Raw genomic sequence first — 56,036 nt, forward strand, 5'->3', positions numbered from 1 at the left:
GGGGAGCGTTGGCAGTCTGAAAATCACCCGTCACGCCCCTCTCCGCACCCACCCCCTGCGCCGCCCCCTTCCGCAGCGCGTCCCTCTCGCTGGGGGAGGGAGGGGGCGTGGGTGGGTGGGGGAGGTGGGGGATGCCCTGCTGGGGGGGTGGGGAGGTGGAGGGATGCCTGCTGATGGGTGAGGGCTGGGGGATGGGGTGTGGGGCGGGTGTGTAGCGGGCGCGCGGGCTTTCGCCCTGCGCGCCCGCTGGGGGTCGGCCGTTCGGGTTATGGGGCGTCGTCGGGCGGATTGTTCGGGGTGGCGGGGGGAGACTGCGGGGCGGATGGGGCCGGTGCGGAGGAGGAGCGGTGGCGGGTACGGGTGAGGTGGTGGCGGCCTGGGTGCCGGGTGCGCGGGGGGCGAACGGGCTGCCGCGGCACGGTGTGGACCGGGGGACGTTCCGGGCGATCGCGGGGGCGCGGGGTGGGGCGGAGGCGGTGCGGCTGCTGCGGGCGGGGCAGTTGAGCAAGCGGGCGCTGCTGTTGCTGGCGTTGCGGCGGGCGGTGCCGGAGCACGAGGGCTACCGGGAGGCGTACGACCGGGTGCGGGCCTTGCAGCGGGAGGACCGGGCGCGGTGGGAAGCGGCTCTGCTGCGGCCGGAGTTGGACGCCTGGGCGGCCGACTGCCTGCGCGGTGCGGCGGCGGGGGAGGACGTTCCGCTGGGCGAGCTGGGCGAGTTCCTCCGTCCGGGCCCCGGGCCGGTCCTCGCGCTGGAGTGCGACGGGCTGCGTTGGGAGCCGTCGGTGGACCACTGCGGGCCGCGCCGGGTGGACTACGGGCGGCCGCCGGCCGGTCCGCTCGGCCGTGCCGAACTCGCGCTCTGGGAGGGCGGGTTGACCGAGGCATGGGACATCCTGGTGCGCCGTCACCGCCGCCACGCCCAGGCGGTCGCGGCCTGCGTGACCACCGTCGTGCCGCTGCGGCCGGCTCCTGGCGGGGAGGCGGTCAGCGCTGCCGCTCGGCGGGCGTACGGCGCGGTGGCGGCCTCGCTGCCGGGCGATCCGGTGCTCCTCGCACTGGCCCTGGTGCACGAGTTCCTGCACGTTCAACTCGGCGCGCTGCTGGACCTCGTGCCGCTGCACCGGCCCAACGGCCCGGCCGTCCACCACGCCCCCTGGCGGCCGGACCTGCGCCCGGCCGGGGCGCTGCTCCAGGGGGCGTACGCGCACCTGGGGGTGGCGGACTTCTGGCGGGCGGAGGCGGCGGCCGGGGGGAGGGGTGCCGAACGCGCGTACGGGGAGTTCGTCCGGTGGCGGGCGCACACCCTGAGTGCCGGGGAGACGCTCCTGGGCTGCGGTGAACTGACGGTCAGCGGCGTGGAGTTCACCGAGGAGCTGGTGCGGACCGTCCGGGGGCTGGGGGAGTAGGCCGGCTCGGCGGGCCGGGGGAACGCAGCAGGCGCGGCGGGTGCTTTGGCCGGATGGGGCGGTTGTCCGGGGCGTTCGCGGGGCACTCCCGGGGTGTGCCCGGCTTCCGGTCCACATTTTCGCCCCCGCGACACGCTTCGGCGTGCGCCACGGCGAAGTGCGCGACCGCTGAACGGGTGAATTCTGGGGGTGCATCGCGCTGTCGTACGACGTAGGCCGCCTGGGGAGCCCAACTCGGGTCCGCAAGGTGCCGCGCGGAGCCTTCGCGGGCACTACATTGGTCGCAACCGGGTGGGCCTACCCACCCTCGGCAGGTCCTAACCGCGCCTAAGGAAACGAACATGACTCCGGTAACCAGCACCAGGCCGGCCGGCAAGCTCACTGACCCTCAGGAGACGCCGGAACGCCCCTCGCTCGCCGATCTCGCCGCGCTCGGCGCGGAAGAGCTCGCCTCCCGGCTCCAGCGCGCGCTCCCCGGCGCGGACTCCGGCCTCGTGCCGGTCGCGGCCTTCAACTCCTCGATCTGACCGACCCGGAACGCCGAGCGGAACCAGACCGAGCCGAACCGAACAGTCCAGCTCCATGACGACGTCGAATCCGCTGCCGTTGACGCAGTTCGTGGTCAAGATGCACAGCAGGTGCGATCTGGCCTGCGACCACTGCTACGTCTACGAACACGCGGACAGCAGCTGGCGGTCCCGGCCGAAGGTCATCGCGGACGGGATCATGGCCAAGGCCGCCGAGCGCATCGGCGAGCACGCGGCCGCCCACCGGCTGCCCGCCGTCCGGGTCGTCCTGCACGGGGGAGAACCCCTGCTCGCCGGCCCGGACCGGTTGCGCCGCGCCGCCACGGCGCTCCGGGCGGCGCTCCCGCCCGGCTGCGCGCTCGACCTGCGCATCCACACCAACGGCGTGCTGCTGAGCCGGGACTTCTGCGCGCTGTTCGCGGAGCAGGACATCAAGGTCGGCATCTCGCTGGACGGCGACCGGGCCGCCAACGACCGCCACCGGCGGTTCGCCGACGGACGCAGCAGCCACCCCCAGGTGCTGCGGGCGGTCGCCCTGCTGAACGAGCCCGCGTACCGGCACCTGTTCGCCGGGCTGCTGTGCACCATGGACGTCGAGAACGACCCGGCGGCCGTGTACCGGGCGCTGGCCGAACTCCGCCCGCCCGCCGTGGACTTCCTGCTCCCGCACGCCACCTGGGACGAGCCGCCCAAGCGCCCCGCCGCGCTGGGCGCCACCCCCTACGCCGACTGGCTGCTGACCGTCCACCGACTGTGGGAGGCGGACGGCCGGCCCTTCTCGGTCCGGACCTTCGAGTCCGTGCACCGGACCCTGCGGGGGTTCTCCAGCCTCACCGAGTCGCTCGGCCTGGAGCCCTCCGACCTGGCCGTCCTGGAGACGGACGGGACCTTCGAGCAGGCCGACAGTCTGAAGACGGCGTACGACGGCGCACCCGCCACCGGGATGGACGTCTTCGCGCACAGCCTCGACGACCTCGCCCGCCACCCCGGCATCGCCGCCCGCCAGTCCGGCCTGGCCGGGCTCGCCGAGGCCTGCCGCGCCTGCTCCGTGGTCCGCTCCTGCGGTGGCGGGCTGTACGCCCACCGCTATCGGAGCGACGATGGGGGAGGCAGCTTCGACCATCCCTCCGTCTACTGCGGTGATCTCATGACGTTCATCAACGGCGTTGCGGGGAGCGGGAGTCCGGTCGGCGTTCCGGCGCAGGCGGTCGAGGCCGCGCCGCCCGGTGCCGAGCCGCTGCTGCCCGCCGCGCTCACCCCGTCGCAACTCGACGAACTCGCGCGCGGATACGGCGGCACGGAGACCGTCGCCGCGCTCGGCCGCTCCCAACTCGCCCTCACCCGGGCGCTGCTGGCCGCCGCCTGGGACGCCTCCGGACAGGGGCGGGCCGAGGCGTGGGCCCTGCTGGCGGAACTCGACGCGGCGGCCCCCGCCGCCGTGGACACCGTGCTCGCCCACCCGTACGCCCGTGTCTGGGCGGCCCGCCGGCTCGCCGGGGACCTCGCCGTCGGACTCGGCCCGCTGGCCGCGCTCACCGCGGCGGCCGCGGTACGGGCCGGGCGGGGGGACGCGGTGGCCGTGCCCGTCCGCGGCGGACGGCTGCACCTGCCGACGCTCGGCCGGATCGCCGTACCCGACGGCGAGGCCGTGGTCACCGGACGGGCGGACGGCTTCGAGGTGCGCGCGTCCGACGGCTCGGTGCACACCGTGCCGGACGAACCGCTGCGGCGGATCCGGCTGGCCGACGGCTGGACCGTCGCCCTGGAGGACACCGACCCGCTGCGCGACTGCCACGACCACCCGGTGGCGGAGCGCCTCTCCGCGGGCGAACTGCTCGACTGGACGGGCGCGTTGCGCGAGGCCTGGGAGCTGCTCGGGCGCGACCTGCCCGGGTACGCCGAGGGCATCCGGGCCGGCCTGACGACCGTCACCCCGCTGCGGCCCGGCCCGACCGGCCGGGACGTCAGCTCGGCGGCCCGGCAGGCGTACGGCGCGGTCGGCATCGCCCGGCCGGCCACCGCGCCGACCCTCGCCCTGCTGCTCGCCCACGAGTTCCAGCACGTCAAGCTCGGCGCGGTGCTGGACCTGACCGACCTCTACGACCGCGCCGACCCCACGCTCTACTTCGCCCCCTGGCGGCCCGACCCCCGGCCGCTCGAAGGGCTGCTCCAGGGCACGTACGCCCACCTGGCCGTCACCGAGTACTGGGGCACCCGCACCCTCGCGTACGACGGACTGCCGGGCACGGCCGCCGACCGGGCGCGGGAACAGTTCGCGCTCTGGCGGCGGTACACCGCCGAGGCCGTGGAGCGGCTGGCGTCGTCCGGATCCCTGACCGGGACCGGCCTGCGCTTCGCCGACGGCATGCGTGCCACCGTGGCACCCTGGCTCGCCCTGCCGCTGCCCGCCGCCGCCGAGCAGGCGGCGGACCGGGTACGGCGGGAACGGGCCGGGGTCTGACCTCCACCCGCCGCCGCCCCGGGACCTCCCCCGCCCGGGGCCCTCAACCCCGGGGAGACGCCATCCTCACCGAATCCCGCGCCGGCGGCGCCGCCGTCGCCTCCCCCGTCCACCCGCTCGTCCACGACCTCCTCGGCCTCGGGGTCCGCCCGGGCACGGTGCTGCACGTCCAGGCGTCCCTGCGAACCCTCGGACCGGTGCCCGGCGGGGCGGCCGGTGTGGTCGGGGCCCTGCTCGACGTCCTGGGCCCCGACGGCACCCTGGTCGCCTACACCGCCACGCCCGAGAACTCCGCCACCTCACGCATCCACCAGTCCGCCACCGCCGGGCTCTCCCCGGCGGAGCTGGCCGAGTACCAGGCCCGGATGCCCCGCTTCGACCCGGCCACCACCCCGGCCTCGCCCTCCATGGGGGCGCTGTCCGAGGCGGTCCGGTCGTGGCCGGGCGCGCTGCGCAGCCGCCACCCGCAGACCTCCTGGGCGGCCGTCGGCCGGCTCGCCCGGGAGGTCACCGCCCACCACCCGCTGACCTCCCACCTCGGCCCGGAGTCGCCGCTCGGGCGGCTCTACGACCTGGACGCCCGGGTGCTGATGCTCGGCGTCCCGATGGGCCGCTTCACCGCCTTCCACCTGGCCGACCTGCGGATGCCCGACGTGGCCGTGCGCGAGTACCGCTGCGTCGGGACGGACGGCTGGACTACCTTCCGGGCCCCCGACCTGGACGACCTCCACTTCGACCGCCTCGGCGCCGAGGTCCTGCGCACCGCCCGCGGCATCACCACCGGCCGCATCGGCGCGGCGGAGTGCCGGCTCGTGCCGGTCCGGGAGGCCGTCGACCTCGCCGAGGGCATCCTGCTCCGCAGCCGCCCCTGAAACCCGCGCGTGGTCCCCGCCCCTGCGCTCCGATCCCACCCCGCCGCCCCAGCCCCGCCCGCCGCTCCGGCTCCGCCGGAGCGGCGGGCGCTTCCGTGCGTGAGAAGTCGGCCAGGCCGACTTCTCACGCCCAAGGGCGCCTTCATTTGAAGCTCGGCGACGGCGACGGCCCGTGCCCCAGGGCCCTGGGGCACGGGCCGAGAAGCCCTACCTCCGTAGGAAGTCGGCCCAGCCGACTTCCTACGTCACGGGTCGTCGCCACGGCTTCCCGAGAGCTGTCGGTGGTCGTTCCTCGTCCGCGTCGGGGAGAATCCCTCTTCGCCGTAGCACCTGGTGACCACGGCGGACTCGTCGAAGGCCCAGCGTCGGCTGCTCGGTGGTGTCGAGGACGGAGACCTCCTCCCAGCGATGGCGGTTCTTGGTGTAGCTCCAGCTGGGTTCGAACCGGAGGTACGGGGCCGACGGGGCGCTTGCGGGAGCTGTGCGGCCGGCAGGGGAGAAATGCAGGAGAGTCGGCGGGCGGGTGGTGTTACGGTCGGGCGCCATGAGCTGGCTTCCCGATGACTTCGTCCATCCCGTTCAGGTGCCGCTGCTGGGCGGCGCCTATCACCTGCGGCCGGTCCGGGAGGCGGACGCTCCGCTGGACTACCCGGCCGTGATGGGATCGCGCGAGCGGCTGTTCAGCATTTTCGGGCCGGCCTGGGGATGGCCCGCCGCCACCATGACCTACGAGGCCAACCAGGCCGATCTGCTGCGGCACGCGAAGGAGATCGCCGCACACCAGTCCTTCAACTACGCGCTGTTCGACGCGGCGGAGACGGCCGTGCTCGGCTGCGTCTACATCGACCCGCCGGAGAGGGCCGGCGCGGACGGTGAGATCTCCTGGTGGGTGGTGGACGAGCTGGTGGGCAGCGAGGTCGAGGAGGCGTTCGACGCGCTCGTGCCGCAGTGGATCGCCGCCGACTGGCCGTTCGAGCAGCCGCGCTTCCTCGGCCGCGAGATCTCCTGGGCGGACTGGGCTGCTTTGCCGGAGCACCCCGGCGCGTGAGCCGGCTCCGTCCCCCGGGGCCTTGGCACGGGGGACGGGGCGGTGGTCAGGCTTCGATGAAGTGGTCGAACTCGCCGGCCTTGGCGCCGTGGATCCAGGCGTGGAGCTTGGTGTGGGTGGTGGTGACGATGTGTGTGGGGTCGTCGGACTCGCGAATGTAGACCAGCTCACCGTCGGAGGCGATCTCAAGGCAGTTGGTGTTGGTGCCGCTGAAGCTGGACTTCTGCCAGTTGAGGTGGGTCATTCTTACCTGCCCTTGACGAGTGAGCCGACTGGACCCCGGTACCGCGATGGTCAGGCTTCGGCGAAGTGGTCGAACTCGCCGGCCTTGGCGCCGCGGATCCAGGCGTGGAGCTTGGTGCGGGTGGTGGTGACGATGTGGGCGGGGTCGTCGGACTCGCGGATATAGATGCGGTCGCCTTCGGAGGCGATCTCTACGCAGTTGGCCTGGTCGCCGCTGGAGCTCGACTTCTGCCAGATGAGCTGGCTCATGGTCACCTTCCTTGGACCTTGTAACGGATGTGCTGGATCAAGCCCATCGAGTCACGATAGGTGGCGGACGGTGCCGGAGCGGAAACTGACAGGGGAGGAAGAGCCAGTCCCCTGACCCGGTCGAACTTCTGGTCAAACGCTGCCACCGACTCAGGATCTCCTACGAAGGTGGAGCCATGGGGATGTTCGAGAAGAACCGTGTGCAACCGCGCGTGTGATCCCCGGGCAAGCATGAACGGGGTATCGGTCGACGTGTAGGTAGTGCAGTCGAACGGGAGGATCTGGATCGTCACGTTGGGCAGCTGGCTCATCTCGATCAGATGGGTCAGCTGGTCGCGCATGACGATAGGGCCTCCGTACATCATGTGCAGGGCGGCTTCGTGGATCACTGCCCGGAGCGGAGGCGCGTTCTCACCCGTCAGGAGCCCTTGGCGCTGACGACGGAACTCGACCTTCCTGTCGTTGTATCCATGGATGACCTCGCTGTAGGCCTTGGTCTGCAAGAGGCCGGGGATCAGGAGTGTCTCGTAGGTGTCGAGGGCCGTGGCGTTGGCCTCCACCTCGGCCAGATCGAGGGCTGGAGGGATCACGTCGTGCTTGAACTCGGTCCACCAGCCCTTGCCCGAACTCTCGCTCATGGCGATGAGGCCGGCGCGGTACGCGGGATCGGTGACATTGCAGATGTCGAGCCAGGCACTCAGCCGCTCAAGGTTGAGCCCGAGCCTGCCAGCCTCGGTGTGGCTGATGTTCGGGCCTTTCACGCCGAGAGCTTGGCCGATCTCCAGAGCTGAGAGGCCTGCGGCGTCTCGAACACGACGAAGTTCCTCGCCAAGGCGGCGCTGTCGTTCGCTGATCCCAGTCCTGAACCCCATGAGGTGCCCCTTCGCGCGATCGATGCCTACGCAAAGTGTAGATGCATGTGCGGAGCGTGTTGCAGAGTTGAGGGATATTCCCCTACAGTTCAATAACACAGCCGACCGGATGGGTCGTCAGTAGTGCCTGTCTGTACGGCATTCCTCTGCACCGCTGGGAGATTCCCCATGTGTGACCCCCACCTCAACTCCCCCTCCCTCACCGTGTCCCGCGAGGTGTTGCGCGACGCGATGTTGCGCGCCGGGTACCCCGACTCCTCCATCGGGGATGCCGAACTCGCCATGATGGAGCTCGTCGTGAACGCGTGGCGGCACGGGGCGACGCTCTCGCCCGTCGTCACGGTCGTCTACTCCGGCAACACCCTCCGCGTCACGGTCGCGGACCGTAGCTCCGAACTGCCGAAGTGTCAGAAGCTCGACCTCCGGGCCGAATCCGGCCGTGGGCTTCAGCTGGTGGAGGGGCTCACCCACCGGTGGGGCGCCGAGCCGCAGAAACTCGGGAAGCGGGTCTGGTTCGAGCTGGACTCCGTCGCGTGAACGCCCTCCATCCCATCCATCCCGCCGACCCGGCCATCCACCACCTCACCAGCCGCGAACTTGCCGACCTCATCGTGGAACTCCGGACCGAGAGCCGCGAGTTCGGTCTGCTCTGGCCGTCCGCCAAGCCGGGTGAGACCATCCTGAACGGCCGGGTCCTGGTCTCCCTCGGCAGCGTTCCGGCCAGCACCGTGATCAACCTTCTCGCACTCCTGCGCGAGTTCAAGCGCCACCGTTGACCGGCGCACGCGGGCCCCGTTCGGCGAACGGGGCCCGCGCCCGTGTTCTCCGTCCCTGAAGCCGGCGTCGAGGATTCCGCTGCCGTGCAGCTGCTTCGCCAGGGTGTTGGAACTCCTGGCCCGGCAGGCCGAGGCCGATGCGCGCAGGAAGTCGGCCCGGCCGACTTCCTGCGCAGGGCCCAAGGGGCAGGCTCAGGAGTCCCGTCCGGGGGCGCGGGTGAGCCGGTGCAGGCCCAGGGCGATGGCGACGGCGAGGGCGGCGCAGACCGCCACGGCGAGGAAGCCGTGGCCGACGCCGGTGGTCAGCGCGTCGGGGGTGGCCGCGCCGTCGCCGTCCAGGGAGGCGGCCAGGACGGTGCCGATCACCGCGATGCCGAGGGCGGCGCCGCTCTCGTTGAAGGTGTTCAGCAGCCCGGAGCCGACGCCGGACTCCTCGGGGCGGACGTGGGCGGTGCCGATCCCGTACAGGGGGACGAAGCAGGTGGGCAGGCCGGCCCCGATGACGGCCAGCGCGACGACGGCGACGGCCGTGGTGGCCGGCCCGGTGGCGAGGACGGCGGCACCGGCGATCTGGGTGAGCGCGCCGACCAGGTAGGTCAGGCCCGGGCCGACGGCGCCGATGAGCCGGGGCACGACGGAGGCGAAGAACAGCGCGGCCAGGCCCATCGGCAGCATGGCGAGGCCGGTGGCGAAGGCGCTCATGCCGTGGGCGCCCTGGAAGTAGTTGCTGGCCAGGTAGGAGCTGCCCATCATCACGATCGCGGCGAGCAGCAGCCCGAGGCTGCTGAGCCAGTACGTCGGGACGCGCAGGAGGTGCAGCGGGAGCAGTGGGTCGGACGCACCCAGCTCGGCCCGGGCGACGCCGGTGAGCAGGACCGCGGACAGGCCGAGGCCGGCCCATGCGGGGGCGGAGGTCAGGCCGTCCTGCAGCCGGATCAGGCCGAAGGCGAGGCAGGCCAGGCCGGCCGTGGCGAGGAGGGCGGTGGGCAGCCGCAGCGGGCGCCGGCCCTCGGAGCGCTGGGCCGGCAGGCTGCGCAGAGCGGTGATCGCGGAGGCGAGGCTGATCGGGATGTTGATCAGGAAGGCCCAGCGCCAGCTGACGGCGGAGACGGCCAGCCCGCCGAGGACGGCGCCGAGGATGGCGCCGATCACGCCGAGGCCGCTCCAGGTGGCGAGGGCGGCCTTCCGCTGCTCCTCGTTCCGGTACACCGTCACCACGATCGACAGGGCGGCGGCGGAGAGCACCGCGGCTCCCAGGCCCTGGAGCGCGCGGCCGGCGATCAGCCGGCCCTGGTCGCCGGCGAGGCCGCACAGGACGGAGGCGGCGGCGAAGGTGGCCAGGCCGGCCAGGAAGGCCCGGCGCCGCCCGACGACGTCGGCGACCCGGCCGCCGAGGAGCAGCAGGCTGCCGTACACCAGGACGTAGGCACTGACCGTCCACTGGAGGGCGGTCCGGTCGGCGGGGAGCGCGGAGCCGATCGAGGGCAGCGCCACGTTCACGACCGTGGAGTCCAGCATGACCATCAGCTGGGCCACGCCGACGGCGGCCATCGGCAGCCAGGAGGTCCTGGCGGGTTCCGGTTCGTGGTCCGTCGGCCTCCGTCCGGGGCCTCGGGTGCGGTCGTTCTGCGGTTCGGCGGCCATGAGTGAGGTCGCGTCAGTCATCGGTGCTCCTTTCCGAGGCGACAAGATACATGCGCATGAATCGACATGCCAGGGGGTCGGATCTAGACTCGGAGCGTGGCGAACACTCCCCTGACCGATCGGTGGCTGTCCCTGGTGCGCGTCTGCGCGCAGCTGAACCAGCGGATCGAGCACGCGTTGTCCGACGAGTTCGGTCTCTGCGTGAGTGCGTACGAGATCATGGAGGTGCTCTGGGCGGAGCGGGAGTGGGTCCGCCCGGGAGAGGTCGCCTCCCGCACCTCGCGCAGTCAGCCGCAGGTCTCCCGGCTGGTGACGCAGCTGGTGGAGGCGGGGTACGTGGACCGCAGGCCCTCGCCCGGCGACGGCCGGGGCCACCAGATCCAGCTCACCGACGCGGGGCGGGAGGTCTTCCGGCGGGCGGCGGCCGTCGTCGACGGGCGGCTGCGGCGGATCGCCGACGAGAGCGCCGACGCGCGGGTGTGGCTGGCCTGAGCGCAGCCGCCCGGGCCGAGCGAAGACCGCGTCCCGTCCCGGCTGGGCGAGACCGCGTCCCGCCACAGCCCGGCCGGGCCGGCCGGGTCAGGCCACGAAGTGGTCGAACTCGCCGGCCTTGGCGCCCCGCACCCAGGCGTCGAACTTGACGCGCGTGGTGGTGACGATGTTGGTGGGGTCGTCGGACACCCGGATGTAGACGTGGTCGCCCTCGGAGGCGATCTCGATCCAGTCGTCCTTGTCGCTGCTGGTGCTGGACCTCTGCCAGTCGAGGTGGTCCACAGGTGCCCTCCTGGTGGTGCGCGGCGGCCGGAACGAGGGTACTGCTCCCAGTGCACGGGTCGCGGCATCGTTTCGGTCATGTCAATTCGTGCGAGACGTTGTGCTATTCCATTGGGGTGTCAGTCGTTCCTACACTGAAGCCCCGCCGCACGGGGGCTGCGGGAGGCAGGTTGCCGACGGGCCCGGGGGAGGCGCGTGTGACTGACCGGGGCTGGGACGAGGACGACGCCCGGCCGTACTTCTTCCTCTCCTACGCGCACACCCCGAAGGCCGGTGCGCGGGGCGCGGGCGATCCGAACCACTGGGTCAGGCAGTTGTACCGGGACCTCTGCGAGGCGGTGCTCCAGCTCACCACCGTCCCGGACGGGGTCGCGGTCGGCTTCATGGACGAGTCCATGCACCAGGGCGAGCTGTGGGCCGACCGACTGTCCGAGGAGCTGGCGACGTGCCGGGTCTTCGTGCCGCTCTACTCCCCGAGGTACTTCAACAGCGTTCCGTGCGGCCAGGAATGGCACGCCTTCACCCGCCGGCCGGTCTACCCGGCGAACCTCGACTCCGAGCGCACCAGCGGCATCGTCCCGGTGCTGTGGGCGCCGATGAGCCGCTACCGGCTGCCCGACGTGGCCAGCGAACTCCAGTTCAACCACGCGAGCTTCGGTCCCGAGTACGCCACCGAGGGCCTGTACGCGCTGATGAAGCTCAGCTACTTCCGCTCCTCCTACGAGTTGGCCGTGCACCGGCTGGCCGCCCGGATCGTGCAGGTCGCGGAGGAGACGGTGATCCCGGTCGGGCGGCGGCTGGAGTTCAACACGCTCCCGAGCGCGTTCAACGTCACCGCTCCGACCAAGCAGCTGCGGATCTCCGTACTCGCCTACCACCAGCACGAGTTGCCCGCCGACCGCAGCCCCGACTACTACGGCGAGCGGCGCACCGACTGGCACCCGTACCAGCCGGTCGGCTCGCCGATCGCGCAGCACGCGGTCCGGCTGGCACGGCAGTTGGGGTTCCAGCCGACCGTGCACGAGTTCGACGACGAGGTCGAGTCGATCATCGGCGGCAACGCCGAGGCGCCCGGCCTGCTGCTGCTCGACCGCTGGGCGCTGCGCGACCCGCGCCGGCGCGAGCTGGTCCGGCGCTTCGACCGTTCGGACGCCGCCTGGGTGAGCATCCTGGAGCCGTTCAACAGGGACGACCCGGAGTGCGCCGAATGCGCGGACGAGCTGGGCGAGCTGAGCGACGAGGCGCTGCGGATCAGCCGGCGGGCCAGCCGGCCGAGCTTCCTCGGCGCGACCGGCCCGACCGGGCTGCACACCCTGGAGGACTTCGACGACGCCCTGCCCCGGGCGGCGATGAAGGCCAAGTACGCGTTCGAGGGCCGCACCAGGGCCGAACCGGAGGAACCGCCGTCGCCCCGACCGAGCCTGCGGGAGGCGTTCCGCCGCGGGGGAGGCGGGTACGGACCGGACGGAGCGCCGGTGGACCCCTTCGAGGAGGACGAGGAGCGCGGCGACGACGGCGGCCCCCACCGGGAGCAGCACCGGCCCCGAGCGCAGGACCCGTACCGGGAGCAGAGCCCGCCCCGAGCGCAGGACCCGCCCCGAGCGCAGGACCCGCCCCGGGGACAGAGCCCGCCCCGAGAGCACGACCCGCACCGAGAGCAGAGCCCGCACCGAGCGCAGGACCCGTACCGCGAGCACGACCCGCACCGCGACGACGGCGATGAACCCGATGACGGGATGGCGCCCTTGGGAGGACGAGGACCGCGATGACTGACAACCGCACCAGGAACCTCCGCCTCGGCGGGCTCACCTCCGCCGACCTGGCCGCCCAGCGGGAGGCCGAGCGGCAGGCGGCGGAACAGCACCGCAACGGCCGGATCATCACCTTCTACTCGTACAAGGGCGGCACCGGCCGCACCATGGCGCTGGCCAACACTGCCTGGATCCTGGCCGCCAACGGCTTCCGGGTGCTCACCGTGGACTGGGACCTGGAGGCGCCCGGCCTCGCCAAGTTCTTCCACCCGTTCCTCGACCCGGCCTCGCTGGCCGGCACCACCGGCATGATGGACCTGATCGCCGAGTACCGCGAGGAGGCGCTGCGCCCGGTCGAGCACGCCGAGGGCTGGCACCTGGACTTCGCCCGGGTGCACCCACACGCGCTCTCGCTCACCTGGCCGTACTTCCCGGCCGGCGGCAGCCTGGACTTCCTCTCCGCGGGCCAGTTCAACCGCGACTACTCCGAGGCCGTCACCCACCTCGACTGGGACATCTTCTACGACCGCTTCGACGGCGGGCAGTTCTTCGACGCCCTCAAGGCCGACATGGCCAAGCGCTACGACTACGTGCTGATCGACTCGCGCACCGGTCTGTCCGACATCGCCGAGATCTGCACCGTCCAGATGCCCGACGACCTGGTGGTCTGCTTCACCCTCAGCGACCAGTCCATCGACGGCGCCTCCCGGATCGCCCAGCACATCCACGACCGCTACCGCGAGCGCGGCATCCGCATCCTGCCCGTCCCGATGCGCATCGACGAGGGCGAGAAGGAGAAGGCGGACGCCGGCCGCGCCCTCGCCAGGGTCCGCTTCGACGGGCTGCCGGCCGGCCTGAACGGCGAGGAACTCGCCCAGTACTGGGGCTCGGTGGAGATCCCGTACCGGCCGTTCTACGCCTACGAGGAGATCCTCGCCACCTTCGGCGACCAGACCGGCACGCCCACCTCGATGCTGGCCGCCTGCGAGCGCCTCACCTCCGTGATCACCGAGGGCCGGGCGGCCGGCCTGCCGGCGATGGACGAGGAGGTGCGGCTGCGCTACGTGGACGCGTTCACCCGCCGCCGCCCGTCCGTGCCCGCCGACCTCTACCTCTCCTACGTCCCCGAGGACCGGATGTGGGCGGACTGGATCGAGTCCGTCCTGACCAGGGCCGGCTTCCGGGTGCTGCCGCGCGACCTCAGCGCCGGCACCGACCCGCGCGAGGAGACCGAACGCGGCATCGACTCCGCGTACCGGACGGTCGCCGTGCTCTCGCCCGCCTACCAGCGCTCCCCGCAGGCGCGGGCGCTGTGGGAGTCGGTGGTCAGCTCCGACCCGTCCGGCACCCGGCGCCAGCTGCTGCCGGTCCGGGTCGGCGACGTGCGGCTCACCGCGCCGTTCAGCAACCGCAACCCGGTCGACCTGGTCGGCCGCGACGAGGCCCAGTCGATCCAGAGCCTGCTGCGCGCGCTCGGCCGCGGCGACGCGCCGCTCGACGACGCGCCCAGCGGCGGCCCGCGGTTCCCCGGCAGCAAGCCCTCGGTGTGGGACGTCCCGCCGCGCAACCCCTCCTTCACCGGCCGCGCCGCCGTCCTGGAGCAGCTGCGCAACCAGCTGCGCGGCGGCATGGCGGCCGTGCTGCCCACCCCGCAGACCCTGTACGGGCTCGGCGGCGTCGGCAAGACCCAGGTGGCGCTGGAGTACGCCCACCGCTTCATGTCCGACTACGACCTGGTCTGGTGGATCGACGCCGAGCAGACCGAGCTGGTCGCCCCGGCGCTCGCCGAGCTCGCCCGCCGGCTGGGCCTGCGGGTCGGCGACTCGGTGACCGAGGCCGCCGAGGCGGCCCGCGAGGCGCTGCGGCGCGGCGTGCCCACCTCGCGCTGGCTGCTGATCTTCGACAACGCCGACGAGCCCGCCGAGATCCGCCGGTTCTTCCCCGGCGGGTCCGGCCACATCCTGGTCACCTCCCGCAACCAGGCCTGGACCGGGCACGCCGAGGCGCTGGAGGTCGACGTCTTCACCCGCGGCGAGAGCGTCGAGCACCTGTGCCGGCGCGCCCGCAGCCTCTCCCGCCCGGACGCCGACCGGGTCGCCGAAGCCGTCGGCGACCTGCCGCTGGCCGTCGAGGTGGCCGCCGCCTGGCTGGACACCACCGGCACCCCGGTGGAGGCCTACGTCTCCCAGCTGCACGCCGAGGCCGCCCGCGCGCTGGCCGTCGGCCGCCCGGCCGACTACCCGACCCCGGTCGCCGCGACCTGGAACGTGTCGATCGGACGGCTGCGCCAGCAGTCCCCGGCGGCCGTCCGGCTGCTCCAGCTGTGCGCGTTCTTCGCGCCCGAGCCGATCTCGATGAACCTCTTCTACAGCGACCAGATGATCCGGGCGCTGGTGAGGTTCGACGCCGACCTCAGCGACAAGTTCATGCTGGGCAAGGTGATCCAGGCGATCGGCCGGTACGCGCTGGCCAAGGTCGACGCCGGCAGCAACAGCTTCCAGGTGCACCGGCTGGTCCAGGCGGTGATCCGGGCCGGGATGACCGACGAGGAGCAGGAGATCGCCGTCCACGAGGTGCACCGCATCCTCACCGGCGCCCGGCCCGTCCTCGGCGACACCGACGACCCGGCCAACTGGCCCGCCTTCGACGAGATCTGGCCGCACCTGTCGCCGTCCAAGGCGCACAACTGCGACGAGGCGGACACCCGCCAGCTGCTCATCGACCGGGTCCGCTACCTGTGGAAGCGCGGCGAGCTCGACCGCGCCCGCGACCTCGGCCACGCCCTGGACGTGGAGTGGACCGGCAAGCTCGGCGAGGACGACCGGCAGACCCTGCTGCTGCGCTTCCAGCTCGCCAACGTGCTGCGCTCCCAGGGCAATTACGGCGAGGCGCTGGCCCTGGACGAGGACACCCTGGAGCGCCAGCGGGCGCTGCTCGGCGAGCACCACCCGTACACCCTGATGACGGCCGGCTCGCTCGGCGCCGACCGCCGGGCGCTCGGCCGGTTCCAGGCCGCCCTCGACCTCGACCGCGAAATCCTCGACCAGTTCCGGGAGTTGTTCGGCGACGACAACCCGCGCACGCTCTCCATGGCGAACAACCTGGCGATCGACTACCGGCTGGTCGGCGACAGCGAGGCGGCCCGCGAACTCGACCAGGAGACCCTCGACCGGCGCACCGCCGTACTCGGCCCCAAGCACCCCTACACCCTGTCCACCAAGTCCAACCTGGCCCGCGACCTGCGCGAACTCGGCGACTACCGCGGCTCGGTGGACCTCCTCCAGGAGGTCACCTCCGACCTCGGCGACGTGCTCGACCCGGACCTGCCGGAGAACCTGCGCAACGCCAAGTCGCTGGCCGTCTCGCTGCGCCGGATCGGCCAGCTCGCCGAGGCCCGCCGGATCACCAAGGAGACCTACGAGCGCTACCTGGAGCGCTACGGCGCCGACGCCCCCGACGCGCTCGCCTGCGCGCTCAACCTGGCCGCCGACCACAGCGCCTCCGGCGACAAGGAGGCCGCCCGGGACCTCTGCTCCACCGTCTTCGAGGGCCACCGGCGGCTGTTCGGCGACGAGCACCCGTTCACCCTGGCCTGCGCCAACAACCTCGGCATCTACCTACGGGGCAGCGGCGACGTCCAGGGCGCCATCGAGCGCGGCCGGCTCACCGTCGAGGGGCTGACCCGCTCGGTCGGGCCGGAGCACCCGTACACCCTCAACGCGATGATCAACCTGGCCAACGCCTACGGCGACGACGGGCAGACCGACCGCGCCGAGCGGCTGGGCCGGGCCGCGTACCAGGGGCTGTGCGACCGCTACAGCGCCCAGCACCCGGACGCGGTGGCCTGCGAGGCGAACCTGGCGATCACCCTGCGGGCGGGGGGCCGGCACACCCAGGCCGCCGAGCTGCGGGCGCGGGCGATCTCCGAGCTGATCCGGCAGTTCGGCGAGGAGCACCCCAACACGGTCGCCGCGCGCGGCTGGAAGCGGATCAACCGCGACCTGGAGCCGCAGCCGGTCTGACGGGGGCCGGGGGCGGGGTACGCTGCCGAACCATGAGTGAGCGCAGCGAGCGAACCACCGAGGGGTGCGCATGAGCGAGCGGACCCCGCCCCCGGTCCTGGTCACCCGGCGCCTCGCCCCCGGCGTCGTCGAACGGCTCACCGCGCACCACGAGGCCACCTGCCACGACTCCGACCGGGCGATGGACCGGGCCGAGCTGCTGGACGCCGTCCGCGGCCGGCGGGCCGTGATCACCACCCTGGACGACCGGGTGGACGCCGAGTTCCTCGACGCGGCCGGCCCGCGGCTGGCCGTCGTCGCCAACCACGCCGTCGGGTACCACAACGTGGACGTGGCCGCCTGCGCCGACCGCGGTGTGCTGGTCACCAACACCCCCGGCGTGCTCACCACCGCCACCGCCGACATGGCCTGGGCGCTGCTGCTGGCCGCCACCCGCCGGCTCGGCGAGGGCGAGCGGCTGCTGCGCTCCGGCGCGCCCTGGACCTGGGCGCCGAACTTCCTGCTCGGCCTGGAGCTGGCCGGCACCCCGCTGGGCGTGCTCGGCATGGGCCGGATCGGGCAGGCGGTGGCCCGCCGGGCCCGCGCCTTCGACATGCCGGTCAGCTACCACAACCGCACCGAACTGCCGCCCGAGCTGGCCGAGGGCGCCGACTGGAAGCCGCTGGAGGAACTGCTCGCCACCTCCACCGTGCTGGTCGTCACCTGCCCGTTCACCGCCGCGACCCGGCACCTGCTGGACGCCCGCCGGCTCGCCCTGCTGCCGCGCGGCGCGGTGGTGGTCAGCATGACCGCCGGCGTGGTGGACGAGGAGGCGCTGGCCGCCGCGCTGGAGTCCGGCGCGCTGTTCGCCGCCGCCGTGGACAACTTCGAGCACGAGCCGGCCGTCCCGTCCGCGCTGCTCGCCCAGGAGCGCGCGGTGCTCGCCCCGCACCTGGGCAGCGCCACCGTCCGCACCCGGCAGGCGATGGGCGGCCTGGCGGTGGACAACGTGCTGGCGGTGCTCGGCGGCTCAGCGCCCCTGACGCCGGTACGGGCGTGACCCCGGATCGCCCCACCCCGCCGTCCAGGCCAGCGCGGTGGTCATCACCCGGAACGCGCCGAAGTGCGCGGCGCCGGGCTCCAGGAACAGTTCGGCGTCCGGGATGTGGTCGGCCAGCCAGCGGGAGTGGTCGACCGGGGAGAACTGGTCGTCCGCGCCGTGCCATAGCCAGGTCGGCACCCGGATCGACCCGACGTCGAACCCCCAGTCGGCGGTGAACGCCATCATGTCGTCGATCCAGCCGTCCGCGCCGTGCCGGAACGCCTCCCGGTAGTTGCTCTGGAGCATCCGCCGCAGCCCGCTGTCGGCCACCACCTCCCGGTCGGCGGCGGAGAGTTCGGTGCGCAGCCCGTTCAGCAGCCGGGCCGGGTCGTCCTTGATCTGCCGGGAGCGGAACTCCATCGAGTCGGTGATCCGGCCGTGCCCGCGTTCGGCCTCCTTGTAGGCGCGGACGTTGGACGGCGTCATCCCCGCGTACCAGTCCAGGCCGGCCGCGTCGCGCGGCGCGAGCCCGACCAGCACCGCCACCCGGCTGACCCGCTCCGGCAGCAGCGCCGCGCAGGCCAGCGCGTGCGGGCCGCCGCCGGAGCGGCCGAGCACCGCGAAGCTGTCCAGCCCGAACTCGTCCGCGATGGTCCGCACGTCCGCGGCCGCCGCGCTGACCCGGCGGCCGAACAGCCGGGTGGAGTCGCCGTAGCCGGGCCGGTCGTACGAGATCAGCCTGACGCCCAGCCGGTACAGCACGGTGCTGCGCGGGTGCGGGCCGACCCGGCTGCCGGGCATGCCGTGCAGCAGGAACACCGGACGGCCGCGCGGGTCGCCGAGCGACTCGACGGCGAGCGCGCGGTGGTCCGCCGTCTTGACCATCCGTAACGACACCTGCGGCCTCCTCAGTGATCCGGGTCGGTTGCGTGCTCCCGGTCGGTGGTGGTGCGCACCTCCCGGCGGGCCTGCCAGGTGGTGTGCTCGCGGGAGATCGCGTCCTCGGCGTCCCGGGCCAGGCGGGCCCAGACCTCCTCGGCCTCCATCGAATCCAGGTCCAGCCGGGCGAGTTGGCGCTGGATCTGCGCCAACTCCTCGGCTGCCAGGGCGTACGCCGCGGCCAGCGGCCGGTACTGGCGCAGCTGCGCCCAGGCGGCGACCGAGGCGGCCACCGCCGAGACCGTGCCCAGCGCGTCGTAGCCGAACGCGCCGAGCGCCCGCAGCAGGGCGAGCACCAGGCCGAGCGCGGGCAGCAGCACGCCCAGCACCCCGGCCCAGTACCCGGCGCGGGCGCAGTAGCGGGCCTTGGCGAGGTACCAGTCGTGCTGCAGCTGGATCCGCTCGCCCAGGTACACCTCGCGGCGCACCGCCAGCGGCTGCCCGCGCAGGTCGCGCATGGCCGGGGTGATCCCCACCCCGGCCTCCGGGACGGCCACCGGGCTGTCCCGGAACGCGCCGAGCACCCGGGCGAGCTGGAAGCGGTAGAGGCCCTCGGCGTCCGGCAGGGGGCGCGGCGGGGGCTGGTAGGCGTCGGCCCGGACGGCGTACTTCCAGGCCAGCGTCTTCACCGACTCGGCGGCGGCCCGGCCCTCGTACCAGAGGCCCTGCGGGTTCTGCCGGCCGGCCACCAGCGCCAGCGCGACCGCGCCGAGGTAGGCCACCGCCGCCGGCCAGGCCCAGGGCTCGCCGTCGGCCGAACCGGTCGCCGCGGCGACCACCAGCAGGGCCAGCTCCCAGGCGCAGAGCAGCACCGAGCGTCGCTGCCCGCGCAGCGAGGCCGCGTCGGCGGCCCAGAAGAACTCCGGCAGCAGGTCCCGCTCACTCACCCACCCGGTCCGTCCCGCAACAGACGCCATGTTCGGCCCCCACCAGTCGCTCCGGTCGCACCCTTTCCTGCCCCGGGCGGCTCGCCGGTACGCCTGGCGGCGCCCGGGGTGGCCGGATGTGGCCGGGAAGGCCCGCTGGTTGTCCGGTACTCCGCGTGTTCGACCCGGCACCCAGCGTGCGGGGAGGTGGCGGGGGCGCGCGGGGGCGGCGGGTGTGCGCGGGCGACCGGGCCGGTGCGGTGGGTCCGGTGCGGGTCAGTAGGTCGGGTGCGGTCAGTAGGTGTAGAAGACCCGGTCGGCGTTCTCGGCCATCTGCTTGGCGTTCCACTCGGTGCCGCCCGGGACGTTGCCGGAGCGGAACAGCGGCGGCGCGGGGCACTGCCCGGCGGCCGCCCGGTCGGCGAGCCGGCCGACCGCCGAGGCGACCACGGCCTGCATCAGCGCGCTGGTCACGACGGTGGAGACCGGGCCGAAGGTGGTCTCGGCGCCGGGGTGGGTCAGCTCGCCGTCGCCGACCGCGATCTTGCTGTCCAGCACCACGTCGCAGTGGTCCTTCAGGTAGGTGCCGGTCGGGTGCGCCGAGGGCACCTCGTCCGGGTACGCCAGCGAGGTCACCCCGACCACCTTGAGGCCGCGGTCCCGGGCGTACCGGGCCAGCTCGACCGGCATCACCTGGCGGCCGGAGAGCGAGATCACGAACAGCAGGTCCCCGGTGGTCGCCGGGGTCAGGTCCAGGGTGGCGGTGGCCAGCCCGGAGACCCGCTCCAGCGCGCTGGACAGCGGCGCGGGCATCACCGTCACCCCGACCGTCCCGGGGACGTTCAGCAGGTTCATCGGGACCAGCCCGCCGGCCCGGTAGACCACGTCCTGGGCCGCCAGCGCGGAGTGCCCGGCGCCGAAGGTGAAGACCCGTCGGCCCTCGGTCATCGCCTCCGCCAGCAGCGCGGCGGCGGCCTCGATGGTGTCGGCCTCCTCCTCGCGGACCCGCTGGAGGTGGGAGATCGCGGCGTCGAAGTACCGGCCGACCAGGTCGTTCATCTGCTGCCTGCGCTCTCTGCCGGTGGGGGATTCCGGCCGGGTGGGGTGGTCCGGGTGGTCCAGACCGCCGGGGAGAAAGCTCCGGCGAGCACGGTCGCGCTCCGGCGGCATCGTTGTCAACAGGAACAAAACGGGTCTCCGCAGCCCCGGGGCGGGCCCGGTTGTCGGTCCGGTACGTCAGAATTGGCGGTGAGGACACCGAAGAACGGAGCCAGCGGCGATGTCTGGGCTGATCGACACCACTGAGATGTACCTTCGCACCATCCTGGAGCTGGAGGAGGAGGGCATCGTCCCGATGCGTGCCCGGATCGCGGAGCGGCTCGAACAGAGCGGCCCCACGGTCAGCCAGACGGTCGGCCGGATGGAGCGCGACGGGCTGCTCCAGGTCGCCGGGGATCGCCACCTCGAACTGACCGAGGAGGGCCGCCGGCTCGCGGTGCGCGTGATGCGCAAGCACCGCATCGCCGAGTGCCTGCTCGTCGACGTGATCGGCCTGGAGTGGGAGCAGGTGCACGAGGAGGCCTGCCGCTGGGAGCACGTGATGAGCGAGACGGTCGAGCGCAAGGTGCTCGCCATGCTCGGCCACCCCACCCAGTCCCCGTACGGCAACCCGATCCCGGGCCTGGACGAGCTGGGCGACACCAAGGCCGAGGGGGAGGGCTTCGACGCCGGGCTCGTCGCGCTGGACACCGTCAAGCCGGGTGAGGCCGGCGCCGACGTGGTGGTCCGCCGGATCGGCGAGCCGATCCAGACCGACAGCGCGCTGATGAGCACCCTGCGGCGGGCCGGTGTCCGGCCGGGCTCCACGGTCAAGGTGAGCGCCGGCGTCGGCGGCGTGCTGGTCGGCACCGGCGACAACGCGGCGGAGCTGGGCAAGGACATCGCCCAGCACGTCTTCGTCGCCCAGGCCTGAGCCCGCGTCCCGCCGAAGGGGCGGAGCCGGTACAGCGAAGGGGCCCGCTGCTCCCCGTGCAGCGGGCCCCTTCGTCCTCCCCGTCCCTCCCTGCTCCCTCCCGTTCCCCTCCGTCCCCTCCGCTCCCCTCCACCGCCGCCGCCCGGCTTCCCCGTCCGAGCGCCCCTCCCGGCGTCCCCACACACCGCAATTCCTCCCCTCGGCCGATCATGGCAATCCTTGAGTGCTGTCACTCGTCCGAGGGGCTTCTACGGTTGACCAGCGGGTACACGGAAGCCTTATCCGGACATGCGTATGACGGGCCCCGTCCCCGGTGGGGGACAAGGCCCGTCACTCGCGCGCGTTGTGTCGCGCGGTGCGCGCCCTCACCCGATCGGCAGAGGGCGGCCGTCTGGTGGCCGGACGGAACCGGCCGGGTTCAGCCCACCGGCGCCGGCCGGGCGGCCCGGGCGGCCCGGGCCGAGGGCGCCTCGCGGCCGCAGGCGTACGCGAGCGGACTGATCAGTTCGGCGGCGTCCGGCAGCCAGCGGTTGAACGCGGAGGGGGAGCGGGCCCACTGGGCGTACCCCAGGGAGCCGATCCGGGACGGCGGGGCCACCGTCCAGTCGCCCTCGCCGCGGGCGACCAGGTCCAGCCGGCCGGGCGGCCAGCCGAGCCGGCGGAGCAGCTCCGGGAGCCTGGCCGCGATCCCGGGCAGCACCAGGAAGTGCAGCCGCCGCCCGATCCGCCCGGGTGCGGCGGGCTGGACGACGACCGGGCCGAGTTGGAGGTCCATCCGCTCCATCCGGGCGAGCGCCAGGCAGCCGGCCGTCTCCGGGACGTCCAGCACGTCGAACGAGCGCCCGGTGGGCAGCAGGACCGAGGCCTGCGGCTGCGTCGTCCACCAGGCCCGGACCGCGCCCGGCCCGGCGCTCGCCCGCCGCGTCCAGTCCGGGTCCAGCGGGTGGGCGCCCGGCAGCGTGCAGCGCCGGTCGTCGCAGGAGCAGCGGACGCCGCCGTCGCCGTCGTCGATCAGCCAGGCGCCCGGGGCCACCTCCCAGTGGCAGGCCTCGGCGTAGCCGACGGCTTCGACGAGCAAGGCGGGTACGGCGGCCGTCTCGTTCCGGCCCGAGGCGTCGGGGATGTCTTCCACGGGCTGCTCAACTACCGTGTGTGAGGCTGGTTACGGCCCGATGGCCCCCGGTTGGGTGCATCCCGGCAATGTCACCCGTTCCGGTTAGTCGACCGATTTGGTGGGGTCGAGGGCAGGCGCAGCGGGGGCGCACGGGAGCATTTCCCAGGGCGCAAGGGGGGTGCGGTTCGTCACCGTGGGTATCCCGCTGGCGTTGCTGATCGCTAACCTTGTGTCAGATTCCTTGGACGGTCGGACAGTCGGCAACAGATCAGCAGAATCGTCGCCCGCCGGCCGGGACCGGAGGGTGTGGGGAGGCGAAGCCCAATGGCCGCGAGACCACTCGTCGCACGACAGCCCAACGAGCGTCTACAGCAACTGATCCAGGAGGCCAGCTGCTCCAACGCCGGCCTGGCCCGGAGGGTCAACCTCTGCGGCGCCGAGCACGGGCTGGACCTTCGGTACGACAAGACCTCCGTCGCCCGCTGGCTGCGCGGGCAGCAGCCGCGCGGGCAGGCGCCGGCCGTGATCGCCGAGGCCCTCGGCCGCAAGCTCGGCCGCAGCGTGTCGGTCGAGGAGATCGGCATGGCGGACGGCAAGAACCTGAGCTCCGGCATCGGGCTCCAGTTCGCGCCCACCATCGGTGCCGCCCTGGAGCAGGTCTGCGAGCTGTGGCGCAGCGACGTCGGCCGGCGGGACTTCCTGACCGGGGCGACGGTGGCCGCCTCCGCGCTGGTGGAGCCCAGCCGGGACTGGCTGATCACCCCGCCGGACCCGGTGGTGGCGCGGGCCGGCGGCCCCCGGGTCGGCCCGACCGACGTGGCCGCGATCAGGGCGACCACCGCGATGCTGGTCGACCTGGACCACCGCTTCGGCAGCGGCCATGTGCGCCCGGTGGTGGTGCACTACCTCAACTCGGTGGTCTCCGGCTTGCTCGGCGGCGCCTACCGGGAGGAGACCGGGCGCCAACTCTTCGCCGCGGTGGCCCGGTTGACCGAACTGGCCGGCTACATGGCGGTGGACACCGGGCAGCCCGGGCTCGCCCAGCGCTACTACATCCAGGCGCTGCGGCTGGCCCAGGCCGCCGACGACCGCGGCTACGGCGGCTACGTGCTGGCCGCCTCGATGAGCCACCTCGCGGCCACCCTCGGCAACCCGCGGGAGATCGCCCAACTCGCCCGCGCCGCCCAGGAGGGCGCCCGCTCGGTGGCCACCCCGACGGCGATGGCGATGTTCTACGCCGCCGAGGCCCGCGGCCATGCCCTGCTCGGTGACGCCCGCTCCTGCGAGACGGTGTCGGCCAGGGCGCTGGAGATGATGGAGAAGCGCCGCCCGGAGGACGACCCGGACTGGATCGCCCACTTCGACGACGCCTACCTCGCGGACGAGCTGGCGCACTGCCACCGGGACCTGGAACAGGCCGGCCAGGCCGAGCACTACGCCCGCCGGGCGCTCGACCTGCACCCGCCGACCAGGGTCCGGCGCCGCGCGGTGGACCTCGTCCTGCTGGCCACCGCCCAGCTCCAGCAGCGGGACCTGGAACGCGCCTGCGAGACGGGCGCCCAGGCGGTCCGGCTGCTGAGCGGGCTGCGCTCCAACCGGGGCGTGGAGTACCTGGACGAGTTCCGGCGCAGGCTGGAGCCGTACCGGGAGCAGCGGGTGGTCCGCGAGTTCCACGCCCGGGCGGACGCGGAGGCGGCCTGAGACCCGGGCCGGCCGTGCCCGGGACGGCTTGAGCCCGGGACGGACGGCGGACGGCGGGGCGGCGGAGGCGGGCCGCGGATCGTCTGTGCAGGGAGCGTGACGGATGTCCCGCCCACGTGGTCACCCGGTGAGGCGAACCGGTAGCGTGGGCGCGACGTCCAAGGAACTGTGATGCTCCCAAGAACCGACGAGATGTGGTCCGCCGTCAGTGCGCGGTCCTGCACAGGTGAGGAATCGCGTTGAGTCAGCGCCGCTCGTACCCGAACTCCGGTGACTTCAACCTGGACGACCTGTTCCGCCCCGAGCCCGGCCAGCCGCAGGGGCAGCCGGGGCAGCCGGGCCAGCCGCAGGGCCACTCGGCCGTGCCGCCGGTGGGTCAGCCGTCCGGGCAGCCGGAGTACCTCGGCGAGGGCGCGCACGTGCTGCCGACCCAGGCCATGCCCGCGCAGCCGATGCCCGGCCAGGCTCCCTGGGGCGCCCCGCAGCCCGGGTACGGCGCCCCGCAGGCCGATCCGGCCCCGGAGACCCAGCACCTGCCGCCCTACCCGGTGGGCGACCCGCGGGCGGCCGGCTACCCGGCGGCGCAGGCCCAGCCCGGCTACCCGCAGCCGCAGCCCGCGCCGGGCTACCAGGGCTATCCGCCGGCCGCGCAGCCGCAGCCGGCCTACCCGGCGCAGGACTACCGCCAGGGTTACCCCCCGGAGCAGGGCCCGGGCTACGGTCAGGGCTTCGACCAGGGGTACGACGCGACCCAGGGGGACGGCTCGGGGCGCGGCGGACGCCCGTCCAACAAGCTGATCATCGGCGGCGTGGTGGCGGGCTGTGCGGCGGCCGGCATCCTGGTCGCCGTCCTGATGAGCGGCGGCGACGCGCCCAAGGACGAGAAGAAGGCCCCGGTGGCCGCCACCTCCGCCGCGACCGCCGCCACCCCCGGGACGCCGAGCGCGAGCGGCTCCGGTGCGGCCGTCGACCCGGAGGTCAAGGCCCAGGCGCAGCCGCTGTCGGACCTGCTGGGCACCGCGAGCGACAGCCGCAGCTCGGTGGTCTCCGCGGTCGCCTCGGTGCAGAAGTGCGACAAGCTGCCCGAGTCGCAGCAGGCGCTGACCGCCGCGGCCGGCAAGCGGCGCGAGCTGCAGAGCAAGCTCGGCCAGCTGAAGACCGACAAGCTGCCCGGCGGCCAGCAGCTGGTCGACCAGCTCAATGCGGCCTGGACGGCCTCGGCCCTGGCAGACGACGAGTACGCCGCCTGGGCGCAGGACGCCCAGGGCGCCTGCGACGCCAAGAAGCAGGACAACCAGCACTACAAGAACGCCGTCCAGGCGAGCGGCACCGCGACCACCGCGAAGAAGCAGGCCGCCACCCTCTGGAACGCGATCGCCGGCCAGACCGGACTGCCCAACCGGAGCGACGGCGACCTGTGAGCGACGGCGGGCCGTGATCGGCGCCGTCCTCTGAACGGCGACGGCTCCTGAACGGCGACGGCTCCTGAGCGGTGGGGGGGGGGGGCGGGCCGGGCCCCCCCCCCCCCCCCCCCCCCCCCCCGGCGGGCCCGGGGGGGGGGCCCCCCGCGGGCCGGCCCCGTGGGGCGGGGGGGGGGGCGGGGGGCCCCCCCCCCCGGCCCGGGGCCCCCCCCCCCCCCCCGGCCGGCCGGGGGGGGGGGGGGGGGGGGGCCGGCCCCCCCCCCCCCCCCACCGCTCACGGGCTCCGGGTCAGGCCGGCGGGCGGCCCCCGGTGAGCGCCCAGCGGACGTCGACGAAGCCCGGCTGCTGCAGGGTCATCCGGCCGTTCTTGACCACCTGGTAGGTGACCCAGGTGTTCACCAGCCGCGGCGACCCGCTGCTGGGCAGCATGTTGGTGGTGCCCCAGTTCAGCGGCGGGGTGATCCCGACGTCGATGCCCTCGCCGCTGTCCAGCAGCGAGGAGACCGCCTTCGGGGTGACCGGCTTGCCGGCCTCCGCGAGCTTCTGCACCGCCGTCCGGAACACCTCGTACGCGACCCAGGTGGTCTGCACGCCCGGGTCGGAGACGTCGATGGGGTGCCCGCCGGTGGTGTCGGTGCGCACCACCGCGCGTAGTCCGTCCCAGATCTTCGCCGACTCCGGCGGGTACCAGCTGGTGACGTAGGCGCCGCCGAGCGGGCCGGTGTCGCCGCCGGTGGAGTCCACCACCGACTGCTGGACGCTGCCGATCACCGAGGCGATCCGGGTGTTCTTCGGGTTCAGCCGCCGGTAGGAGTCCAGCAGGTTGCCGGTCGGCTCGGCGGCCAGGGCGCTGGTGACGCAGTTGCCCGGCTCGTCCTTGCCGATCGCCTTGCGGACCACCGGGGTGTAGTCGGAGGACTGCTCGGGCGCCTTGACGTCCGTCAGCCTGATCCCGGCCGGCCGCAGCGCGGTGCCCAGGTAGCCGAGCAGGTTGTCGCCGGCCGGGGTGTCCGGGCGGACCAGGGCGACGGACTTGCAGCCGGCGTCCACCAGCTGGCGGCCGTTGCCCGAGATCAGGGCCGGCATGCCGCCGTCCACCGGGTAGGACAGCGGGCTGGTGAACTCCGGCTGGGAGAGTCCGTAGCCGCCGATCAGCGGGATGCCGGCGCGCTCCAGCACCGGCATGAACGCCTCGCCCCACTGGCTGTAGGAGCCGATCACGGCGACCACCTTGGCGTCCACCGCCTGCTGGGCGCAGGCGCGGGCACCGTCCGCGGTGTTGTGCTCGTTGCAGGTGATCACCCGCAGCCGGTGGCCGTTCACTCCGCCCTTGGTGTTGACGTCCTGGCCGATGGCGGAGGCGAGCGCGGTCATGCCCGGGCGGTCGGCGGATCCCGTCCCGGCCGGGGCCCAGGTCATCACGGTCAGATCGTTGCCGCTGGTGGAGGCATCGGCCGGTCCGCCGCACGCGGAGGCCGAGAAGAGGGTGGGGAGCAGGGCCGCGGTGGTCACGGCGGCTGCGATCGGGCGTCGGCGGCGGCGTCGCGCGATCTGGGGACGGGCCTGGAACGAGTCCCTTCGGCTGGTCATCGCTAATCCCTCTCTGGGCGCACTCCGGCGCACCGGGACCAGCCAAGCCCCGGCGCCACAAGCCGAGAGGGCCGAAATGCGAACGGACGGCAAACGGCCGCCGAAATCCGGGGAGGTACGCGTGTAGATCGCGAGTGGAGCACGAACAGACGGGGAACGTACGATCGTTCACCATGTCCGCCAGCACAGATTCTTCGCACCGGTACGCCCGAAACACTTCTCGTCCGGGCCACCGCTCCAGCACGATGGGCGGCATGCCGCTCAACGACCTGCCCTGGTGGCGCTGGCGAGCCCGACTGCGCTCGGCGCTGCACATGCTGTCCGACCCCGGTTTCCAGCAGGAGACCTGGCTGACCGGGAGAGAGGGGTACGGCGACGTGACCGACGCCGTCTACCGGCTGGTCGAGGACACCTGGCTGGACCGCTGGTCGGCCGAGAAGTACGTCGGGACGATCCTCCGCGACTCCGCCGAGGCCGCGCTGGTGGACGTCGCGGTGCTGCGGGCCGTGCAGATGCTGCACGAGGTCGGTGCGGACGCGCCGGCCTCCGCCTACCTCGGCCACCCCGGCTGGCCGGAGACCGTCCGGGCCGCCCGGGAGGCGCACGTCGCACTGGCCGTGGGAGACGGGGACGACCCGGACGCGGCGCCGAAGTCGCTGGACGTGCTGCGCATCCTCACCCAGGTCTGAGCCGCCGGGCACCCACCGTCCCGCAGTACGGGCAGCGGGGCGGCGGGTGTCCGGGATGTGACACGCTGGACCATCCACGCACGTCACGACCTCAGAACGGAACACCCCCAGTGGAACAGCAGCCGGCCAGCGCCCAGTACGTCCTCACGCTGTCCTGCCCCGACAAGCAGGGCATCGTCCACGCTGTCTCCAGCTACCTCTTCATGACCGGCTGCAACATCATCGACAGCCAGCAGTTCGGGGACGCGGACAGCGGGCTCTTCTTCATGCGGGTGCACTTCTCCGCCCCCGAGCCGGTCACCGCCGACAAGCTGCGGGCCAGCTTCGCCGCGATCGGCGCCTCCTTCGGGATGGACTGGCAGATCCACCCGACCGAGGAGCGGATGCGGATCGTCCTCATGGTCAGCAGGTTCGGGCACTGCCTGAACGACCTGCTCTACCGCACCCGGATCGGCGCCCTGCCGGTGGAGATCGCCGCGGTGGTCTCCAACCACACCGACCTGCGGGACCTGACCGAGAGCTACGGCGTCCCCTTCCACCACATCCCGGTCACCAAGGACACCAAGGCCGAGGCCGAGCGGCAGCTGCTCGACCTGGTCGCCAAGGAGAACGTCGAACTGGTCGTGCTGGCCCGCTACATGCAGGTGCTCTCCGACCAGCTGTGCACCGAGCTGTCCGGCCGCGTGATCAACATCCACCACTCCTTCCTGCCGAGCTTCAAGGGCGCCAAGCCGTACCACCAGGCGCACGCGCGCGGCGTGAAGCTGATCGGTGCCACCGCGCACTACGTCACCGCCGACCTGGACGAGGGCCCGATCATCGAGCAGGAGGTGGCCCGGGTCACCCACGACGTCAGCCCCGACCAGCTGGTCGCGCTCGGCCGGGACGTCGAGTGCCAGGCGCTGGCCCGCGCGGTGAAGTGGCACAGCGAGCACCGGGTGCTGCTGGACGGGACCCGTACGGTCGTCTTCGCCTAGGAGACGCCGGCTACGGCCGGGAGAGCAGCGGGAGCGCGTGCAGCACCTCGCGGACCGCGGCGCGGTCGCCGTGCTCGCCGACCGGCAGCCGGTCCGGGTCGCGGTGGGCGGCGGCCAGCTGGCACAGCTCCAGGCCGTCCAGCACCATCGAGGCCACCGGCTCGCCGCCGCCGTTCCCTGCGGGTGAGCCGTCGGCGGCGCCGGGACGGTCGTCGCCGTCCAGGCTGACCAGCCACTCGCCGCCCGCCGGGCCGTCGACCATCAGCCGCACCCGCCGAGCCGTCCGGGGCCCGCCCGCCGACGCGCCCGGCGCCCCGGCGTGCTCGGGCCGGGCGGCGCGCAGCCCGGCCAGCGCCCGGGGGAGCAGCCGGACCACCAGCTCCACCATCTGCCGCAGGTGCTGCGGCGCCGGCGGATCGTACGGGTAGGCGACCGCCCGGGCCACGTCCTCGCCGTGCACGAAGCACTCGAAGGCGCGGTCCACGAAGGCGTCGCGCAGCGGCAGCACCGCGAAGCCGTAGTCGACCGGGGTGTTGCCCTGCGGCGCGAGCGCGGCGCCGCGCACCAGGTCGTGGGCCTGCCGCCGCCAGCGGGAGCGCACCGACTGCGGGGCCAGGCCGTCCTGGTCGGCGATCAGCCGGGCGGTGCGCGCGCTGATCGCGGTGTACGGGCCGCCCTGCGGCGGGACCCTCGGCACGGCCGGTCCGGCGGCCGGCTCCTGCGGCGGCACCCGCCGCCCGGCCGGTGCGGCGGGCGGGCCGGGGGCGGCCGGCACCGGGTCGGGCAGGCCGAGCGCCATCGCCAGGAAGCCGTCCACCGCGGTCAGATGGCCCAGCACCTCGGCCGGGCGCAGCCGCTCGGTGCCGCCGTGCCACGGCAGTTCGGCCACCTCCTGCCACTCCTCCGGGCCGAGGTCGCGCAGCAGCGCGTCGAGCTTGGCGGTCTCCGCCGTGTACGGCACGCCCCACGCGGGGACGGGCAGTTCGGCCGGGCGGCGGGCCAGGCACCAGTCGAGCACCTGCTGGCGCAGCGGGCCGGGCTGGTCCAGCGGCTCGTCCAGGGAGAGCCAGCCGGCCGCCTCGCGCAGCCGGGACGCCTCCTCGGCGCACTCCCGGCAGCCGCGCAGGTGCTGCTCCAACTCGGCGGCCTCGCGGGCCGGACAGGCACCGAGGGCCCACGCGCCGAGCAGCGAGCGCAGGGCGTCGTGCCGCTCCTCAGTGCTGCTCACGTCTCCCCGTTCCCGTCCCCGGCCCGTGCCCGCCGGTTCCGTCCTGGCGGGCGCGTTCGTCGGCCAGTTCGGTGGCCAGCAGCTCCAGACCGAGCCGCATCCGCTGCTTGGCGGCCTGTTCGCTGATGCCGAGCAGCCGGGCCGTCTCGCGGTAGGTGCGGCCGTCGTAGTAGGTCACCGCGATGGTCTCACGCAGGGGTCGGGGCAGGGAGTCGACCACGTACTGCATCCGCGCGGCGGTGGCCACGGCACGGATCTCGGCCTCCGCGCCGGGCGCGGGCTCGGCGGCCCGGCGCGCCCGCAGCCGTTCGACCGCGCGGTGGTGGGTCAGCGCGCCGAGCCAGGAGCGCAGGGTGCCGCGGGCGGGGTCGAAGTCCTCGGGGTGCTCCCAGACATGGGCGAAGATCTCCCGGGTGAGCTGGGTGGCGGCGGCCTGGTCGGCCAGTATCCGCCCGGCCAGGCCGTGCACCATCGGCGCGAGCTGGTCGTAGAGTTCGCCGAGCGCCGTCTCCTCGCCGCGGGCGAGGCGGCGTTGCAACTGCTCGTCCCAGCGCGGGGGCCGCTCCGGGGTGGCCATCGGGAACCACCCTCCTGACCGGGTTCGCTGGCGTACCCAACGGTATCTTGCGGCCGGGCGGCGCCGGGGGCGATTCCGGCAAGAACGGAACCGTTCCCCACGGATCGCCGTCCTCGTGGAAGTGCCGCCCGGCGCGGAGCTCCCGGCCCGCTCCGTCGGGTCCGGATCGGGCCGTCGTCCGTCGTCCGCCGCTTGCCGTCCGCCGCCCGCCGGGGCCGCTGTTCGAGCGCCGATGGACATATGTCGCACGGGTGGTTCGCGAGTGGCGGCCGGGGTGGGCGGGGCGCGCGGCGGTAGGTTCCCGACTGCGGGACCGGCCGGGCGGCCCGGGCCGGACGATCACCGGTGCGAGGCTCGCGAGAGTGAGCGGGACAGTATGCACTGCCCTGTCGCCCGATCGCCGGAATATGCCCGAAGCGCTTGCTGCTGTCCGTCCCCCCGCCCATCCTGAGGCGTATTCGTGTCGCGGCCGGTGACCGACCGACGAGCCGGCGCGGACGAGTGGGCGCGGGCGGGCGGACCGGGCGGGCGCCCGGGTACGGCTCGGGTGGCGCCGGACGACGGGCCGGGGCCCGCCGGCCGGACCGGCCCGATCGGGACTAAGGCCGAACTGCGAGTGCAGGTGGTGGAGCGGTGCAGGTTCTTCAGGTACAGCTGGCGGTGGAGGCCGACCCCGCCGAGGTCGGGCGGGCCCGCCGGTGGGTGCGCTCGCGGCTGCTGAACCACGGGGTGGACCCGGACGCGCCGATGGCCGAGACGGTGGTGCTGGTGGTCTCGGAGCTGGTGACCAACGCCGTGGTGCACACCGGCTGTCCGGCCGTGCTGCGGCTCTGCCTGCCGGTGGCCGGGGACGCGCCGCAGGACGGGCCGGCCGCCCCGCTGCGGGTGGAGGTGGCCGACGCGAGCCGGGTCGCCCCGGCCCCGCGGCACGCGGGCGCGGACGAGGACGCGACCAACGGGCGCGGCCTGGAGCTGGTCGAGCTGCTCTGCGAGCGCTGGGGCTGGTACCCGGACGGATCGGGCAAGCGGGTCTGGTGCGAGATCGGCAGCGACGCCCGCCCGGCCGATCCGCTGGCGGACGTGGACTGGGCGGCTTTGGCGCAATAGCGGCTTTCGCGGCGGCCGTCGGACCGTGCCGATCACCGGCGCCGATCACCGGCCGAAAGGTGACGCAACCATTCCGAATTTCGGACTACCCATTGACGTGACGTATCCGACTGATCACGCTTGGGTGCGGCGCTCCGTTGCGAGGGGACGCCGAGGGGACGTCCGTCCACCGCCGCGGTGCTGCTGTCCAGGGGATTCGTGCCAGCAGGGGGGATCGCGGACGGCCGGTCGCGGGCCGCTCCTTGGCGAGTGCGGAGGGTGTGGCGCGGGTTCAGGGCTTGCGCGCCGCGATTGGATGGCGGCCTGCCGTGCCGTGCTCGGGGCGCGCGCGGCCTGCCGCCATCCAATGCGCCGCCCGCGAGCGGCGAGATCCGGCCACCGGTCGGCCGATGCCCGGGGAACGCTCAGGAAGCGCTCCGGACAGGGCTTTCGGGGAGCGTGCGGCTCTCGGGGAGGGTGCGGCTCTCGGGGAGGGTGCGAAAGGTGCGCCGGTAGGCGCTCGGCGCCACGTCGAGCCGGCCGCGCAGCTGCAGCCGCAGCGAGGCGGCGGTGCCGAAACCGGACTCCCGGGCGACCTGGTCGATCGTCAGGTCGGTCCGCTCCAGCAACTGGCGGGCCCGCTCGGTGCGCTGGGTGGTGATCCACTGGCCGGGGCTGGCACCGGTCTCCTCGCGGAAGCGCCGGGTGAAGGTCCGTACGCTCATCCCCGCCCGGTCGGCGAGCTGCCGCAGCGCCAGCGGCCGGTCCAGGTGCTCCAGGGCCCAGGCGCGCACCGCGGCGGTGCCGCTGTCGTCGGCGTCCACCGGACTCGGGGCCTCCACGTACTGCTTCTGGCCGCCCTCGCGCCACGGCGGCACCAGGCAGTTGCGGGCCACCGCGTTGGCCACCGCGCTGCCGTGGTCGCGGCGCACCACGTGCAGGCACAGGTCCACCCCGGCGGCCACCCCGCCGGAGGTGAGGACGTCGCCGTCGTCGGTGTAGAGCACGTCTGGGTCCAGCCGCACCCGGGGGAACAGCCGGGCGAAGTGCTCGGTGTAGCGCCAGTGGGTGGTGGCCGGGCGGCCGTCCAGCAGCCCGGCGGCGGCCAGGATGAAGGAGCCGGTGCAGATCGACATCAGCCGGGTGCCGGGCCGGATCCGGGCCAGGGCGGCGGCCAGCTCCGAGGTGAAGCAGGCGTCGGCGACGGCCGGGCTGGAGTCGGAGGAGGCCGGGATCAGCACCGTGTCGGCGCGCTCCAGGAGTTCGGACCCGTGGTCGACCATGATCCGGAAGTCGGCGCTGGTGGTGACCGGCCGTCCGTCCAGGGTGCAGGTGGCCACCTCGTACAGCGGCTGCCCGGCCGGGTCCTTGGCGCCGCCGAAGATGCGGGCGGGGATGCCGAGTTCGAAGGCGATCACGCCCTCCAGGGCGAGTACCGCGACCAGGTGTGCCATGCCGTCCCTCGGGGTGCGGGTGGATTCGGGGTGGGGTCGGGCCAGCGTACCGCCGCTCCTGGCCCGATTCTTGCGAAAGCTGTCATTCAGGCCACTCGTCCCGCTCCGGCCGGCCCGGAACACTCGTCCGCGTGACCGAACGCAGCGCCCTCGCCCCCACGTCCCGCTCCGGACCGCCCGCCCCGGCCAAGCGCCCCCGGGTGCACTACGCCTGGGTGGTGGCCGCCGTCTCCCTGCTCGTCCTGCTCGGCTCGGCCGGCTTCCGCTCCACGCCGAGCCTGATGATGGACGCCCTGCACAACGAGTTCGGCTGGTCGCTCGGGACGATCTCCAGCGCCACCTCCGTCAACCTGACGCTCTACGGCCTGACCGCCCCCTTCGCCGCCGCCCTGATGGACCGTTTCGGCGTGCGGCTGGTGGTGGTCTGCGCGCTGCTGACCATCTCGGTCGGCGCCGGGCTGACCATGCTGATGCGCGAGCCCTGGCAACTGGTGCTCTGCTGGGGCGTGCTGGTCGGCCTCGGCAGCGGCTCGATGGCCGGCGCCTTCGCCACCACCATCACCGGCCGCTGGTTCCAGGCCCGCCAGGGTCTGGTCACCGGGGTGCTGACCGCCGCCGGAGCGGCGGGCAACCTGGTCTTCCTCCCGGTCGGCGCCTGGCTGGTCGAGCAGCACGGCTGGCGCTCGGCGGTGGTCGTGGTCTCGCTCGCGGCCAGCGCCGTCGCCGTCCCGGTCCTGCTGCTGATGCGCGAGCGGCCCGCCGACCTGGGCCTGCTCCCGTACGGCGCGACCGAGGCCCCGCCCGCGCCGGCCGCCAACGGCCGCGCCCTGGCCCGCTCGCTGCGGGTGCTGCGGAACGCCGCCCGCAGCCGGGCGTTCTGGCTGCTGGCCGGCTCCTTCGCGATCTGCGGCGCCACCACCGCCGGCCTGGTCGGCACCCACTTCATCCCGGCCGCGCACGACCACGGCATGCCGGTCACCACCGCCGCGAGCCTGCTCGCCCTGATCGGCGTGTTCGACGTGCTCGGCACCGTCTTCAGCGGCTGGCTCACCGACCGGGTCGACTCCCGGCTGCTGCTGACCGTCTACTACGGGCTGCGCGGCCTGTCCCTGCTCCTGCTGCCGCAGCTGCTGGCCGGCTCGCTCCAGCCGCCGATCCTCGCCTTCGTGATCTTCTACGGGCTGGACTGGGTGGCCACCGTGCCGCCGACCGTCGCGCTCTGCCGCCGGCACTTCGGCGAGGACGCCCCGATCGTCTTCGGCTGGGTGCTCGCCGCCCACCAGATCGGCGCGGCCGTCGTCGCCGGACTGGCCGGACTGGCCCGGGACGCGCTCGGCAACTACGACCTCACCTGGTACGGCGCCGGCGCGCTGTGCGCGGTCGCGGTCGGGCTCTGCCTGGCGCTGCGCAGCGGGCGGTCCGACGGGGCGGTGCCGGCCCTGCCGTGAGGGTCGGCGCTCCGCAGGTGGGGGCGGTGCCGGTCCGCCCGGGCCTGCTGGTCCGCCCGGTCCGCCCGGGCCTGCTGGTCCGCCCGGGCCTTCCGGTAGGACCGTCGTACCGGAGGTCTAGGCTCCGCTCCATGGCGCTCACCTTCACCCTGGACCCCAAGCTCGACCCCGACCTGCGGACGGACATCGTCCGGCTGTGGGCGGACGTCACCAACGCCGGCGGGGCGGTCGGATTCCTGGCGCCGGTCACTGAGGAGGAGGTCTGGGACACCGCCGACCACCAGTTCGCCGGGGTCGAGCCGGACGGCCCGGACCGGCTGCTGGTCGCGCACGAGAGCGCGACGGGCCGGCTGGTCGGGGTGCTGTTCTTCGAGTCGATGCGGTTCGGCCCGATGGAGCACTGGCGGATGCTCAAGCGGGTCATGGTGCACCCCGACTTCCAGGGCCGCGGCCACGGCGCCCGACTGCTGGCCGAGGCCGAGCGGGTGGCCCGGGCGTGGGGCCTGGAGTCGCTGCGGCTCACCGCGCGCGGCGGCCTGGGACTGGAGCGGTTCTACGCCCGCGGCGGCTACCGGGAGGTCGGCCGGGTGCCGGCCGCGATCCGGGTCGCCCCCGGGGACGACCGGGACGACATCACCATGTGGCTCGATCTGCGCTGAGACCCGCCCGGGCGGGTCGGCCGGGCCGGGTGGGCGGGTCGGCCGGGCCGGATCGGGTGACCCGTGCCCCTCCCGCCCTGTCAGGCATGCTTGACTGGAGGACCCGCCCCAGCGCAAGAAGAAGGATGTGTCGAGTGACCAGCAACGGCCCGGAGAAGTCGCACGCCACGCTCCGCTACACCTCCATGCGGGTCAGCATCTTCCTCGGCTGCCTGCTGGTGGCCCTGCTGCTCGGGCACTTCCAGATCATCCCGGTCAGTGGTGAGGCCGGCATGATCTTCCTGTTCCTGCTGGCCGCGGTCGCCTCCGCGCCGCTCAGCTACGCGCTGCTGAGCAAGCAGCGCGACGCGATGTCCGCGCAGATCAGCGGCAAGGTCTCCGGGATGCGCAGCCGTACGGCGGAGCGGATCGCCGCGCAGAACGCCGAGGAGGACGCCGCCGACGACGCCGCCCGCGCGGCCACCGCCGGCCAGGGCTGACCCCGGCCCCGCCCACGAGCGCAGCCGCCGTGTCCGCCACCCGGGACTCCGTGCCGTCCGAGCCGTCGCCGGAGCCGTCGTCCGAGCAGCCGCCCGCCGAGGTGGCACCCGCCGAGCAGCCGCCCGTGGAGGGGGTTTCCGGCACCTGGCCGGCCCCCGTCCGCCGGCCCACCGGGCGGGACGTGGCCCGGCTCGCCGGGGTCTCCCAGGCCACCGTCTCCCTGGTCTTCTCCGGCGCCGAGGCCGGCCGACGGGTCTCCGAGGCCACCCGCGGGAGGGTCCGGGAGGCCGCCCGCAGCCTCGGCTACCGCCCGCAGGCGGCCGGCCGGCAGCTGCGGCTCGGCCGCAGCGGGATGATCCTGCTGGCCGTGCCGAACCTCCAGGGCCCGTTCTTCGGCCGGGTGCTGGAGGGTGTCCACGAGGAGGCCGGCCGCAACGGCCTGGCCGTGGTGGTCAGTTCCGGCTGGGGCAGCGCCACCCTCGCCGAGGCCGCCACCGCCGGCCGCTTCGACGGCCTGCTGATCTGCTCGCCGGACGACAGCCAGCTCGGCGAACTGCCCGCCGACACCCCCGCGGTCTTCCTGGACGCCGACCCGGGCACCGACCGGGCGCGTCCGACCGTCGAACTGGACGTGGCCGGCGGGATGCGCGCCGCGGTCGAGCACCTGGCCGCGCTCGGCCACCGCCGGATCGGTCGGCTGCGGTCCAGCCACGCCGCGTACACCTTCCGGGTCCGGCAGGCCGCCTTCGAGCAGGCGGTTCGTGAACTCGACCTGGACGTCGTGGAGTTGGGTGTGAGCCTGAACGACGGGCACCGGGCCGCCCGGTCCGTGGCGGGCCGACTGCTGGAGCGGGCGGACCGGCCGCGCGCGGTGGTCTGCGACGACGACGTGGTCGCCTCCGGGGTCTACCAGGCCGCCGCCGAGCTGGGGTTGCGGGTGCCGGAGGACCTGTCGGTGGTCGGCATGGACAACGTCGCGGTGGCCGCGCTGCTCGCCCCGCCGCTGACCACCGTCGACCTGCCCGGTGAGGAGCTGGGCCGGGCGGGCGCGGCCGCGCTGGCGGCCCTGCTGCGCGGGGAGCGGGTGGCGCCGGTCGCGCCGCTGGCCACCTCGCTGGTGCTGCGCTCCTCCACGGCTCCGGCCGCTACCGCTCCGGCCGCTACCGCTCCGGCCGCTACGGCTTCGACGCGCTGACCACGGCGCGTCAGCTCCGGGTGCGCGGAACGGCTCCGTCCGCACCGCCCCCGACCCCACCGGCAGCCCGCTGCTGCGGGCCCGGCCCGCAGCCGGCCGTGCCCGGTGCCGTCGCCCCGGGCTTCGGCGCGCTGCTCACGGTGGTCGCCCGGCGCCGTCGGGGCCGCCGCAGCTGAACACCCGCAGTCGGGTGGACGAGGGGACCGCGCCCGCCGGCCAGACCACCGGCGGGCGCGGTCGTTCACGGGGTGGGTCAGCCCACCGGGACGGGCTGCGCGGCAGGGGCGAGCGGCACCGGGTGGAACCAGCGCCGGGCGCCGAACAGCAGCAGCCCGCCGAGCGCGATCCCGCCCGCCGCGCACAGCGCCACCGGGCGCAGCGAGTCCTCGGCGAGCTTGCCGGAGACGGCGTAGCCGAGCGAGTTGCCGGTGGCGAACAGCGTCACCAGCCAGGCGAAGGCCTCGGTGACGGTGCCGGTCGGAGCCAGTTCGGCGACCAGCACGAACGCGGCCGCCAGCAGCGGGGCCAGCATGATCCCGGAGAGGAAGGCCAGCGCGGCCATCGGGTAGGGGCCGGGCAGGGCGAGCAGCGGCAGGTAGGAGGCGGCCATCGCGAGGGCCATCATCCAGGTCCGGGTGGCCGTGGTCCGCCGCCACTTGACCGCGCCGTAGGCGAGGGCGCCGAGCAGGCCGCCGAGCGCCGCCAGCGCCAGCAGGGTGCCTCCGCCGCCGGGCAGGGAGCCGACGTGCTGCTCGGCGTAGGCGATGAACAGCACGTTCTGGGCGCCGACCGCCCAGCCGGCCCCGGCCAGTCCGACCAGGAGCAGCACCAGCCCGGGGGAGCGCAGCGGTCCGAGCAGTCCGGCGGACTGCTCCCGCGCCGGGGCGCGCCAGGCCCGGGCGGGCCCGGCGGTGGCCACGACCAGTGCGCCGACGAGTCCGAGCCCGGCGGCCACCCAGAGCGCGGCGACCGGGCTGAACAGCCCGGAGATGGCGGCGACGGCCAGCGGCCCGGCCACGTACAGGATCTGCTGGGACGCGGAGTCGAAGGCGTACGCGGTGTCGAGCTGTTCCTCCTCGACCACGTCCGGCCAGAGCGAGCGCAGGCAGGGCTCCAGCGGGGGCATGGCGAGACCGGCGATCGCGGCGCCGACCGGTGCGGCGAGCGCGGAGCCGGGGGCGAGGGCGAGCAGCGCGTACCCGCCGCCGGCCACCACGGCGGAGGCGAGCAGGACGCGCGGCTGTCCGGTGCGGTCCACGATCCGGCCGAGCACCGGCCCGCCGACGGCGGCGGCGATCGCGTAGGCGGAGGTGGCCAGGCCGACCCGGCCGTACGTCACCCCGGCGTCGCGCAGGGCGAGGGCGATGACGAGGGCGGTCATGCCGGCGGGCAGCCGGCCGAGCAGGGTGCCGAGCAGCAGACGGGTGACGTGCGGGGCACGGAGCAGGGCGAGGTAGCCCATCGGGATCCTCTCCGGGTGGGCAGGCGGGGGCGGGGACGTCGTCAAAGTTATACGTATAACCACTCAACGGTCAATCGGGCCGCCTGGTTGGACTGATGGGGCGTCAGCTTCGTTCGTGCCCGGATCGCGGGTTCACGGCGGGCCCCGGATGGGGAGGGACTCCCTGTGATCTCAAACAAGTACTTTGAACATCTCAAACCTTTGCTGCTAACGTATCGGCCATGACAGCCTCAGACACACTGCGGATGAACGGCCCGGGCCAGCTGCCCGGCGCCGCCCGCCCGTGTGCTCTGGCCGGTGCTGTGGACAGCCCGCGCCGTTGTCGCGCCGTGCGCCTTACTGCCCTGAGCTGTACCGCGGCGGCACGCCCCTGACCGGGGGCCCGACGCCTCCGTCCGGCCCCGCGCCGTGCCGCCTGCCCCACCCCACACCTCACCGTCAGCAACGCCCTCCCCCGGAGACGCTCCCCCATGTCCACAGCGCCCGAGGCGACCTCGTCGCCGTCCGTGCTCGCCCGCATCCGCAAGACGCCCTTCTGGGTGCAGATCGTCGCCGGCCTCGTGCTCGGCGTCGGCCTCGGCTACCTGGCCCGCACCGCCGAGATCTCCTGGCTGGCCACCACCCTGGAGACGATCGGCAAGATCTTCGTCCAGCTGCTCAAGCTGGCCGTCCCGCCGCTGGTGTTCACCGCGATCGTGGTGAGCGTCGCCAACCTGCGCAACGTGACCAACGCGGCCCGCCTGGCCACCCGCACGCTGCTCTGGTTCATGATCACCTCGCTGATCGCGGTCGGCATCGGCCTGGGTCTGGGCCTGCTGACCAACCCGGGCGAGGGCACCGACCTGAAGACCGAGGGCCTCAAGGCGCTCGACTCCAAGGGCACCTGGATCGACTTCCTGACCGGGATCTTCCCGACCAATATCGTCGACTCCTTCGCCAAGGTGAACGTGCTCCAGATCGTCTTCCTGGCGGTCGTGGTCGGCGCGGCGATCATCAAGCTCGGCGCCAAGGCCGAGCCGGTCCTCAAGCTCAGCGAGTCCGTGCTGGAGCTGACCCAGACCGCGCTGTGGTGGGTCATCCGGCTCTCCCCGCTCGGCACCCTCGGCCTGATCGGCAAGTCCGTCGCCAAGTACGGCTGGGACCTGCTGAAGCCCTTCGCCACGCTGACCCTGGACATCTACCTCGGCTGCGCCCTGGTGCTGTTCGTCGTCTACTCGCTGGTGCTGCGCTTCGCCGCCGGGCTCAACCCGCTGCACTTCTTCAAGGGCGCCTGGCCCGCGATCCAGCTGGCCTTCGTCTCCCGCTCCTCGGTCGGCACCCTGCCGGTCACCCGCCGCGTCACCGAGCGCCTCGGCGTCCCGAGCGAGTACGCGTCCTTCTCGGTGCCGTTCGGCGCCACCACCAAGATGGACGGCTGCGCCGCGATCTACCCGGCCGTCGCCGCGATCTTCGTCGCGCAGGTCTACAACATCGAGCTGGGCATCAAGGACTACATCCTGATCGCCTTCGTCTCGGTGGTCGGTTCGGCCGCCACCGCGGGCCTCACCGGTGCGATCGTCATGCTGACGCTGACCCTGTCCACGCTGGGCCTGCCGCTGGAGGGCGTCGGCCTGCTGCTCGCCATCGACCCGATCCTGGACATGATGCGCACCGCGACCAACGTCGCCGGCCAGGTCGTGGTCCCGGTCGTGGTCGCCGCCCGGGAGAAGATCCTGGACGTCGCCGCGTACAACAACCCCTCCGCGGACCTGTACGACGAGGACGCGAAGCCGGCCGTCGGCGCCGGTCGGGCGACCCCGGCCGCGGTCTGAGGTCGTCGAACGTGCGATCGGACGTCAGAGGGGTCGTTCGATCGGCATGACGGAAAGGGCCCTCCCCCGGCGACGGGGGAGGGCCCTTTCCGCATTCCTCGATCCGTGCCCGAACTTCCGGCGGGCCGCGGGTTCGCGGATCGGGCGGCGGGTCGGTTCGCGGATCGGGCCGCGGATTCCGAAAAGGCAGGGGGCCCGCCGGATGGGCGGGCCCCCTTGGGTACTGCTCTTGTGCTCATGGTGGCGGCTGTCGGGAGCCGCCGGTGGACCCGTCGGGGTCCCGAGCGATCAGGTCATCAGAGGATCGTCAGACAGCGGTGACGTTCTCCGCCTGCGGGCCCTTCGGGCCCTGGGTGACGTCGAAGGTGACCGCCTGGTTCTCCTCCAGCGAACGGAAGCCGTTCGCATTGATGGCGGAGTAGTGAACGAAGACGTCCGGGCCGCCGCCCTCCTGGGCGATGAAGCCGAAGCCCTTCTCAGCGTTGAACCACTTGACGGTTCCCGTGGCCATGCCGTTCTCCTTGCGATGCGTGTCGGGGGCCACACCGTGTGGCGCCCGGTCCGCTGCGCTGATCGCCCTGCCTCCGGACGTGTCCGAAATTTTTCGATATTGCTGAAAAACTACAAAAAGCCTGCGGTTACATGCTCCGCAGGCTTCAAGTACTGCAAGGGGAATCAAACTGCAACTGAGGGCAACGCTAGCATGCGGCCGCTGTGACGACCAGAGGTCACTTACCGCGTGGAAGACGCGTGTCGTCAGGCCCGGAACGGGTGTTGAGAGGCGGCTCCGGGAGGGGTGAGGGCGTGTCGGGTCCGGCCGGTGCGAGCCACCGCGAACAGCGGGCATACGCTGCGTGGAGGCACGAACAGCAAGGGAGCGGCGCAGTGGCAGCACCGGAAGCACGAACACCGGACGCGCGGACGCGGGAGCCCCGGCAGGACACCCCGGTCAGGCCGCGGGTCGGCCACATCCAGTTCCTGAACTGCGTCCCCCTCTACTGGGGACTCGCCAGGACCGGCAACCTGCTCGACCTGGACCTCACCAAGGACACCCCCGAGAAGCTGAGCGACCAGCTCGTCGACGGCGCCCTGGACATCGGCCCCATCACCTGCGTGGAGTACCTGCGCAACGCGGACGACCTGCTGGTCCTGCCGGACATCGCGGTCGGCAGCGACGGCCCCGTGATGTCGTGCCTGATCGTGAGCAAGGTGCCGCTCGCCGACCTCGACGGCCGCCGGGTCGCCCTCGGCTCCACCAGCCGCACCTCCGTACGGCTCGCCCGGCTGCTCCTGGAGGAGCGCGAGGGCGTGCACCCGGACTACTTCAGCTGCCCGCCGGACCTCAGCGCGATGCTCGCCGAGGCCGACGCCGCCGTCCTGATCGGCGACCCGGCCCTGCGCGCCTACCTCGGGCAGGCCGCCGACCTCGGGCTGACCGTCCACGACCTCGGCGAGATGTGGAAGGAGTGGACCGGCCTGCCGTTCGTCTTCGCCGTCTGGGCGGTGCGGCGCGAGTTCGCCGAGCGCGCCCCCGAGCTGACCGCCGCGGTGCACCGGGCCTTCCTGGAGTCCCGCGACCTGTCGCTGGTGGAGGCCGCCAAGGTCGCCGAGCAGGCCGCCCGCTGGGAGGCCTTCGGGGCGGACGTGCTGGAGCGGTACTTCAGCGAGGCGCTCGACTTCTCGCTCGGCGAGCGGCAGCTCGCGGGCGTCACGGAGTTCGCCCGGCGGGTCGCGCACGACAGCGGGTTCGCCCCGGACGTCGCGGTGCGGCTGCTGGAGCCGGCGGAGTTGCCGCTGGGGGAGTTGCCGCCGGGGGCGTAAGAGCGGGGGCGTTGCCGCCGGGGGCGTAAGAGGGGTCCGCTCGGCCCGGTACGGTCTGCACCGAGGCGCGGCCGGTTGTCGGTTGGCGGTGGCCGGCCGGCGACCGGCGGTCGGCGGCTGTCGGCGGTTGACGGCCGGTCCGGCGAGCGGGCGAGGGGAGCGTGCGGGAATGCGGGCACTGGAGTCGGACGATCCCCGCCAGGTGGGCGGCTACCGGCTGCTGCGCCGGCTGGGCTCGGGCGGGATGGGCCGGGTCTACCTCGGCCGGACGTCCGGCGGGCGCACCGTCGCCGTCAAGGTGGTGCGGTCGGAGCTCGCGGACGACGCCGAGTTCCGCGCCCGGTTCCGGCAGGAGGTGGCCGCCGCCCGAAGGGTCGGCGGCGCCTGGACCGCGCCCGTGCTGGACGCCGACACCGAGGGCGGGCAGCCCTGGGTCGCCACCGGCTACGTGGCCGGCCCCGCACTCGGCGACGCCGTCCGGTCGTACGGGCCGCTGCCCGAACCGGCCGTGCGCGCGCTCGGCGTCGGGCTCACCGAGGCGCTCGCCCACGTCCACGGGCTCGGCCTGGTGCACCGGGACGTCAAGCCCTCCAACGTGCTGCTCACCCTGGACGGGCCGCGGCTGATCGACTTCGGCATCGCCCGCGCCCTGGACGCCGCCGGGGGCCTCACCCGTTCCGGTTACGTGGTCGGCTCGCCCGGCTTCATGTCACCCGAGCAGGCGAACGGGCAGCCGGTCGGGCCGGCCGGGGACGTCTTCTCGCTCGGCGCCGTCCTCGCTTTCGCCGCCACCGGCGTGCACCCCTTCGGCGAGGGGGTCAGCGCGGCCGTCCTGCTCTACCGGGTGCTGCACGAGGAACCGGACGTGGCCGGGCTGCCCGAGCCGCTGCGGAGGACCGTGCTCGACTGCCTGGCTAAGGACCCGGCCGCCCGGCCGACCCCGCGGCAGCTGCGCGACCGGCTGGATCCGGACGGCACGGCCGGCACCCGGCTGGCGCGGGGCGGCTGGCTGCCGGCGGAGCTGGCGGCCGGGGTAGGGCGCAGCGCGGTGGAGCTGCTGGACCTGGACGGGGAGCCGGGGACGGCGGAGGGGGCGGGGGAGACGGCTCCGGGCGAGGCGGCCGGGGTTGGGGCCGGGGTGGGGGTCGGCGAGGTGGTGCGGACTCCGACCCACGTGGCCGGGAGCGAATCGGAGGGGGAGGGGGCCCACCAGCCGCTGTGCGCGGGCGTCTGGGACGGACCCGCGAAGGCGCGGCCGCGGCGGGCCCGGACCGCGGTGGCGGCCGTGGTGGCGCTCGCGGTGCTCGGGGGCGGCGGGTACGGGCTGTTCGGGTGGCTGCACCGGGCCGAACCGGCGGTGCCGGGGTCGTCGGCCGGGCCGCTGCCGGAGGTGTCCGTCGATCCGGGCCCGGCGGCCCTGCCGAGCGGGACCTTCGCCTCCGGGGTGGCCCCGGCCTCCGGAGTCCCGGCAAGCGCGACGGCGTCCGTCCCGGGGGCGGTGCCACCCGGGACGGACGGGCCGAACGCGGTGCCCGCGGCCTTCCTCGGCACCTGGAGCGGGGACATGGTCACCGACAAGGGACTGCCCGCCGGGACCACCACGCTCACCGTCCGGCCGACGACGGTCGGCCAGGAGGGCGTCACCAGCCGCAACGCCGTCTCGGGGCTGATCTCGATCAGCTGCGAGGGCGTCTGGACGCTCAGGTCGGCCTCCGCCACCAAGCTGGTGTTCCAGTCCCGGCTGGTCCGCTCCTCGATCCCCGGCGCCTGCACCGGCGGCTCCAACACGGAGACGCTCACCCTCCAGCCCGACGGGACGATCCGCTTCGTCTCCGTCGACCCGCCGGCCGGGAACCCGGCCGGCACGATGCGTCGGGTGGACGGGGCGCAGGGCTGAGGGGTGCCCGGCCCGGGGCCCGTGCGCGGCTCACCGGGGGACCGTGCGCGGTTCAGCGGGCTGACGCGGGCGGCGGAATGTGCTGGCGTAGGCTGGTTCGGCCGTACCCGAGTAGCACTTGTGAGAGAGAGAAGGCCGCCAGGTGACCGAGCTCGCAGCGACCACCCTCGATGCGTCCAGCACCGACCTGAAGGCCGTGCTCGACCGGGCCGCCGCCGGTGGCCGGATCACCCCGGAGGAGGCGCTGGAGCTCTACCGCTCGGCGCCGCTGCACGCGCTCGGCTCCGCCGCCGACGCGGTGCGCCGCCGCCGCTACGCGGGTACCGAGCACATCGCGACGTACATCATCGAGCGCAACATCAACTACACCAACGTCTGCGTGACGGCGTGCAAGTTCTGCGCCTTCTACGTGCCGCCGAAGAGCGACAAGGGCTGGTCCCGCGAGCTCGACGAGATCCTGCGCCGCTGCGCGGAGACGGTCGAGCTGGGCGGCACCCAGATCATGTTCCAGGGCGGCCACCACCCGGACTACGGCGTGGAGTACTACGAGCGCGCGTTCTCGGCGATCAAGGCCGAGTTCCCGCAGCTGGTGATCCACTCGCTGGGCGCCTCCGAGGTCGAGCACATGGCGCGGATCTCGGGCGTCTCCGTCGAGGAGGCCATCACCCGGATCCACAAGGCGGGCCTGGACTCCTTCGCCGGCGCCGGCGCCGAGCTGCTCCCGGAGCGGCCGCGCAAGGCGATCGCCCCGCTGAAGGAGTCCGGCGAGCGCTGGCTGGAGATCATGGAGATCGCCCACGGCCTCGGCGTGGAGTCCACCTCCACCATGCTGATGGGCACCGGCGAGACCAACGCCGAGCGGATCGAGCACCTGCGGATGATCCGCGATGTGCAGGACCGCACCGGCGGCTTCCGGGCCTTCATCCCGTACACCTACCAGCCGCAGAACAACCACCTCAAGGGCTCGACCCAGGCCACCGTCTTCGAGTACCTGCGGATGATCGCGATCGCCCGGCTGTTCCTCGACAACGTCGCCCACATCCAGGGTTCCTGGCTCACCACCGGCAAGGAGGCCGGCCAGCTGTCGCTGCACTACGGTGCGGACGACCTCGGGTCCGTGATGCTGGAGGAGAACGTCGTCTCGGCGGCGGGCGCCAAGCACCGCTCCAACCTCACCGAGCTGATCCACCTCATCCGGTCCGCCGACCGCGTCCCGGCGCAGCGCTCGACCACCTACCAGCACCTCCGGGTGCTGGACGACCCGGCCAACGACCCGGTCGACCCCCGGGTCGCCTCGCACATCGCCTCCACGGCGATCGAGGGCGGTACCGCGCACCCCGAGCTGAAGATCCTGGACAACTGAGTCCTCTGCTCCTCCTGCTGCTCCTCGTGCCGCTTTTCGTGCCGTTCCTCCTGTCCGCGCCGGTATCGGTGTGGCCGGTGTCGTTGCCGCCGGTGATGCCGGTGATGCCGGTGCCGGCGGTACCGGTGATGCCGTCGAAGTCGAAGGCGTTGTCGTGCTGACTCTGCACCGGGCGGCGTTCGTGCTGCCCGACCCGGCCGATCCCACCGCCCCGTCCATCGCCGACGGGGCGGTGGTGGTGCGCGGCGAGCTGGTGGAGGCGGTCGGGCCGTACGCGGACGTGGCGGCCGCGCACCCGGGTGCGCGGGTGCGGGACTGGGGCGCGGCCGTGCTCGCCCCGGGGCTGCGCAATCCGTACGGGCACTGGCTGCTGGAACGCGCGTACCACCCGGATCCGCGGGAGGAGGTCGGCCTCGAACCCGCGGCGGACGGGCTGGCCGGGTCCACGGACGAGGCGCGGTGCGGGGCCAGTGCGCGGCGCGGCCTGCAGCGGATGCTCGGGTACGGGGTGACGGCGGTGGCCGGGCCCTTCGAGCGGGCCTCGGTGCGGACGGCGGTGGCGCGGTCGGGGATCGTCGGACTGCCCGGGCGATCCGCTCCGACCGGTGAGGCGGACGGCGGGGGTGCGGGGCCGCTGGACCCGCTGGCCGTCCTGCCGTTGGCGGAGGCCGTGTACGGGCGGGTGGCGCCCGGGAACCGGGCGGACTTCGCGGTGTTCGCGCTCGCGGCCGCGGCGGGGGTCGCGGTCGCGGTCGTGGGGGACGGGCGTGACGGGTCGGTGGCCGTGGCGGGCGGGCGTGCCGAACCGGCGGCCGGCGGGTGCCTGGCCACGGTGCTGGGCGGGCGGTTGGTGTACCGCCGGCGGTGAGACGGTCGTCACGGCGGATGTGACGTACTCGTCAGTAGTCGGATTTCCTTGTGGCGCACGGGACTTCCTTCGTGTGCGCCCGAACTCCGGTTCCTGCCCCGGAGAGTGATTGTCCCTTCATCGTGACCTGAGGGCCCGCCAGCGGATACGATCCCGGACAGCTCACTCCGTACCCTCACCACACCACTGCCCGCGCCCGCGGGCGGCGGGGCCGTGTCCCCGGCCCCGAAGGCAAGCCAGGACAGGAACCATGCGAACCGCGACCGTTCCCCCGCCGCGCACCCCGCGGTTGGGCCGTGGTTGGTACCTCGCCGCCGTGCTCAGCGCCGTGCTGGCCGTCGGGATGTGCCTGCTCGGTTGGCGCCAGGCCGACCAGGCCGACCGGATCGAGGCGCACCCGGTGAGAGTCGAGGGGGTCGTCACCCAGCTCCCGACCGGCGGCGGCACCTACAGCGCCGTCAGCTACCGGGCCGGCGGCGAGCCGCACACCGCGGCCGCGCTGCCGCTCTCGGACGGCGCCCGACTCGGCGACAGGATCTGCCTGGAGCACGCCGCCGACGACCCGGGCGCGGTGCGGATCTGCGGCGACACCTACCCGCAGCCGGTCGGCGTGGGCCTGGCCTGGTTCAGCGTGCCGGTGGCCGTCGTGCTCTTCCTGATCTGCGTGCTGCGGATCCGGCGGCACCACAAGGCCCTCGCGGTCCGCGGTGGGCAGGGGAAGCTGGCCGCCAACCTCGCACTGGCGACGGGGGCGCTGGCGGACGGGATGCCCGCGATAACCCACGGCAAGCGGTCCCGTCGGCGGCGCCGCGCGGGCGGGCGGCGCGCCCAGCACTGACGGGGCGCCTGGGCGCTCGGCGGGGCCGGCCCGGCTTGCCGGCCGGCGGGCCGGTTCGGGGGCGTGGTCCGGGGTGCGGCCTGGGTCGGCCGGGTGCGGTTCGGGCAGCGTGGTCCGGGGTGCGGCCGGGTGCGGTTCGGGCAGCGTGGCCCGGGGTGCGGCCGGGGTCGGCGTGCCCCGTTGGTCGGGGTGTCCGTACAAGGGTGAACAATGGGGGACGTGACCCGAGCCTCTCTGGACAAGCAGCCGCACGAAGTCGCCGCCATGTTCGACGACGTCGCGGCCAAGTACGACCGCACCAACGACGTGCTCTCCCTCGGCCAGGCCCGCGCCTGGCGCCGGGCGGTGGCCGAGGCGGTGGACGCCGGACCGGGGGACCTCGTGCTCGACCTCGGGGCCGGCACCGGCACCTCCTCGCTGCCCTTCGTCGAGGCCGGGGCGAAGGTCGTCCCGTGCGACTTCTCGGTCGGCATGCTCACCGAGGGCAAGCGCCGCCACCCCGAGCTGGCGCTCACCGCCGGCGACGCCACCCGGCTGCCGTTCGCGGACGACACCTTCGACTCGGTGACGATCTCCTTCGCGCTGCGCAACGTCCAGGACACCGACGCGGCGCTGAGCGAGATGCTGCGGGTCACCAAGCCCGGCGGCAAGCTGGTGATCTGCGAGTTCTCCACGCCGACCTGGACGCCGTTCCGGACGGTCTACACCGAGTACCTGATGCGTGCGCTGCCGCCGGTGGCCACCGCCGTCAGCAGCAACCCGGAGGCGTACGTCTACCTCGCCGAGTCCATCCGGGCCTGGCCGGACCAGCCGGGGCTGGCCGCCAAGCTCCAGGACAACGGCTGGTCGAAGGTCGCCTGGCGGAACCTGACCGGCGGGATCGTCGCGCTGCACCGGGCCTACAAGATCGCGTAACCGGTTCGGCCTCGGGCTCGGGCTCGGGTTCGGGTTCGGGTTCGGGTTCGGGTTCGTCGGGCTGGGCACGGCCGGGTCGGGCACGGCCGGGTCGGGTTCGGTCGGTTCGGGGGCGGCCGGTTTCGCGGGCGACGGTTGCGGCTGTCACGGCGTTGGTGCCGGAGGTCGGGGCGGGGGCGCATCCGGTGGCGTGAGCGGAACTAGACTGCCGGAGACAAAGCCGCCGTCCCCAGCCGCAGTTCCAGGAGTGTGTCCACGTGTCCGAGACCGCAGCCGATCTGACGAAGCCGGACAGCCCCGTGGAGAGCACGGCCGACGTCATCGTGGTCGGTGCGGGCCCGGCCGGCTCCGCCACCGCGTACTACCTGGCCCAGGCCGGACTGGACGTCCTGCTGCTGGAGAAGACCGCCTTCCCGCGCGAGAAGGTCTGCGGCGACGGCCTGACCCCGCGTGCCACCAAGCAGCTGGTGGACATGGGCATCGACGTCTCCACCGAGAACGGCTGGCTGCACAACAAGGGCCTGCGCATCATCGGCGGCGGCGTCCGGCTGGAGCTGGACTGGCCGGAGCTGTCCTCCTTCCCCGACTACGGCCTGGTGCGCAAGCGCGCCGACTTCGACGAGCTGCTGGCCCGTCAGGCCGAGAAGGCCGGCGCGCGGCTCTACGAGCGCTGCAACGTCAGCGGGCCGGTCCTGGACGAGCGCACCGGCCGGATCGTCGGCGTCACCGCCAAGCTGGGCGACGAGAAGCGGCCCGTCACCTTCCGGGCCCCGCTGGTGGTCGCCGCCGACGGCAACTCCACCCGGCTCTCGCTCGCCATGGGCCTGCACCGGCGCGAGGACCGTCCGATGGGCGTCGCCTACCGCACCTACTTCACCTCGCCGCGCCACGACGACGACTACCTGGAGTCCTGGCTGGAGCTGTGGGACACCCGCGGCGGCGAGCGCAAGCTGCTGCCCGGCTACGGCTGGGTCTTCGGCATGGGCGACGGCACCTCCAACGTCGGCCTCGGCATCCTCAACTCCTCGCCCGCGTTCGGCGAGCTGGACTGGCGCGAGGTGCTCAAGGCCTGGTGCGCCGGGATGCCGGAGGAGTGGGGCTACACCCCCGAGAACATGACCGAGCCGATCCGCGGTGCCGCGCTGCCGATGGCCTTCAACCGGCAGCCGCACTACACCCGCGGCCTGCTGCTCGTCGGCGACGCGGGCGGCATGGTCAACCCGTTCAACGGCGAGGGCATCGCCTACGCGATGGAATCCGGTCAGATCGCCGCCGGGGTCATCGTGCAGGCCCTCGCCCGGGTCACCGACGGTGGCCGCGAGCGCGCCCTCCAGGCCTACCCGCGCATCCTCAAGGACGTGTACGGCGGCTACTACACGCTGGGCCGCGCCTTCGTGAAGCTCATCGGCAACCCCAAGGTGATGCAGATCGCCACCCAGCGCGGACTCACCCACCCGATGCTGATGCGCTTCACCCTCAAGCTGCTCGCCAACCTCACCGACCCGCAGGGCGGCGACGCGATGGACCGCGTGATCAACGGCCTCGCCAGGGTCGCGCCGAACGCCTGACGGCGGCCGGGCGGGGCGCCGCCCGGTTCTGCGGCCCGGCCCGCGGTACGGGCCGGGCCGCCTACCCTTCGTCGGCCGTCCGGGGTGCCTCCGTCGGCCGACGGGACGCGGCCGAACGTTCCTCGACGTAGGCGAGGCGCTCGGCGAAGACCCGCGCCGCGTCGGGGGTGAGGGTCCGCAGGGCGACGAGGGCGGCGAAGACGACGTCGCAGAGCTCGTGCTGGACGTCCTCCCAGGAGTGGGTGACGCCCTTGCGCGGGTTCTGACCGGTGGCGCCGATCACCGCCGCGCCGACCTCGCCGACCTCCTCGGAGAGCTTGAGGATCCGCAGCAGTCGCTCCTCCTGGGGCGACAGCGTGGTCCGCTCGTCCAGCCATGCGACCAGGTGGTCGACGCTTTCCCAGATCCGGCTGTCCATGCGGCGCTGCTCCTGCTCCCATGCGGTGTCGTTGGTGCTGCCACCGTACGGGAGCGGGGGCGGGCGGACGGATGGCGGGCCGGGGCTGTCCGGCCGGGTCGTCCGGCCAGGGCCGAGGGCAGGGGGCTGGGCTGTCCGGTAAGGCCGCGGGGCAGGGCCGACCGGTCGGGGTGGCCGGTCGGGTTGGCCGGTCCTGGCCGGTCCGGGGCTGACCGGTCGGCGGGGTCAGCGGGTGCTGATCTTCACATTGCGGATGTTCACCGGGAGGTTGGGGAAGCCGTCGCCCGGGTTGTTCTGGTCGTCCTCGCCCCCGGCGGCGATCTTCTGGAGGACGTCCAGGCCGGCGGTGATCCGGCCGAACGGGGTGTAGGCGGGGGAGAGCTTGGTGTCCTTCCAGACGAAGAAGAACTGGCTGCCGTTGGTGTTCGGCCCGGCGTTGGCCATGGCCACGGTGCCGGCCGGGTAGGTGGCGCCGGTCAGGTTCTCGTCCGGGAACGAGTAGCCCGGGCCGCCGCTGCCCGTGCCGGTCGGGTCGCCGCACTGGAGGACGTAGATCCGCTGGGTGGTGAGGCGGTGGCAGTGGCTGCGGTCGAAGTAGTCGTGCTCGGCGAGGAAGCGGAACGAGAAGGTGGTGCAGGGCGCCTTGTCGGTCAGCGCCTCGAAGGTGATCTGGCCCTGGCTGGTCCGCAGTGTCGCGCGGTAGGGCTTCGCCGCCTTCTTGGCGTCGAACACCGGGATGCCCTTGAAGTTGTCGGCCGGGACGGCCGGCGTGTAGGTGCAGTCGGCGGCCGGGGTGGCTGCCGCGGGGGTGTCCGCGATGGCGGTGCCGGTGCTCGCCACGAGCGGGAGGACGGTGGCGGCGGCGACCAGCGCCCAGTGCTTGCGCTTCACGTGACGGGCCTTCCGGGGGGTGGTGGACGGCGGAGTTGTCATGGGTGCATCATCCACGGCCGGATGGGGATGCGGTAGGGGTTGGGACGGCCGTGGCTCCTGGGGCGGCAGCGTCATGATGGCCCGTCAGGTCTGCTCCGGGGTGGTCGTGATGGGCGTGAAGAGCCCGGCACGGGCGGCCAGGGCCGCGGCGTCGGCCGCCCGCTCGGCGGTGCGGTCGTCCAGTGGCTCGCCGGAGACGAACAGGCGGTAGTAGAGCGGCGCCGTGGCGGCCCGGACCACCTCGGCGCCGTCCGTGCCGGCGGGCAGCTCGCCCCGGGCGACGGCCCGATCGGCCACCTCGGCGGCCTGGCGGTGCCGGGCCGTGAAGAAGGCGCGCAGGGCGGTCGCGCCGGCGTCCGAGCGCTGCGCGGCGGAGATCAGAGCGGTGGGTGTGGGGCCGAGCTCCGGATCGGTGAAGACGCTGAACACCTCCCTGGTGATCCGGCGGAGGTCCTGCTGGAGGTCTCCGGTGTCGGGCAGGGGCCAGGGCTGGTCGGCCGAGGCGGTCAGGGCGTCGGCGACCAGGCCGTCCACCCCGCCCCAGCGCCGGTAGAGGGTCGCCTTGTGGGCGCCGGAACGGGTGGCGACCGCCTCGACGCTGAGGCCGTCGTACCCCTTCTCGGTGACCTCGGCGAGCGTGGCGGCGACCACCTCCGCCCGGACCCGGGCGCTGCGGCCGCCCGGGCGCGGGGTGGGAGTGCGGGCCTCAGAGGTGGGCTCCGGGGCGGACCTCGGGGTGGACTCCGGGGCGGGGTGGGACGTGGGGTGGGTGGCTCCAGTCAAAGTCGACTCCAGTCGCGTTAAGGCTTGCCGTGGGGTGGCAGTCGTGCCATGCTCATCGTAATGCGACTCAAGTCGCATTACGAGAGGAGCCCGCGTTTGTCCGCCACCGCCATCCCCGACCCCACTGCCGTCCACCCGCTGGCCGGCCACGACCGGGTCGTCCTGCTGCGCCCGCTCGTCACCGATCCGCGGATCGAGGTCGGCGAGTACACCTACTTCGACGACCCCGACGGGGCCACTCGCTTCGAGGAACGCAACGTCCTCTACGCGTACGGCCCCGAGCGGCTGGTGATCGGCCGGTACTGCGCGATCGCCACCGGCACCCGGTTCCTGATGGCCGGGGCCGCTCATCCGACCATCGGCGTCTCCACCTTCCCCTTCACGATGTTCGGCGGCAGCTGGACCGAGCGGACCCTCGACATCGTCACGGGCCTGCCCAGCCGGGGTGACACGGTGGTCGGCAACGACGTCTGGTTCGGGCACGGGGCCACCGTCCTGCCCGGCGTCCGGATCGGTGACGGAGCGATCATCGCGGCCGGAGCGATGGTCACCTCCGACGTCGAGCCGTACACCGTCGTCGGCGGCAACCCCGGCCGCCCGATCCGCCGACGCTTCGACGACGCCGACATCGAGCGCCTGCTCCGCGCGGCCTGGTGGGACTGGCCGGCCGAGCTGGTCACCGAGCACGTCCGCGCCATCATGTCCGGGACGCCGGCCGACATCGAGGCGATCGCCGCGGCGAACGGTCTGCTCGCCGCCTGACCCACCCGTGCCCGGCCGAGGCATTGATCATCGGCGGCCCGGTGCGCGAAGATGGCGCCCCCTTGCTCCGCGCTCCACCCCATCCACCGCCGGGCCTCGCGCCCGGCCCCTGGGTCCGTCCGACGCCGTACGGTACTCGCACCCGCCGGTTCCGTCCGCTCGGAGGGATCTTCCGCATGCCAGCCTCCTCGTCCGACCCGTCCGAGGGCTCGTCCTCGTCGGTCCTTCGTGATCTTCCGGTCCTGCTCGTGGCGGTGGTGTGGGGGTCGAGCTTCCTCGCCGTCCAGCGGGTGGCCGAGCCCGGGACGGTCGTGGCGATGCTCGTGCTGCGGTTCGGGCTGGTGTTGCCGCTGCTGGGAGTCGTCGCCTGGCGCGCCCTGCGGAGGCTGAGCCGCGCCGAGTGGCTCGGCGGCGCCGCACTGGGGCTGGTGCTCAGCGGGATCTTCCTGCTGGAGACCTACGGAGCCGTGCACACCTCCGCGACCAACGCCGGGCTGATCATCAGCCTCGCGATGGTGCTCACCCCGCTCGGTGAGAGCGCCCTCGGCCGACCGCACCGCCGAAGGCCTTCCTCGCGGCCGCCGGGCTGGCCGTCCTCGGCGTCGCCCTGCTCACCGGCGATGGCGGGCTGCGTCCTCCGGCGCTCGGTGATCTGCTGGTGCTGGGTGCCGCCCTCGTCCGCACGGCGTACGTCCTCGCGATGGCCCGTACCAAGGCCGTCCGCGACACCGACATGCTCGCCGTCACCTGGGTCCAACTCGCGGTGGCCACCGGTGTGTTCGCTGTCGTCGCGCTGGCGGTCGGGCCCGCGCCCTGGACGGTCGCGCGTTCGTACGGCGCCGCCCAGTGGGCCTGGCTGCTGCATCTGTCCTTGTTCTGCACCCTGTTCGCCTTCTTCGTCCAGATGTGGGCCGTGCGGGCCACCTCGCCCTCGCGGGTGAGCCTGCTGCTCGGCACGGAACCGTTGTGGGCTGCCGTCTTCGGGATCACCGTGGCCGGGAACCGGATGGGCCCGCTCGCCCTGCTCGGCGGAGCCCTGGTGCTGGTCGCGACCGAGTGGGGCCGACGCACCGCCCCCGCGCCGCGCCCGGCCGGTGGCGAGGCCGAACCTGCCGCGGTGGGGGCGAACCCGGAGCCGGCCCGGGTGTGACCAGCCGCCCCCTGCACCGGAGGCCTCGTCACCGGCGCTGCCGCAGCGTCCGGCGGGCGTAGTCGAGGGTGACCGCGCCGAGCAGCGGGCCCCAGGCGACCAGGGGCAGGTAGGCGAGCGTCATCACCCAGGCGGCGAAGCCGTGCGGCGAATCCGGCTCGGCCAAATTGGCGGCCCAGCGGCCGGACAGCCCCTCCAAGCCGACGAACGTGAGGATCGCCGAGCCCAGCAGCGCCGGGACGATCGCGGCGAGCGGCCGGACCCGTCGGCCGCCTATCAGCGGGATCCACCGGGGCGCGACCAGCCCCCAGGGCCGGACCAGGCCCACGGTCAGGAAGGCTAGCGCCTCGGTCAGGGCGCTGAGTGCCACGCAGTAGACCGTGCCCCAGCCCGGCTGGTGCTCGGCGTACGCCGCGGCCGTCGCGCCGCTGAACCCGACCGGGACGCCGAAGCCGAAGACGATCCGCCAGAGCCCCGAGGGGATGGTGGTGAGGACGGCGGCGCCGGCGGCGAGCCGGGCCCAGCGCGGGGCGGCCGGGACGTCCGGGGCGGCCGCCCCGGCCCGGTGGGCGGTGCCGCGGGCGTTGATCGCGAGCTTCGACACGGTGTGGACTCCCTTCGGCTCCGGCCTCCGTGGCCGGTGCGGTGACTCAAGACTGGAGGCCCACCGGGGGTTCGCGGCAGATGCCGATCGGGCTGTTCCTCCTGCTCAACCGGCCTTTGAAATATGCCGATCGGCACAGGCGCCGAGCCTGGGCGGCGTCGTAGTGTGACGGCAGTCGAGGAGTCGGGGAGAGGTGGTGACGATGTATCAGATCCTTTCCGGGGTCGTCCTGGTCCTGGCGCTTCCGGCCTGGGTGGCGCGGCGGCGGTACGGGGCGGCGGCCGTGACGGTGGCACTCGGGGCGGCGTCGGTCGTGGTCACGGTCACCGTCTGGCTCCTCGGCCGCTGGACGGAGGGGCAGCGCTGGGCCGGGCTGGTGGGCCTGGCCGAGCTGGCGGTGCTGCTGCTCTCGGTGGTGATCGGCCTGCGCACCGAGGACGGGCCGTGGTGTGCGGCGGGTGCCTGGACGGCATGCGGAGCGGTCGCCCTCTGGCCGTCCCGGTTCACGATCTTCGAGGGCCCCGCGGCCGCGCTCACGCTCTTCGGCTTCGGATCGATGCTCTCCCTGCCGGCCGTTCTGACCGGGCTCTACCTGCGGGGCCTGGACGAGGGGCGCAGGAAGGCGGTGGCCGAGGCCCGGCGGGCGCAGCGCCTGGAGCTGGCCCACGACCTGCACGACTTCGTGGCGCACGATGTCAGCGGCATGGTCGCCCAGGCCCAGGCGGGGGCCTATCTGGCCGGGATCGATCCGGCCCGGGCGGCCGAGATGTTCCAGCGAATAGAGCAGGCCGGGCAGCGGGCGCTGGCCTCGCTGGACCGGACGGTGCAGCTGCTGCGCAGCGAGGAGAACGGCGGCCGCGGTCCGCAGCCGGGGCTCGCCGAACTCGCCGAGGTGGCAGAGCGGTTCACCGCGACGGCCGGCACCGAAGTCCGCTTGGAGCTGCCGGAGGAGCCGGTGCCGCGGGAGGTTGAGGGCACCGTCCACCGGATCGTGGTCGAGTCCCTGACCAACGTCCGGCGGCACGCTCCTGGTGCGCGGGAGGTGGAGATCCGGGCCCGCCGCAGCGGTGGACGGCTGGAGCTGACCGTGACCAACGACGGCCGGGCGCCCGGTCCGGCGGGGCGGCCGCGCCGGGGCGGCGGCAGCGGACTGCCTGGACTGGCGGCCCGGGTGGAGGCCCTCGGCGGTTCGCTGGAAGCCGGCCCGCACGAGCGGGCGGCCTGGCGGGTGACGGCGGTGCTGCCGCTGGAGGAGGCCGGCGCAGGGCCGGCGGGATCGTAGAGCCGACACGGGTCGGTGACGGGGAGGTGCGGAGATGGGCAGCGGCACGGGGCCGGTTCGGATCCTGATCGCGGACGACCAGCCGGACGTTCGCAGTGCGTTCCGGATGATCCTGGACGTCCAGCCGGACATGGTGGTGGTGGCGGAGGCGGCGGACGGCGCCGCGGCGGTGCAGGAGGCGAGGAGGCTGCGGCCGGACGTGGTGCTCGCGGACATCCGGATGCCGAAGCTCGACGGGCTGGAGGTCACGCGGCAGTTGGCCGACCAGTGCAAGGTGATCGTGGTGACCACCTTCGACCTGGACGAGTACGTGCACACGGCGCTGCGGCACGGGGCGGCCGGGTTCCTCCTGAAGCGCTCGGGGCCGGTGCTGCTGATCGAGGCGGTGCGGGCGGCGATGGCCGGGGACGCGTTGATCAGCCCGCAGATCACCGTCCGGCTCCTGCGGCACATGGCACTGCCGGGCGGCGAGCCGAAGCCGGGGCCGGGCGCCAGGGCG

General features: G+C 73.8%; 52 protein-coding genes and 1 pseudogene (1 of these 53 running past the window's edge). 34 read left to right on the top strand and 19 right to left on the bottom strand.

Annotated elements, in window-relative coordinates; all coding sequences use genetic code 11:
- The first annotated feature begins 347 nt into the window (after positions 1-347).
- From ACIQI7_RS34710 to ACIQI7_RS34730, 5 genes are all read left to right on the top strand, one after another.
- Positions 348-1,406 carry an aKG-HExxH-type peptide beta-hydroxylase gene (locus tag ACIQI7_RS34710; RefSeq protein WP_401117828.1) on the top strand — a complete coding sequence of 353 codons (1,059 nt, stop codon included), beginning with the start codon at positions 348-350 and terminating at the stop codon, positions 1,404-1,406.
- Between the two features lie 341 nt (positions 1,407-1,747).
- Positions 1,748-1,933: a hypothetical protein gene (locus tag ACIQI7_RS34715; protein WP_049660424.1), complete on the top strand. Its 186-nt coding sequence runs from the start codon at positions 1,748-1,750 to the stop codon at positions 1,931-1,933.
- Between the two features lie 55 nt (positions 1,934-1,988).
- Complete coding sequence (locus ACIQI7_RS34720; protein WP_401117830.1) at positions 1,989-4,394, top strand: FxsB family cyclophane-forming radical SAM/SPASM peptide maturase; 2,406 nt, start codon at positions 1,989-1,991, stop codon at positions 4,392-4,394.
- A gap of 158 nt (positions 4,395-4,552) precedes the next feature.
- Positions 4,553-5,266: an aminoglycoside N(3)-acetyltransferase gene (locus ACIQI7_RS34725; protein ID WP_401117832.1), complete on the top strand. Its 714-nt coding sequence runs from the start codon at positions 4,553-4,555 to the stop codon at positions 5,264-5,266.
- Positions 5,267-5,810: 544 nt separating this feature from the next.
- Entirely contained in the window at positions 5,811-6,314 is a 504-nt protein-coding gene (locus ACIQI7_RS34730) for a GNAT family N-acetyltransferase (RefSeq protein ID WP_401117834.1), read from the top strand.
- A gap of 46 nt (positions 6,315-6,360) precedes the next feature.
- Here ACIQI7_RS34730 and ACIQI7_RS34735 read toward each other — a convergent pair whose 3' ends face one another.
- The 3 genes from ACIQI7_RS34735 to ACIQI7_RS34745 are packed head-to-tail and all read right to left on the bottom strand — an operon-like array spanning position 6,361 to position 7,678.
- Positions 6,361-6,558 (bottom strand): DUF397 domain-containing protein, encoded by a 198-nt coding sequence (locus ACIQI7_RS34735; protein ID WP_401117836.1) that lies wholly within the window; start codon positions 6,556-6,558, stop codon positions 6,361-6,363.
- Between the two features lie 50 nt (positions 6,559-6,608).
- Positions 6,609-6,806 (bottom strand): DUF397 domain-containing protein, encoded by a 198-nt coding sequence (locus ACIQI7_RS34740; RefSeq protein WP_401117838.1) that lies wholly within the window; start codon positions 6,804-6,806, stop codon positions 6,609-6,611.
- A gap of 2 nt (positions 6,807-6,808) precedes the next feature.
- Positions 6,809-7,678 (bottom strand): helix-turn-helix domain-containing protein, encoded by an 870-nt coding sequence (locus ACIQI7_RS34745; protein ID WP_401117840.1) that lies wholly within the window; start codon positions 7,676-7,678, stop codon positions 6,809-6,811.
- Between the two features lie 168 nt (positions 7,679-7,846).
- On the opposite strand from ACIQI7_RS34745, the gene ACIQI7_RS34750 reads away from it, so the two are divergent.
- Both ACIQI7_RS34750 and ACIQI7_RS34755 read left to right on the top strand, forming a co-directional pair.
- Positions 7,847-8,215 (top strand): ATP-binding protein, encoded by a 369-nt coding sequence (locus tag ACIQI7_RS34750; protein WP_401117842.1) that lies wholly within the window; start codon positions 7,847-7,849, stop codon positions 8,213-8,215.
- On the top strand, positions 8,212-8,454 hold the full coding sequence (locus tag ACIQI7_RS34755; RefSeq protein WP_401117844.1) for a hypothetical protein: 243 nt from the start codon (positions 8,212-8,214) through the stop codon (positions 8,452-8,454). Before ACIQI7_RS34750 ends, ACIQI7_RS34755 begins: the two co-directional genes overlap by 4 nt.
- Positions 8,455-8,646: 192 nt before the next feature.
- Here the strand turns inward: ACIQI7_RS34755 and ACIQI7_RS34760 are convergent, their stop codons facing one another.
- Complete coding sequence (locus tag ACIQI7_RS34760) at positions 8,647-10,119, bottom strand: MFS transporter (protein ID WP_401117846.1); 1,473 nt, start codon at positions 10,117-10,119, stop codon at positions 8,647-8,649.
- A 75-nt stretch (positions 10,120-10,194) separates the two neighbouring features.
- Here ACIQI7_RS34760 and ACIQI7_RS34765 point away from each other — a divergent pair, with 75 nt between their 5' ends.
- Entirely contained in the window at positions 10,195-10,590 is a 396-nt protein-coding gene (locus ACIQI7_RS34765) for a MarR family winged helix-turn-helix transcriptional regulator (protein WP_401117848.1), read from the top strand.
- An 87-nt stretch (positions 10,591-10,677) separates the two neighbouring features.
- On the opposite strand, the gene ACIQI7_RS34770 is transcribed toward ACIQI7_RS34765, so the two are convergent.
- Positions 10,678-10,872 (bottom strand): DUF397 domain-containing protein, encoded by a 195-nt coding sequence (locus ACIQI7_RS34770; protein WP_401117850.1) that lies wholly within the window; start codon positions 10,870-10,872, stop codon positions 10,678-10,680.
- A gap of 197 nt (positions 10,873-11,069) precedes the next feature.
- Between ACIQI7_RS34770 and ACIQI7_RS34775 the strand changes: the two genes are divergently transcribed.
- The 3 genes from ACIQI7_RS34775 (at position 11,070) to ACIQI7_RS34785 (ending at position 17,684) form a co-directional block, all read left to right on the top strand.
- Positions 11,070-12,641: a TIR-like protein FxsC gene (locus ACIQI7_RS34775; protein WP_401117852.1), complete on the top strand. Its 1,572-nt coding sequence runs from the start codon at positions 11,070-11,072 to the stop codon at positions 12,639-12,641.
- Positions 12,638-16,645, top strand: coding sequence for an FxSxx-COOH system tetratricopeptide repeat protein (fxsT, locus tag ACIQI7_RS34780; RefSeq protein WP_401117854.1), 4,008 nt, complete (start codon positions 12,638-12,640; stop codon positions 16,643-16,645). The genes ACIQI7_RS34775 and fxsT overlap by 4 nt, the downstream gene beginning before the upstream one ends.
- A 70-nt stretch (positions 16,646-16,715) precedes the next feature.
- Positions 16,716-17,684, top strand: coding sequence for a 2-hydroxyacid dehydrogenase (locus ACIQI7_RS34785; protein WP_401117856.1), 969 nt, complete (start codon positions 16,716-16,718; stop codon positions 17,682-17,684).
- On the opposite strand, the gene ACIQI7_RS34790 is transcribed toward ACIQI7_RS34785, so the two are convergent.
- The 3 genes from ACIQI7_RS34790 to ACIQI7_RS34800 all read right to left on the bottom strand — a co-directional run bounded on the left by ACIQI7_RS34790 (position 17,655) and on the right by ACIQI7_RS34800 (position 20,530).
- The gene (locus ACIQI7_RS34790) at positions 17,655-18,551 is read right to left on the bottom strand and encodes an alpha/beta fold hydrolase (protein WP_387760043.1); all 897 of its coding nucleotides are present in this window, start codon (positions 18,549-18,551) and stop codon (positions 17,655-17,657) included. The two genes, ACIQI7_RS34785 and ACIQI7_RS34790, sit on opposite strands and share 30 nt — an antisense overlap.
- 23 nt (positions 18,552-18,574) lie before the next feature.
- Positions 18,575-19,492 (bottom strand): DUF4231 domain-containing protein, encoded by a 918-nt coding sequence (locus tag ACIQI7_RS34795; RefSeq protein ID WP_401117858.1) that lies wholly within the window; start codon positions 19,490-19,492, stop codon positions 18,575-18,577.
- 273 nt (positions 19,493-19,765) lie between these two features.
- Entirely contained in the window at positions 19,766-20,530 is a 765-nt protein-coding gene (locus ACIQI7_RS34800; protein ID WP_401117860.1) for a sugar isomerase domain-containing protein, read from the bottom strand.
- 220 nt (positions 20,531-20,750) lie between these two features.
- Here ACIQI7_RS34800 and ACIQI7_RS34805 point away from each other — a divergent pair, with 220 nt between their 5' ends.
- Positions 20,751-21,443, top strand: a complete 693-nt coding sequence (locus ACIQI7_RS34805; RefSeq protein WP_401117862.1) for a metal-dependent transcriptional regulator — start codon at positions 20,751-20,753, stop codon at positions 21,441-21,443.
- A 418-nt stretch (positions 21,444-21,861) separates the two neighbouring features.
- Here the strand turns inward: ACIQI7_RS34805 and ACIQI7_RS34810 are convergent, their stop codons facing one another.
- On the bottom strand, positions 21,862-22,575 hold the full coding sequence (locus ACIQI7_RS34810; protein ID WP_401117864.1) for a bifunctional DNA primase/polymerase: 714 nt from the start codon (positions 22,573-22,575) through the stop codon (positions 21,862-21,864).
- 306 nt (positions 22,576-22,881) lie between these two features.
- Between ACIQI7_RS34810 and ACIQI7_RS34815 the strand changes: the two genes are divergently transcribed.
- Positions 22,882-24,258, top strand: a complete 1,377-nt coding sequence (locus ACIQI7_RS34815) for a transcriptional regulator (protein WP_355251029.1) — start codon at positions 22,882-22,884, stop codon at positions 24,256-24,258.
- A 239-nt stretch (positions 24,259-24,497) separates the two neighbouring features.
- On the top strand, positions 24,498-25,679 hold the full coding sequence (locus ACIQI7_RS34820) for a hypothetical protein (protein WP_401117866.1): 1,182 nt from the start codon (positions 24,498-24,500) through the stop codon (positions 25,677-25,679).
- Between the two features lie 288 nt (positions 25,680-25,967).
- Here ACIQI7_RS34820 and ACIQI7_RS34825 read toward each other — a convergent pair whose 3' ends face one another.
- Positions 25,968-27,269 (bottom strand): ABC transporter substrate-binding protein, encoded by a 1,302-nt coding sequence (locus ACIQI7_RS34825; RefSeq protein ID WP_401117868.1) that lies wholly within the window; start codon positions 27,267-27,269, stop codon positions 25,968-25,970.
- 173 nt (positions 27,270-27,442) lie between these two features.
- On the opposite strand from ACIQI7_RS34825, the gene ACIQI7_RS34830 reads away from it, so the two are divergent.
- Together ACIQI7_RS34830 and purU are read left to right on the top strand one after the other, a co-directional pair.
- The gene (locus ACIQI7_RS34830; RefSeq protein ID WP_401117870.1) at positions 27,443-27,958 is read left to right on the top strand and encodes a hypothetical protein; all 516 of its coding nucleotides are present in this window, start codon (positions 27,443-27,445) and stop codon (positions 27,956-27,958) included.
- 110 nt (positions 27,959-28,068) lie between these two features.
- The gene (gene purU / locus ACIQI7_RS34835) at positions 28,069-28,935 is read left to right on the top strand and encodes a formyltetrahydrofolate deformylase (protein WP_387759968.1); all 867 of its coding nucleotides are present in this window, start codon (positions 28,069-28,071) and stop codon (positions 28,933-28,935) included.
- Between the two features lie 10 nt (positions 28,936-28,945).
- On the opposite strand, the gene ACIQI7_RS34840 is transcribed toward purU, so the two are convergent.
- Positions 28,946-30,163: a zf-HC2 domain-containing protein gene (locus tag ACIQI7_RS34840; protein ID WP_401117873.1), complete on the bottom strand. Its 1,218-nt coding sequence runs from the start codon at positions 30,161-30,163 to the stop codon at positions 28,946-28,948.
- Positions 30,150-30,740 carry a sigma-70 family RNA polymerase sigma factor gene (locus tag ACIQI7_RS34845; protein ID WP_401117875.1) on the bottom strand — a complete coding sequence of 197 codons (591 nt, stop codon included), beginning with the start codon at positions 30,738-30,740 and terminating at the stop codon, positions 30,150-30,152. The genes ACIQI7_RS34840 and ACIQI7_RS34845 overlap by 14 nt, the downstream gene beginning before the upstream one ends.
- A gap of 633 nt (positions 30,741-31,373) precedes the next feature.
- On the opposite strand from ACIQI7_RS34845, the gene ACIQI7_RS34850 reads away from it, so the two are divergent.
- Positions 31,374-31,847 carry an ATP-binding protein gene (locus ACIQI7_RS34850; RefSeq protein ID WP_401117877.1) on the top strand — a complete coding sequence of 158 codons (474 nt, stop codon included), beginning with the start codon at positions 31,374-31,376 and terminating at the stop codon, positions 31,845-31,847.
- A gap of 404 nt (positions 31,848-32,251) precedes the next feature.
- Here ACIQI7_RS34850 and ACIQI7_RS34855 read toward each other — a convergent pair whose 3' ends face one another.
- Positions 32,252-33,280, bottom strand: coding sequence for a GlxA family transcriptional regulator (locus ACIQI7_RS34855; protein WP_401117880.1), 1,029 nt, complete (start codon positions 33,278-33,280; stop codon positions 32,252-32,254).
- A 131-nt stretch (positions 33,281-33,411) separates the two neighbouring features.
- Between ACIQI7_RS34855 and ACIQI7_RS34860 the strand changes: the two genes are divergently transcribed.
- From ACIQI7_RS34860 to ACIQI7_RS34875, 4 genes are all read left to right on the top strand, one after another.
- Positions 33,412-34,728, top strand: a complete 1,317-nt coding sequence (locus ACIQI7_RS34860; protein ID WP_401117882.1) for an MFS transporter — start codon at positions 33,412-33,414, stop codon at positions 34,726-34,728.
- 131 nt (positions 34,729-34,859) lie between these two features.
- Positions 34,860-35,387, top strand: a complete 528-nt coding sequence (locus ACIQI7_RS34865; RefSeq protein ID WP_401117884.1) for a GNAT family N-acetyltransferase — start codon at positions 34,860-34,862, stop codon at positions 35,385-35,387.
- A 134-nt stretch (positions 35,388-35,521) separates the two neighbouring features.
- Positions 35,522-35,866: a DUF4229 domain-containing protein gene (locus ACIQI7_RS34870; protein WP_387759979.1), complete on the top strand. Its 345-nt coding sequence runs from the start codon at positions 35,522-35,524 to the stop codon at positions 35,864-35,866.
- Between the two features lie 29 nt (positions 35,867-35,895).
- Positions 35,896-37,062, top strand: coding sequence for a LacI family DNA-binding transcriptional regulator (locus tag ACIQI7_RS34875; protein ID WP_401117887.1), 1,167 nt, complete (start codon positions 35,896-35,898; stop codon positions 37,060-37,062).
- A 253-nt stretch (positions 37,063-37,315) separates the two neighbouring features.
- On the opposite strand, the gene ACIQI7_RS34880 is transcribed toward ACIQI7_RS34875, so the two are convergent.
- Entirely contained in the window at positions 37,316-38,524 is a 1,209-nt protein-coding gene (locus ACIQI7_RS34880) for an MFS transporter (protein ID WP_401117889.1), read from the bottom strand.
- 470 nt (positions 38,525-38,994) lie between these two features.
- Here ACIQI7_RS34880 and ACIQI7_RS34885 point away from each other — a divergent pair, with 470 nt between their 5' ends.
- Positions 38,995-40,335, top strand: coding sequence for a dicarboxylate/amino acid:cation symporter (locus ACIQI7_RS34885; RefSeq protein ID WP_401117891.1), 1,341 nt, complete (start codon positions 38,995-38,997; stop codon positions 40,333-40,335).
- A gap of 307 nt (positions 40,336-40,642) precedes the next feature.
- Here the strand turns inward: ACIQI7_RS34885 and ACIQI7_RS34890 are convergent, their stop codons facing one another.
- Positions 40,643-40,846: a cold-shock protein gene (locus tag ACIQI7_RS34890; protein ID WP_045692393.1), complete on the bottom strand. Its 204-nt coding sequence runs from the start codon at positions 40,844-40,846 to the stop codon at positions 40,643-40,645.
- A 458-nt stretch (positions 40,847-41,304) separates the two neighbouring features.
- Here ACIQI7_RS34890 and ACIQI7_RS34895 point away from each other — a divergent pair, with 458 nt between their 5' ends.
- From ACIQI7_RS34895 to ACIQI7_RS34930, 8 genes are all read left to right on the top strand, one after another.
- A complete protein-coding gene (locus ACIQI7_RS34895) occupies positions 41,305-42,156 on the top strand; it encodes a menaquinone biosynthetic enzyme MqnA/MqnD family protein (protein ID WP_401117963.1) in 852 nt (283 codons plus the stop codon).
- Between the two features lie 169 nt (positions 42,157-42,325).
- Positions 42,326-44,053: a protein kinase gene (locus ACIQI7_RS34900; RefSeq protein ID WP_401117893.1), complete on the top strand. Its 1,728-nt coding sequence runs from the start codon at positions 42,326-42,328 to the stop codon at positions 44,051-44,053.
- A 142-nt stretch (positions 44,054-44,195) separates the two neighbouring features.
- Positions 44,196-45,416, top strand: coding sequence for a cyclic dehypoxanthinyl futalosine synthase (gene mqnC, locus ACIQI7_RS34905; protein WP_387759985.1), 1,221 nt, complete (start codon positions 44,196-44,198; stop codon positions 45,414-45,416).
- Between the two features lie 26 nt (positions 45,417-45,442).
- Entirely contained in the window at positions 45,443-45,577 is a 135-nt protein-coding gene (locus tag ACIQI7_RS34910; protein WP_401117896.1) for a hypothetical protein, read from the top strand.
- Complete coding sequence (locus tag ACIQI7_RS34915; protein ID WP_401117898.1) at positions 45,571-46,284, top strand: imidazolonepropionase-like domain-containing protein; 714 nt, start codon at positions 45,571-45,573, stop codon at positions 46,282-46,284. The genes ACIQI7_RS34910 and ACIQI7_RS34915 overlap by 7 nt, the downstream gene beginning before the upstream one ends.
- A gap of 250 nt (positions 46,285-46,534) precedes the next feature.
- The gene (locus tag ACIQI7_RS34920; protein ID WP_387759988.1) at positions 46,535-47,122 is read left to right on the top strand and encodes a hypothetical protein; all 588 of its coding nucleotides are present in this window, start codon (positions 46,535-46,537) and stop codon (positions 47,120-47,122) included.
- A gap of 219 nt (positions 47,123-47,341) precedes the next feature.
- Positions 47,342-48,037: a demethylmenaquinone methyltransferase gene (locus tag ACIQI7_RS34925; protein WP_387759989.1), complete on the top strand. Its 696-nt coding sequence runs from the start codon at positions 47,342-47,344 to the stop codon at positions 48,035-48,037.
- A 278-nt stretch (positions 48,038-48,315) separates the two neighbouring features.
- Positions 48,316-49,605 carry a geranylgeranyl reductase family protein gene (locus tag ACIQI7_RS34930; protein ID WP_401117965.1) on the top strand — a complete coding sequence of 430 codons (1,290 nt, stop codon included), beginning with the start codon at positions 48,316-48,318 and terminating at the stop codon, positions 49,603-49,605.
- Between the two features lie 61 nt (positions 49,606-49,666).
- On the opposite strand, the gene ACIQI7_RS34935 is transcribed toward ACIQI7_RS34930, so the two are convergent.
- From ACIQI7_RS34935 to ACIQI7_RS34945, 3 genes are all read right to left on the bottom strand, one after another.
- Positions 49,667-50,023, bottom strand: coding sequence for a MazG-like family protein (locus ACIQI7_RS34935; protein WP_401117901.1), 357 nt, complete (start codon positions 50,021-50,023; stop codon positions 49,667-49,669).
- 225 nt (positions 50,024-50,248) lie between these two features.
- Positions 50,249-50,956, bottom strand: a complete 708-nt coding sequence (locus tag ACIQI7_RS34940; protein ID WP_401117903.1) for a peptidylprolyl isomerase — start codon at positions 50,954-50,956, stop codon at positions 50,249-50,251.
- 84 nt (positions 50,957-51,040) lie between these two features.
- Positions 51,041-51,739, bottom strand: a complete 699-nt coding sequence (locus ACIQI7_RS34945; protein WP_401117905.1) for a TetR/AcrR family transcriptional regulator — start codon at positions 51,737-51,739, stop codon at positions 51,041-51,043.
- A 96-nt stretch (positions 51,740-51,835) separates the two neighbouring features.
- On the opposite strand from ACIQI7_RS34945, the gene ACIQI7_RS34950 reads away from it, so the two are divergent.
- Together ACIQI7_RS34950 and ACIQI7_RS34955 are read left to right on the top strand one after the other, a co-directional pair.
- Positions 51,836-52,501 carry a CatB-related O-acetyltransferase gene (locus ACIQI7_RS34950; protein ID WP_401117907.1) on the top strand — a complete coding sequence of 222 codons (666 nt, stop codon included), beginning with the start codon at positions 51,836-51,838 and terminating at the stop codon, positions 52,499-52,501.
- Between the two features lie 176 nt (positions 52,502-52,677).
- Positions 52,678-53,651, top strand: a pseudogene (locus ACIQI7_RS34955) (DMT family transporter).
- A gap of 28 nt (positions 53,652-53,679) precedes the next feature.
- On the opposite strand, the gene ACIQI7_RS34960 reads toward ACIQI7_RS34955, so the two are convergent.
- Positions 53,680-54,255 carry a hypothetical protein gene (locus ACIQI7_RS34960; protein ID WP_401117909.1) on the bottom strand — a complete coding sequence of 192 codons (576 nt, stop codon included), beginning with the start codon at positions 54,253-54,255 and terminating at the stop codon, positions 53,680-53,682.
- Between the two features lie 202 nt (positions 54,256-54,457).
- Here ACIQI7_RS34960 and ACIQI7_RS34965 point away from each other — a divergent pair, with 202 nt between their 5' ends.
- Both ACIQI7_RS34965 and ACIQI7_RS34970 read left to right on the top strand, forming a co-directional pair.
- Positions 54,458-55,537 carry a sensor histidine kinase gene (locus ACIQI7_RS34965; RefSeq protein WP_401117911.1) on the top strand — a complete coding sequence of 360 codons (1,080 nt, stop codon included), beginning with the start codon at positions 54,458-54,460 and terminating at the stop codon, positions 55,535-55,537.
- 34 nt (positions 55,538-55,571) lie between these two features.
- Positions 55,572-56,036, top strand: partial view of a response regulator gene (locus ACIQI7_RS34970; RefSeq protein ID WP_401117913.1) — the 5' portion only. The gene runs 234 nt beyond the window's last position; 465 of the gene's 699 nt are visible here — the first part of the coding sequence; it begins with the start codon at positions 55,572-55,574; its stop codon lies off the right edge, out of view.

It is taken from the genome of Kitasatospora sp. NPDC092039 (assembly GCF_044756065.1).
In the GTDB taxonomy this organism is placed as follows: Bacteria; Actinomycetota; Actinomycetes; order Streptomycetales; family Streptomycetaceae; genus Kitasatospora.

Coding starts and splice junctions, on each gene's coding strand:
- ACIQI7_RS34815 (WP_355251029.1), top strand. CDS start 22,882: ATGGCCGCGAGACCACTCGTCGCACGACAGCCCAACGAGCGTCTACAG.
- ACIQI7_RS34760 (WP_401117846.1), bottom strand. CDS start 10,119: ATGACTGACGCGACCTCACTCATGGCCGCCGAACCGCAGAACGACCGC.
- ACIQI7_RS34940 (WP_401117903.1), bottom strand. CDS start 50,956: ATGACAACTCCGCCGTCCACCACCCCCCGGAAGGCCCGTCACGTGAAG.
- ACIQI7_RS34745 (WP_401117840.1), bottom strand. CDS start 7,678: ATGGGGTTCAGGACTGGGATCAGCGAACGACAGCGCCGCCTTGGCGAG.
- ACIQI7_RS34935 (WP_401117901.1), bottom strand. CDS start 50,023: ATGGACAGCCGGATCTGGGAAAGCGTCGACCACCTGGTCGCATGGCTG.
- ACIQI7_RS34715 (WP_049660424.1), top strand. CDS start 1,748: ATGACTCCGGTAACCAGCACCAGGCCGGCCGGCAAGCTCACTGACCCT.
- ACIQI7_RS34900 (WP_401117893.1), top strand. CDS start 42,326: ATGCGGGCACTGGAGTCGGACGATCCCCGCCAGGTGGGCGGCTACCGG.
- ACIQI7_RS34720 (WP_401117830.1), top strand. CDS start 1,989: ATGACGACGTCGAATCCGCTGCCGTTGACGCAGTTCGTGGTCAAGATG.
- ACIQI7_RS34800 (WP_401117860.1), bottom strand. CDS start 20,530: ATGAACGACCTGGTCGGCCGGTACTTCGACGCCGCGATCTCCCACCTC.
- ACIQI7_RS34890 (WP_045692393.1), bottom strand. CDS start 40,846: ATGGCCACGGGAACCGTCAAGTGGTTCAACGCTGAGAAGGGCTTCGGC.
- ACIQI7_RS34750 (WP_401117842.1), top strand. CDS start 7,847: ATGTGTGACCCCCACCTCAACTCCCCCTCCCTCACCGTGTCCCGCGAG.
- ACIQI7_RS34885 (WP_401117891.1), top strand. CDS start 38,995: ATGTCCACAGCGCCCGAGGCGACCTCGTCGCCGTCCGTGCTCGCCCGC.
- ACIQI7_RS34880 (WP_401117889.1), bottom strand. CDS start 38,524: ATGGGCTACCTCGCCCTGCTCCGTGCCCCGCACGTCACCCGTCTGCTG.
- ACIQI7_RS34805 (WP_401117862.1), top strand. CDS start 20,751: ATGTCTGGGCTGATCGACACCACTGAGATGTACCTTCGCACCATCCTG.
- ACIQI7_RS34785 (WP_401117856.1), top strand. CDS start 16,716: ATGAGCGAGCGGACCCCGCCCCCGGTCCTGGTCACCCGGCGCCTCGCC.
- ACIQI7_RS34865 (WP_401117884.1), top strand. CDS start 34,860: ATGGCGCTCACCTTCACCCTGGACCCCAAGCTCGACCCCGACCTGCGG.
- ACIQI7_RS34855 (WP_401117880.1), bottom strand. CDS start 33,280: ATGGCACACCTGGTCGCGGTACTCGCCCTGGAGGGCGTGATCGCCTTC.
- ACIQI7_RS34920 (WP_387759988.1), top strand. CDS start 46,535: ATGCGAACCGCGACCGTTCCCCCGCCGCGCACCCCGCGGTTGGGCCGT.
- ACIQI7_RS34965 (WP_401117911.1), top strand. CDS start 54,458: ATGTATCAGATCCTTTCCGGGGTCGTCCTGGTCCTGGCGCTTCCGGCC.
- ACIQI7_RS34735 (WP_401117836.1), bottom strand. CDS start 6,558: ATGACCCACCTCAACTGGCAGAAGTCCAGCTTCAGCGGCACCAACACC.
- fxsT (WP_401117854.1), top strand. CDS start 12,638: ATGACTGACAACCGCACCAGGAACCTCCGCCTCGGCGGGCTCACCTCC.
- ACIQI7_RS34790 (WP_387760043.1), bottom strand. CDS start 18,551: ATGGTCAAGACGGCGGACCACCGCGCGCTCGCCGTCGAGTCGCTCGGC.
- ACIQI7_RS34830 (WP_401117870.1), top strand. CDS start 27,443: ATGTCCGCCAGCACAGATTCTTCGCACCGGTACGCCCGAAACACTTCT.
- ACIQI7_RS34730 (WP_401117834.1), top strand. CDS start 5,811: ATGAGCTGGCTTCCCGATGACTTCGTCCATCCCGTTCAGGTGCCGCTG.
- ACIQI7_RS34845 (WP_401117875.1), bottom strand. CDS start 30,740: ATGGCCACCCCGGAGCGGCCCCCGCGCTGGGACGAGCAGTTGCAACGC.
- ACIQI7_RS34825 (WP_401117868.1), bottom strand. CDS start 27,269: ATGACCAGCCGAAGGGACTCGTTCCAGGCCCGTCCCCAGATCGCGCGA.
- ACIQI7_RS34740 (WP_401117838.1), bottom strand. CDS start 6,806: ATGAGCCAGCTCATCTGGCAGAAGTCGAGCTCCAGCGGCGACCAGGCC.